Annotated in this window: 50 protein-coding genes and 1 pseudogene (1 of these 51 running past the window's edge); 41 read left to right on the top strand and 10 right to left on the bottom strand. The window is 44.5% G+C overall.

Annotated elements, in window-relative coordinates; genetic code table 11:
* The 8 genes from atpD to BW931_RS09030 all read left to right on the top strand — a co-directional run.
* Window positions 1-618: the 3' portion of a F0F1 ATP synthase subunit beta gene (gene atpD / locus BW931_RS08995; protein ID WP_076571683.1), read on the top strand. The gene continues 777 nt to the left of window position 1, outside the view; only the last 618 of its 1,395 coding nucleotides appear in the window; its start codon lies off the left edge, out of view; its stop codon occupies window positions 616-618.
* Between the two features lie 68 nt (window positions 619-686).
* Window positions 687-1,091, top strand: coding sequence for a F0F1 ATP synthase subunit epsilon (locus BW931_RS09000; protein ID WP_008590457.1), 405 nt, complete (start codon window positions 687-689; stop codon window positions 1,089-1,091).
* Window positions 1,092-1,292: 201 nt separating this feature from the next.
* Window positions 1,293-1,526 (top strand): DUF1146 family protein, encoded by a 234-nt coding sequence (locus BW931_RS09005; RefSeq protein WP_008590456.1) that lies wholly within the window; start codon window positions 1,293-1,295, stop codon window positions 1,524-1,526.
* Between the two features lie 266 nt (window positions 1,527-1,792).
* Window positions 1,793-3,088, top strand: a complete 1,296-nt coding sequence (gene murA / locus BW931_RS09010; RefSeq protein WP_076571804.1) for a UDP-N-acetylglucosamine 1-carboxyvinyltransferase — start codon at window positions 1,793-1,795, stop codon at window positions 3,086-3,088.
* Between the two features lie 203 nt (window positions 3,089-3,291).
* Window positions 3,292-4,287, top strand: a complete 996-nt coding sequence (gene mreB, locus BW931_RS09015; RefSeq protein ID WP_076571805.1) for a rod shape-determining protein — start codon at window positions 3,292-3,294, stop codon at window positions 4,285-4,287.
* A 28-nt stretch (window positions 4,288-4,315) separates the two neighbouring features.
* Window positions 4,316-5,140 carry a flagellar hook-basal body protein gene (locus BW931_RS09020; RefSeq protein ID WP_076571686.1) on the top strand — a complete coding sequence of 275 codons (825 nt, stop codon included), beginning with the start codon at window positions 4,316-4,318 and terminating at the stop codon, window positions 5,138-5,140.
* Between the two features lie 46 nt (window positions 5,141-5,186).
* Window positions 5,187-6,023: a flagellar hook-basal body protein gene (locus BW931_RS09025; RefSeq protein ID WP_084193896.1), complete on the top strand. Its 837-nt coding sequence runs from the start codon at window positions 5,187-5,189 to the stop codon at window positions 6,021-6,023.
* Between the two features lie 18 nt (window positions 6,024-6,041).
* Window positions 6,042-6,284, top strand: a complete 243-nt coding sequence (locus BW931_RS09030; RefSeq protein ID WP_008590447.1) for a DNA-directed RNA polymerase subunit beta — start codon at window positions 6,042-6,044, stop codon at window positions 6,282-6,284.
* Window positions 6,285-6,298: 14 nt separating this feature from the next.
* On the opposite strand, the gene BW931_RS13395 is transcribed toward BW931_RS09030, so the two are convergent.
* Complete coding sequence (locus BW931_RS13395; protein ID WP_143023826.1) at window positions 6,299-6,445, bottom strand: lmo0937 family membrane protein; 147 nt, start codon at window positions 6,443-6,445, stop codon at window positions 6,299-6,301.
* A gap of 111 nt (window positions 6,446-6,556) precedes the next feature.
* Between BW931_RS13395 and fabZ the strand changes: the two genes are divergently transcribed.
* The gene (gene fabZ / locus BW931_RS09035) at window positions 6,557-6,979 is read left to right on the top strand and encodes a 3-hydroxyacyl-ACP dehydratase FabZ (protein ID WP_008590444.1); all 423 of its coding nucleotides are present in this window, start codon (window positions 6,557-6,559) and stop codon (window positions 6,977-6,979) included.
* 50 nt (window positions 6,980-7,029) lie between these two features.
* Here fabZ and BW931_RS09040 read toward each other — a convergent pair whose 3' ends face one another.
* Window positions 7,030-7,920, bottom strand: a complete 891-nt coding sequence (locus BW931_RS09040; RefSeq protein WP_076571688.1) for a nuclease-related domain-containing protein — start codon at window positions 7,918-7,920, stop codon at window positions 7,030-7,032.
* Window positions 7,921-8,280: 360 nt separating this feature from the next.
* Here BW931_RS09040 and BW931_RS09050 point away from each other — a divergent pair, with 360 nt between their 5' ends.
* The 10 genes from BW931_RS09050 to BW931_RS09095 all read left to right on the top strand — a co-directional run bounded on the left by BW931_RS09050 (window position 8,281) and on the right by BW931_RS09095 (window position 20,860).
* Window positions 8,281-8,898, top strand: coding sequence for a hypothetical protein (locus tag BW931_RS09050; RefSeq protein WP_040609424.1), 618 nt, complete (start codon window positions 8,281-8,283; stop codon window positions 8,896-8,898).
* A 92-nt stretch (window positions 8,899-8,990) separates the two neighbouring features.
* Window positions 8,991-10,127, top strand: a complete 1,137-nt coding sequence (locus BW931_RS09055) for an efflux RND transporter periplasmic adaptor subunit (protein WP_076571694.1) — start codon at window positions 8,991-8,993, stop codon at window positions 10,125-10,127.
* The gene (locus BW931_RS09060) at window positions 10,128-13,193 is read left to right on the top strand and encodes an efflux RND transporter permease subunit (RefSeq protein WP_076571697.1); all 3,066 of its coding nucleotides are present in this window, start codon (window positions 10,128-10,130) and stop codon (window positions 13,191-13,193) included.
* A 217-nt stretch (window positions 13,194-13,410) separates the two neighbouring features.
* Complete coding sequence (locus BW931_RS09065; RefSeq protein WP_008590432.1) at window positions 13,411-13,746, top strand: helix-turn-helix domain-containing protein; 336 nt, start codon at window positions 13,411-13,413, stop codon at window positions 13,744-13,746.
* Window positions 13,747-15,147: 1,401 nt separating this feature from the next.
* The gene (locus tag BW931_RS09070; RefSeq protein WP_076571699.1) at window positions 15,148-16,545 is read left to right on the top strand and encodes an O-antigen ligase family protein; all 1,398 of its coding nucleotides are present in this window, start codon (window positions 15,148-15,150) and stop codon (window positions 16,543-16,545) included.
* A gap of 18 nt (window positions 16,546-16,563) precedes the next feature.
* A complete protein-coding gene (locus BW931_RS09075) occupies window positions 16,564-17,661 on the top strand; it encodes a glycosyltransferase family 4 protein (protein ID WP_076571701.1) in 1,098 nt (365 codons plus the stop codon).
* The gene (pssD, locus tag BW931_RS09080; protein WP_076571704.1) at window positions 17,662-18,135 is read left to right on the top strand and encodes a PssD/Cps14F family polysaccharide biosynthesis glycosyltransferase; all 474 of its coding nucleotides are present in this window, start codon (window positions 17,662-17,664) and stop codon (window positions 18,133-18,135) included. It begins immediately after the preceding gene.
* On the top strand, window positions 18,132-18,611 hold the full coding sequence (gene pssE, locus BW931_RS09085; protein WP_076571705.1) for a PssE/Cps14G family polysaccharide biosynthesis glycosyltransferase: 480 nt from the start codon (window positions 18,132-18,134) through the stop codon (window positions 18,609-18,611). Before pssD ends, pssE begins: the two co-directional genes overlap by 4 nt.
* 37 nt (window positions 18,612-18,648) lie before the next feature.
* On the top strand, window positions 18,649-19,533 hold the full coding sequence (gene galU, locus BW931_RS09090; RefSeq protein ID WP_076571707.1) for a UTP--glucose-1-phosphate uridylyltransferase GalU: 885 nt from the start codon (window positions 18,649-18,651) through the stop codon (window positions 19,531-19,533).
* Window positions 19,534-19,549: 16 nt separating this feature from the next.
* On the top strand, window positions 19,550-20,860 hold the full coding sequence (locus BW931_RS09095; protein WP_076571710.1) for a UDP-glucose dehydrogenase family protein: 1,311 nt from the start codon (window positions 19,550-19,552) through the stop codon (window positions 20,858-20,860).
* 213 nt (window positions 20,861-21,073) lie between these two features.
* Here the strand turns inward: BW931_RS09095 and BW931_RS09100 are convergent, their stop codons facing one another.
* The 4 genes from BW931_RS09100 to BW931_RS09115 form a co-directional block, all read right to left on the bottom strand.
* Complete coding sequence (locus BW931_RS09100) at window positions 21,074-22,591, bottom strand: putative polysaccharide biosynthesis protein (RefSeq protein WP_076571712.1); 1,518 nt, start codon at window positions 22,589-22,591, stop codon at window positions 21,074-21,076.
* Window positions 22,588-23,337 carry a WecB/TagA/CpsF family glycosyltransferase gene (locus tag BW931_RS09105; protein WP_008590405.1) on the bottom strand — a complete coding sequence of 250 codons (750 nt, stop codon included), beginning with the start codon at window positions 23,335-23,337 and terminating at the stop codon, window positions 22,588-22,590. The genes BW931_RS09100 and BW931_RS09105 overlap by 4 nt, the downstream gene beginning before the upstream one ends.
* A 44-nt stretch (window positions 23,338-23,381) precedes the next feature.
* The gene (gene csaB / locus BW931_RS09110) at window positions 23,382-24,464 is read right to left on the bottom strand and encodes a polysaccharide pyruvyl transferase CsaB (RefSeq protein WP_076571714.1); all 1,083 of its coding nucleotides are present in this window, start codon (window positions 24,462-24,464) and stop codon (window positions 23,382-23,384) included.
* Window positions 24,465-24,571: 107 nt separating this feature from the next.
* Window positions 24,572-26,524, bottom strand: coding sequence for an S-layer homology domain-containing protein (locus BW931_RS09115; RefSeq protein ID WP_076571716.1), 1,953 nt, complete (start codon window positions 26,522-26,524; stop codon window positions 24,572-24,574).
* A 335-nt stretch (window positions 26,525-26,859) separates the two neighbouring features.
* Here BW931_RS09115 and BW931_RS09120 point away from each other — a divergent pair, with 335 nt between their 5' ends.
* From BW931_RS09120 to BW931_RS09130, 3 genes are all read left to right on the top strand, one after another.
* Complete coding sequence (locus tag BW931_RS09120; protein WP_076571718.1) at window positions 26,860-28,245, top strand: N-acetylmuramoyl-L-alanine amidase; 1,386 nt, start codon at window positions 26,860-26,862, stop codon at window positions 28,243-28,245.
* A gap of 86 nt (window positions 28,246-28,331) precedes the next feature.
* The gene (locus tag BW931_RS09125) at window positions 28,332-29,999 is read left to right on the top strand and encodes a S8 family peptidase (protein ID WP_084193899.1); all 1,668 of its coding nucleotides are present in this window, start codon (window positions 28,332-28,334) and stop codon (window positions 29,997-29,999) included.
* A 139-nt stretch (window positions 30,000-30,138) separates the two neighbouring features.
* Window positions 30,139-31,521 (top strand): N-acetylmuramoyl-L-alanine amidase, encoded by a 1,383-nt coding sequence (locus BW931_RS09130; RefSeq protein ID WP_076571720.1) that lies wholly within the window; start codon window positions 30,139-30,141, stop codon window positions 31,519-31,521.
* A 255-nt stretch (window positions 31,522-31,776) separates the two neighbouring features.
* Here the strand turns inward: BW931_RS09130 and BW931_RS09135 are convergent, their stop codons facing one another.
* Window positions 31,777-32,754 (bottom strand): C40 family peptidase, encoded by a 978-nt coding sequence (locus BW931_RS09135; protein WP_076571723.1) that lies wholly within the window; start codon window positions 32,752-32,754, stop codon window positions 31,777-31,779.
* A 236-nt stretch (window positions 32,755-32,990) separates the two neighbouring features.
* Window positions 32,991-33,788, bottom strand: coding sequence for a LysM peptidoglycan-binding domain-containing protein (locus BW931_RS09140; RefSeq protein WP_076571725.1), 798 nt, complete (start codon window positions 33,786-33,788; stop codon window positions 32,991-32,993).
* Between the two features lie 552 nt (window positions 33,789-34,340).
* Between BW931_RS09140 and BW931_RS09145 the strand changes: the two genes are divergently transcribed.
* From BW931_RS09145 to BW931_RS09225, 14 genes and pseudogenes are all read left to right on the top strand, one after another.
* Window positions 34,341-35,108 (top strand): YveK family protein, encoded by a 768-nt coding sequence (locus BW931_RS09145; protein ID WP_076571727.1) that lies wholly within the window; start codon window positions 34,341-34,343, stop codon window positions 35,106-35,108.
* A complete protein-coding gene (locus BW931_RS09150; RefSeq protein ID WP_407690199.1) occupies window positions 35,098-35,802 on the top strand; it encodes a CpsD/CapB family tyrosine-protein kinase in 705 nt (234 codons plus the stop codon). The genes BW931_RS09145 and BW931_RS09150 overlap by 11 nt, the downstream gene beginning before the upstream one ends.
* Window positions 35,803-35,910: 108 nt before the next feature.
* On the top strand, window positions 35,911-36,675 hold the full coding sequence (locus BW931_RS09155) for a tyrosine-protein phosphatase (protein ID WP_076571729.1): 765 nt from the start codon (window positions 35,911-35,913) through the stop codon (window positions 36,673-36,675).
* 369 nt (window positions 36,676-37,044) lie between these two features.
* Window positions 37,045-38,895, top strand: a complete 1,851-nt coding sequence (locus BW931_RS09160) for a polysaccharide biosynthesis protein (protein WP_076571730.1) — start codon at window positions 37,045-37,047, stop codon at window positions 38,893-38,895.
* 13 nt (window positions 38,896-38,908) lie between these two features.
* Window positions 38,909-39,796 carry a UTP--glucose-1-phosphate uridylyltransferase GalU gene (gene galU, locus BW931_RS09165; RefSeq protein ID WP_076571732.1) on the top strand — a complete coding sequence of 296 codons (888 nt, stop codon included), beginning with the start codon at window positions 38,909-38,911 and terminating at the stop codon, window positions 39,794-39,796.
* A 105-nt stretch (window positions 39,797-39,901) separates the two neighbouring features.
* Window positions 39,902-41,017 (top strand): DegT/DnrJ/EryC1/StrS family aminotransferase, encoded by a 1,116-nt coding sequence (locus tag BW931_RS09170; protein WP_076571812.1) that lies wholly within the window; start codon window positions 39,902-39,904, stop codon window positions 41,015-41,017.
* Window positions 41,017-41,664: a sugar transferase gene (locus BW931_RS09175; protein ID WP_076571734.1), complete on the top strand. Its 648-nt coding sequence runs from the start codon at window positions 41,017-41,019 to the stop codon at window positions 41,662-41,664. The genes BW931_RS09170 and BW931_RS09175 overlap by 1 nt, the downstream gene beginning before the upstream one ends.
* The gene (locus BW931_RS09180; RefSeq protein WP_076571735.1) at window positions 41,654-42,274 is read left to right on the top strand and encodes an acetyltransferase; all 621 of its coding nucleotides are present in this window, start codon (window positions 41,654-41,656) and stop codon (window positions 42,272-42,274) included. The genes BW931_RS09175 and BW931_RS09180 overlap by 11 nt, the downstream gene beginning before the upstream one ends.
* Window position 42,275: 1 nt before the next feature.
* Window positions 42,276-43,385, top strand: coding sequence for a glycosyltransferase family 4 protein (locus BW931_RS09185; RefSeq protein ID WP_076571737.1), 1,110 nt, complete (start codon window positions 42,276-42,278; stop codon window positions 43,383-43,385).
* Window positions 43,375-44,265, top strand: coding sequence for an ATP-grasp fold amidoligase family protein (locus tag BW931_RS09190; protein ID WP_076571739.1), 891 nt, complete (start codon window positions 43,375-43,377; stop codon window positions 44,263-44,265). The genes BW931_RS09185 and BW931_RS09190 overlap by 11 nt, the downstream gene beginning before the upstream one ends.
* A 122-nt stretch (window positions 44,266-44,387) precedes the next feature.
* Window positions 44,388-45,563: a glycosyltransferase family 4 protein gene (locus tag BW931_RS09195; RefSeq protein WP_076571742.1), complete on the top strand. Its 1,176-nt coding sequence runs from the start codon at window positions 44,388-44,390 to the stop codon at window positions 45,561-45,563.
* A 164-nt stretch (window positions 45,564-45,727) separates the two neighbouring features.
* Window positions 45,728-46,794: pseudogene (locus BW931_RS13315) on the top strand (IS256 family transposase); the annotation flags it as partial.
* A 353-nt stretch (window positions 46,795-47,147) separates the two neighbouring features.
* A complete protein-coding gene (locus BW931_RS09220; RefSeq protein WP_076571751.1) occupies window positions 47,148-48,323 on the top strand; it encodes a glycosyltransferase in 1,176 nt (391 codons plus the stop codon).
* 174 nt (window positions 48,324-48,497) lie between these two features.
* Complete coding sequence (locus BW931_RS09225) at window positions 48,498-49,601, top strand: glycosyltransferase (protein WP_076571754.1); 1,104 nt, start codon at window positions 48,498-48,500, stop codon at window positions 49,599-49,601.
* Window positions 49,602-50,157: 556 nt separating this feature from the next.
* On the opposite strand, the gene BW931_RS09230 is transcribed toward BW931_RS09225, so the two are convergent.
* Complete coding sequence (locus BW931_RS09230) at window positions 50,158-51,009, bottom strand: transposase (RefSeq protein ID WP_076571756.1); 852 nt, start codon at window positions 51,007-51,009, stop codon at window positions 50,158-50,160.
* The gene (locus BW931_RS13845; RefSeq protein WP_084193900.1) at window positions 50,939-51,403 is read right to left on the bottom strand and encodes a transposase family protein; all 465 of its coding nucleotides are present in this window, start codon (window positions 51,401-51,403) and stop codon (window positions 50,939-50,941) included. The genes BW931_RS09230 and BW931_RS13845 overlap by 71 nt, the downstream gene beginning before the upstream one ends.
* An 82-nt stretch (window positions 51,404-51,485) precedes the next feature.
* On the opposite strand from BW931_RS13845, the gene BW931_RS09240 reads away from it, so the two are divergent.
* The 5 genes from BW931_RS09240 to BW931_RS13855 all read left to right on the top strand — a co-directional run bounded on the left by BW931_RS09240 (window position 51,486) and on the right by BW931_RS13855 (window position 57,255).
* Window positions 51,486-52,601, top strand: coding sequence for an EpsG family protein (locus BW931_RS09240; RefSeq protein WP_159435681.1), 1,116 nt, complete (start codon window positions 51,486-51,488; stop codon window positions 52,599-52,601).
* A gap of 179 nt (window positions 52,602-52,780) precedes the next feature.
* Window positions 52,781-53,707 carry an ATP-grasp fold amidoligase family protein gene (locus BW931_RS09245; RefSeq protein WP_076571761.1) on the top strand — a complete coding sequence of 309 codons (927 nt, stop codon included), beginning with the start codon at window positions 52,781-52,783 and terminating at the stop codon, window positions 53,705-53,707.
* Window positions 53,708-54,918: 1,211 nt separating this feature from the next.
* Window positions 54,919-55,824, top strand: a complete 906-nt coding sequence (locus BW931_RS09250) for a glycosyltransferase family 2 protein (RefSeq protein WP_159435682.1) — start codon at window positions 54,919-54,921, stop codon at window positions 55,822-55,824.
* A 215-nt stretch (window positions 55,825-56,039) separates the two neighbouring features.
* Window positions 56,040-56,396, top strand: a complete 357-nt coding sequence (locus tag BW931_RS13850) for a transposase family protein (protein WP_407690200.1) — start codon at window positions 56,040-56,042, stop codon at window positions 56,394-56,396.
* 700 nt (window positions 56,397-57,096) lie between these two features.
* On the top strand, window positions 57,097-57,255 hold the full coding sequence (locus BW931_RS13855; protein ID WP_407690201.1) for a transposase: 159 nt from the start codon (window positions 57,097-57,099) through the stop codon (window positions 57,253-57,255).
* Window positions 57,256-57,671 lie beyond the last annotated feature (416 nt).

A 57,671-nucleotide genomic window follows, 5' to 3' on the forward strand; every position in this document is an offset into this window, starting at 1 on the left:
GCCCTGCTTGGACGTATGCCTTCCGCTGTTGGTTACCAGCCGACTCTGGCAACGGAAATGGGTCAGCTTCAGGAGAGAATCACGTCCACGGACAAAGGTTCCGTAACATCGATCCAGGCGATCTACGTACCTGCCGATGACTATACAGACCCGGCTCCTGCGACGACGTTCGCCCACCTCGATGCGACGACGAACCTGGAACGTAAGTTGTCCGAGCAGGGTATTTATCCTGCCGTGGACCCGCTTGCTTCCACGTCCCGTGCCCTTGACGCAGATATCGTGGGAGAAGAGCATTACAACGTTGCGCGTGAGGTGCAGCAGACGCTGCAGAAATACAATGAACTTCAGGATATCATCGCCATTCTCGGTATGGATGAACTTTCGGATGAGGATAAACTCACGGTTTCCCGTGCACGCCGCATTCAGTTCTTCCTTTCCCAGAACTTCCACGTTGCCGAGCAGTTCACCGGCCAGAAAGGGTCCTACGTTCCTGTATCGGAAGCTGTAAAAGGTTTCAAGGAGATCCTTGCCGGTAAACATGACGACATTCCGGAAGACGCCTTCCGTCTTGTCGGCCGTATTGAGGACGTTGTAGAAAAAGCGAAGGACATGGAGTAAGTACAGGAAGGATGACAGGTGTCTCTTAAGCAGGCACTTGTTATTCCATTGCCGAAGGAGGTAGATCCATGAGCACACTAACAGTGAGTGTTGTTACTCCTGACGGCCCGGTATTAGAGGAAGATTTCAATATGGTCAGTGCCAAGGCGGAAAGCGGTGAACTCGGTATTTTGCCCGGTCACATCCCAATGGTAGCTCCGCTTACGATAAGCGCGGTGCGACTGAAAGGGGACGGCGATTCCCGGAGAATAGCTGTAAGCGGCGGATTTCTTGAAGTTCGTCCCGACAAAGTAACGATCTTGGCGCAGTCGGCAGAACTTCCCTCGGATATCGATGTGGAACGTGCCCGAAAAGCGAAAGAACGTGCGGAACGCCGCCTGAAAGAAAAGCAGGACGATATTGATTTTCGACGGGCAGAACTGGCACTTAAACGGGCAATGAACCGTCTGGATGTATACAATAATAATTTTTAAACTGCTTTCCCGAGGGAGAGCAGTTTTTTTTGTTGCAACTTCTCTTCACATCCTCTAAGCTAATGAAATGACCGTGACCGTGTGGAACGGGGATTCTCTCCTCATCAATGCGGAAAGAAAAACATACACCCCCAAGAAAGAACGGGTACGTCCCGAAATGATTTACTATTTCCCGGGAAATGTCGAAGGAGGAAATTTACGATGGAAGATGTGTTTGTCCAGGAAGCACTGATGAGTATGACTTCTCACCTTATTTTTATAGTAATCAGCTGGTACGCTCTCCAGTCGCTGAATCTGGATGGATTGTTCCGGAAGGGGAAAGTGTTCGAAGCCAGAATACTGGTGATATTTCTTACGATTGCAATAGGAACGACCGTGAGCAGATTCTTCCTGGATTTTCTTTCGTGGTCTAATAGTCTCACTTATCTGTTTTGACAGAAAAGCGTTTATCAGAAAAACATGTAGGGAAATTGTTTATTAAACAACATTTAAAGGAAAAAGCAATTTTTACATCCCATCGCCAAATATCCCACTTTTAGCCCTTGCGCTTTTGTTGACAGTGGTGATACGATTAGTGTTGTTTTGTTTGTGTGAAAAAGGTCACTAATGTGAATTGAAGAAACTTTTGATGAAAATTGGAACTGTAATTAATGATGGGTGAATATGATAACTAAGAATCTCGACGCAGAGGAGAATGTATGGTGGAAAAAATCATCGTCCGCGGTGGCGGCAAACTGAACGGTAGTGTAAAAGTAGAAGGTGCCAAGAACGCCGTGTTGCCTGTGATCGCAGCAAGTATTATTGCAAGTGAAGGAAAAAGTGTATTGCATGAAGTCCCTGAGTTGGCGGATGTAACGACGATTAATCAAGTCATCTCTCACATGAATGCCGAAGTGAGAACTTCCGGAAATACGGTGACAGTGGATGCGTCCCAGCCGCTTAAGACGGAAGCTCCTTTCGAATACGTGCGTAAAATGCGCGCTTCCGTACTCGTACTCGGCCCGCTCCTTGCCCGCTACGGGCACGCTAAAGTAGCTCTCCCCGGCGGATGTGCCATCGGGTCACGCCCGATCGATCAGCATCTGAAAGGTTTTGAAGCTATGGGCGCCGAGGTGACGGTCGGAGACGGCTATATCGAAGCGAACACAAACGGCCGTCTGAAAGGCGCGAAGATTTATATGGATTTCCCGAGTGTCGGTGCCACTGAGAATCTCGTAATGGCAGCAGCTCTCGCGGATGGAAAGACCGTAATTGAGAACGCAGCGAAAGAACCGGAAATCGTCGACCTGGCCAACTACCTGAACAAGATGGGGGCCAACATCGTCGGAGCCGGAACGGAAACGATAAAAATCGACGGGGTCGAAAAACTCCACGGTGCGGAACATACGATTATCCCGGACCGCGTCGAAGCGGGGACTTTCATGGTCGCAGCGGCCGTCACGGGCGGAAACATTCTGCTTGAGCGTGCGGAAGCGGAGCATTTGAGAGCCGTTATTTCAAAACTTGAGGAAATGGGCGTATCTGTCGAAGAAGAAGGCGACGGTCTACGTGTCATTGGACCGGAACAGCTGAAAGCGACAGATATCAAAACGATGCCGCACCCCGGTTTCCCGACAGACATGCAGTCGCAGATGATGGCGGCCATGCTGAGGGCGGAAGGTACGAGTGTCATTACGGAGACGGTATTCGAGAATCGTTTCATGCACGTGGAAGAATTCCGCCGTATGAACGCTAAACTGCGGATTGAAGGCAGAAGTGTCATCGTTGATGGCCCTTCGAACCTGCAGGGAGCGGAAGTCGAAGCGACCGACCTTCGTGCCGGAGCAGCACTCATACTCGCAGGACTCGTTGCCGAAGGTGCCACCCGTGTAACGGAGCTTCGTCACATCGACCGCGGTTACGTTGATTTAGCAGGAAAACTCGCAAGTCTCGGAGCAGATATAGAACGTGTTGCTGTCCCAAAGTCTGAGCCTCAGGAATCATTATCAACATCATAATTCATAACAAATCTGAAGCATCGCCCCCGTGGCGGTGCTTTTTTTCGATAATCTGCGGGTGGACGTTTATTTTTTTGGAAAAATAAGACGAAATTCTTTATATTATGATAAAATAATGGAATAGATGCGTTCTTAATATCATATAAACAGTCGCTCGGTTAGGATGGTTGTTCAGTATGGCAAGACTGGGAGGTTCTTCACTCATGTTTGCTGAGGAGATAGGGGTGGATCTGGGTACTGCCAATGCAGTGATATATGTGAAAGGAAAAGGGATACTGCTTAAAGAGCCCTCTGCAGTTGCGATGGACCGGAGGAAGGATACCGTGATCGCAGTAGGTGAACCCGCACAGCGGATGCTCGGCCGTTCGCCGGAGCATATTGAAGTGATTCATCCTCTCCGGGAAGGGGTCATTGCAGATTTTGACACAACCGAAAAAATGCTCAGATATTTTCTCGAAAAAATAAAAGTTCAGCGTCTGTTAAGCAAACCCGGCGTGCTCATCTGTCATCCGGCCGATATAACAGAAATAGAGAAGAAAGCCCTGCTGGAAGCGGCAGAAAAAGCCGGCGGGAAGAAGATCGAGCTGGCCGAAGAGCCGAAAGTGGCAGCCCTTGGCGCCGGAATGGATATTTTTCAGCCCGATGGCAACATGATCGTCGATATCGGAGGAGGAACGACCGGGGTCGCCGTGCTTTCCATGGGAGAAATTGTGTCGGCCCGTCTGATCAGAGGAGCGGGGGATAAATTCAGCACCGATCTCACTACGTACATAAACAAACGATACGCTCTTCAGACAGGGGAGCATACAATCGAAAAAGTGAAGAAAAATATTGCTATAAACGCGGACGCCGGTGAGAGCGATAATATAAAGGTGGAAGGTCTTGATATCATCACCGGACTGCCCCGGGTCATTACAGTCACTTCCGGTGAACTGACAGAAGCTCTCGAAGAGTCGCTCGGGATGATTACACGCACGATAAAAGCCGTTCTGGAAGATACACCTCCGGAGCTGACGACTGACGTAAAAGAACGCGGCATCGTTCTGACGGGGGGAGGAGCTCTGATGAAAGGACTCGGGGTCCGGTTTCGGGAAGAACTTAATATGCCCGTATTTGTCTCTGAAGATCCGCTCCATAGCGCAGCAAAAGGCGCCGGAATGATGCTTGAGGGTAATTTCAGAAGAAATAGAAGGACGTAAACTTAAAAAGGGAAGGCAGGGGAGGCTCATGCTTCGTGGATTTTACAATTCTGCATCGGCGATGGTGGCGAATCAGCGATATCAGGAGACACTGACCAACAATATTTCAAATGCAAATACGCCGGGGTACAAGCAGGACCAGGGAGTGACACGGGCGTTCCCGGAAATGCTCATTAAAGAGTCGGGCCGGCTGCAGCTTCCTGTAAAAAGCGGCCTGAACCTCCCGCAGGACCGGGGTATCGGCTCAATGCACACGGGAATGTATCTTCAGGAAACCGTACCTTCTTTTACGCAGGGGGGGCTCAGGGAAACAGGGACCGCGACAGACGTGGCTCTTCTCCAGAAGGGCGCGCCGGATGAAACAGGGTTCACGTTTTTCAACGTCCGAAATGAAGACGGTGAGACGCGCTATACGCGGAACGGAAATTTCACCGTGGACGGGGAAGGGTTTCTTACCACGAATAAAGGCAACTACGTACTGAACGCCGAAGGGAACCCGGTCCAGACCGGAGGCATGGAGTTTACGGTACGAAATGACGGTACAGTTGAAATAGACGGAGAAGAAGAACCTCTCGGCATTACGTACACGCCGGATGCTTCCCAGTTTATAAAAGAAGGGGGTGACCTGTTCCGGGCAGGGGAAGATGCTGTAACGGAAGAGGCCCGGGGGAAAGAGGATATGGAGTTCGAAGTCAGGCAGGGGATGCTTGAACGGTCGAACGTCGATGCTCAGGCCACGATGACCGAAATGATGAGTAACTACCGGTCCTTTGAATTGAATCAGCGTGTGCTGCGTGCCTACGACCAGAACCTGCAGTCGGCCGTCACCGAAATCGGCAGAGTCCAGGGATGAACTTACTGAACGGGAAACCGGGGAAGAATAGAGGAGGAGGGAAACTGTGGTAAATCGTGCAATGATGCAGTCAGCCGTAACGATGGGCCAGGTGCAGCGAAAGCTTGATATCATCGGACAGAACATTTCAAATGCGAACACGGCCGGATACAAATCCAGGCAGGCCGATTTCACTTCACTTCTCACTCAGAACATAGACAACCTGAAAGATAAAGAAGCTGCTGTCGGACGCCGGACGCCGGATGGAATCCGTCTCGGATCAGGTGCCCGGCTCGGACATACGAACCTCGATCTGAAGCAGGGGACGGTCCGGACGACGGACAGGGAACTCGATCTCGCGCTTTTGAAAGAGCGTCATCTGTTCCGTGTTCAGGTGCCGACGGAGGCAGGAAACGAAACGCAGTACACACGGGCCGGGAACTTTTATTTTTTGCCGGTGGAAAACGATCAGCTTATGCTGACGACGGGGGAAGGCCACCCGGTTCTCGGGGACGACGGAGAGGAGATCCGCCTCGATAACGGTTTTGACGACTTCACGATCCGGGGAGACGGCTCGATTTCCGTGAAGAGAGGCGACCGTGAAGAGACGGAAGCAAGTATCGGTATCGCGGAGGCCATCCGTCCGCGCATGCTCGAGACAACGGAGGGGAACCGTTTCCGTCTGCCCGATACGGAGGCTCTCGGGTTTAACGAAGAGGAGATCCTTGCCGCTGTGCAAAATGAAGATCGCTCCGTCCGCAGCAATTCATTGGAGGCATCGAACGTGGATACCGGACAGCAGATGACCGGGATGCTCCAGATGCAGCGGGCCTATCAGTTCAACGCCCGGGCTTTATCGACGTCGGATGAAATGATGGGACTCGTCAATCAGTTGCGATCCTGAATATAAGGAGATTTATGTATGGTAGAAAATACGAGAAAGAACTACAGAAAGAATAAAACGAACGAAGCGAAGACACGGAACAAGAGACGGAGAGCACTCCCGATCTGGCTGCGTCTCATCATCGTCGTGCTTCTATGCCTGCTTGCGCTCGTCGTCGGGCTGATGATCGGTTACGGCGTCATAGGCGGAGGCAATCCGCTTGAAGTGTTCGACTGGTCGCTGTGGCAGCAGATCATCGATATCATGACAGGAGCAGAGTGACGGATCACTCTGCTCTACTTTTTCCCTGTAACCATTTGAATAAGTCTGATGACGATAAGAACGATGGCTGCGATGACGAGCAGATGAATGATAGCTCCAAGATCGATGACGAAGCCGACCAGCCACAGTATCAGGAGAATAACTATTATTGTCCATAACATATCTTTCCACCTCCTTCTTAACGTTCTATACCCTTACTGGGAGAATCGGCAAACCTTTTTGCGTTCCACAGAAAACATACTTATAATGTAGGAAAAAAGGAGAGTGTACATATGCTTGATATTAATGAAATCAAAGAAATCATTCCGCACCGCTACCCGTTTCTGCTCATCGATGAAGTCGAGGAGCTCGAAGAAGGCGAGCGGGCGGTCGCTTATAAAAATGTAAGCGTCAATGAACCGTATTTCCAGGGCCACTTCCCCGACTATCCGGTAATGCCGGGAGTACTGATCACGGAAGCGCTGGCCCAGACCGGTGCTGTCGCTATGCTGAAGAAAGAGGAGAACCAGGGGAAACTCGCCTTCTTCACCGGCATCGACAAGTGCCGCTTCAAACGTCAGGTGAAGCCCGGGGATCGACTGAAGCTGGAAGTGGAAATCGTCCGGCTCAAAGGCCCGATGGGTAAAGGGAAAGCTGTTGCTTCCGTAGACGGCGAAGTCGCCTGCGAAGCGGAAATCATGTTCGCCCTGAAATAAAAGGAAGCGACCTCTCTCAGGGAGGTCGTTTTTGTTTGGAAAAAAACGGTTCACACGTAGTGTACACCCCGCCCTTGTCCTTTTTCGTTAAAATGACGAGCGAGCGCGCGTCTGATCTGTTTGTCGGAAGCGACGCGGCACCAATTTCGTGCCGAAGAAAGGGTGAGACGCATCTCCGGAAAGAGAAGACGGAATTCCTTCAGCGCTTCATAAATGAGCCGGCCCGCCGGGTAATGGTTGTCACAGTCCGGACAGAAGAATGTTTTGAACTGGCGGCACACGGGTCCGGCACAGCCCGGACAGAACAGATTTTTGTGCAGTTCCCCGTAGAGAACATCCTGTGTCGCAGACGGCTCTTTTCTGTGCAGGGAACAAAGCAGGTCCGCCAGTTTGTGGTGGGTGGCCGTCAGAACCCCGGCAGCAGCGTGACGGGTGATATGACTTTTCCACTGCGGGAGAAAAAGAAAAGAATCGGTTACAGGGGCATGGTACAGGAAGAAATGGGGGTGAGGGAAAACGACGTAGGCCCGGACCGGAAAAGAATATCCGTGTTCTTCGAGCAGCTGGTGCAGCAGGGTGCGGGCGCGCAGAAGCTGATGCAGGGGATTGAGGATCACTTTACCGCCGGAGAGTTTGAAGTCCCCATCCTCATACACGAAGTCGCCGTTATAGTACTTCACTTCGTACAGGTAAATCGCATCCGGGCGGATGAGCAGCGTATCCAGCTGAAAGGTGGAACCGCGGCAGGTCAGCCGCAGGTCGTGAAGCTGAAGTGTCTCTTTGGACACGGTCCCGGTCATCCGATCGAAAAGCTGCTCCCCTTCCCATCCTTTCTCGAGCCGGCTTTTCTGCAGCAACTCCTGCTCCGTCAGCGTTTTTCTTTTCTCCAGCGCGTGCAGAATCTTCAACTGGACCGGCTTGTCCCGTTTTTTTCTGATCAAATGCATCATCCTTTCTATATGTTTCTTCATTATTATACCTTAAGGAAAAGGAATGAGTGCGGAAAGTTCGCCTGAAGCGTGGAATCGTGCCGTTCAGCTTCCCTTTTCCTGTCCGAAGGTCACGAAACAGCGGGAATCGTTACGTTCAGAGCGCCTGGTCCGGCACGAAGGGCACGATTACGGCAGAAACGTTACCTTCAGCGAAAAAATAAGCACCCGAAGGGCACGATTCGTGCTCCGAACGGCAGAAATTTTGTCACAGCGGGGTAAATTTCCTAAATAGATTGGAAAAACCCGTGACCTTCTGTAAAATAGGGAATAGTAGAGGATTCGAAAACTAAAGTCGGGGTGAGAATAATTATGAAATATCGTGCATCACAGGAACTTACATCAATGATCATTGGTGATTATGAAGAGTTGATCAATGCTATTCCGGAAGAGAAAGTTGCCGTATATCTGTATACGAACCGCATGTACCATTCTACATACGTGCCGGAAGACGGGCTGTATCAGTTTGTGTTCCGTCATTTTTACAGACTGGAGAATCCGAGCCTGACTCAGGACTTCAAGGACAGGTTCTTCGATCTGATGGAAGGCGTGCGCGGAGAGACGCGTCCGAATGTCTACCACATTACGAAAAGCCTGTATGAAGTGGCGAACCACAAGGGTGCTTACACGCTGCAGTTCCCTCTGGCGACGGCGATGCTGCACGCGATAAACCCGGCCTTCCCGCACTATGATACCCAGGTATTCAAAGCTTTTGATTTCTCATCTGCGTATCACCTGTCCGGGTTCTACAAGAAGATGAAGCGGTATATCGATCAGTACCGTCATATGTACGAAACGTATCAGAAACTGATCGATCTTGAAGAAATGCAGCCGGTATTCGATCATTTCGATGAACGGTTCGGAGGATATCAGCTTCCCGTTGAGAAAAAAATAGATTTGATCGTATCACAGCTGGGCTCTACGTTATAAACAATGATGAGCTGTCGCGTACAGGCGACAGCTTTTTTTCTGATAATAAATGAGAGCGTTTTTATACTTTTCACACTGAAGGAGTATGCCCCATGAAACGAGGAATTTTACTTTCGCTTTTGCTGATACTGCTGGCAGCCTGTTCAAGTGACGAAACGGAAGAAGAAAAGACACGGGTCACCCCGGTGGAAACAGAGGAAATAAGGGAAGGCACATTCACCGTGGAACGGGAGATCATTGCCCGGGCCGAGCCTTCTGCCACGTCCCCTGTCGTCCCCGGCGCCCCCGGAGAAATTACGTTTATCAGTGTGGAAGAAGGAGACAGCGTGGAAAGAGGCGATGCGCTGGCTGAAATTACTCCCGGCCAGGGAGAGTCTCAGGTGGAACTTCAGGAAAACGCACTGGCTCAGGCACGGCAGCAGCTGGATCAGGCGATCGCCTCCCGTGATGACGCGGAAGAAGCTGTCGAAAGAGCGAAGGATCAGGAAGCACCGGAAGGACTGAGCGGGCTGCTCGGTCCTTCGGAACAGGAACTAGAAGGTCAGGTGGCCCAGGCCGAACAGCAGCTCAGTCAGGCCAGCTCCGCCGTCGAGTCGGCACGGCTGCAGGTGGAACAGGCGGAAATTCAGCTGGAGCAGGCACGGGAGCAGTCGGGACCGGAGACGCTCACCTCCCCGAGGAGCGGCGTAGTCACCTCCATACAGGGGAACGTCGGAGATATGGCTACGAACCAGCAGCCGTTCGCAACGGTAGTGTCGCTGAACCCTGCTCTCATTACTGCTTCGATTACGGCGGAACAGACATCTCTTTTCGAAGAAGGAGCGAAGTATCAGGTGGACGTGGAAGCATCCGACGAGCCGGTGGAAGCACAGCTGACGAATGTCGCCACCGTGCCCGGGGATACGGGACTTTACAGCGTGGAAGCGGAAATCTCCAACCCGGACGGTTCCATAAAGCCGGGCACGACGGCTGTATTTCAGCTGCCGGAAACGGTCGTTGAGAACACGACGATCATTCCTACGGAAGCGCTCGTTGAGACGTCGGACGAGACTTTCGTTTATAAAGTGGAAGAGAAGAAAGCTGTCAAAGTGCCGGTATCGGTGGAGTCCTCGCAGACGGAAGAATCGGCTGTCACCGGTGACGTCAGCGAAGGGGACAGCGTCGTCACCTCCGGTCAGATCACCCTGACGGACGGGGCGGAGATCCGCATCATCGGGGAGGATGAATAGATGAAGCTCGTACAGACGTCCATCAAGCGCCCCGTCGGTGTCATTATGATCGTCGCTGCCATCCTCGCTCTCGGGTTCGTCTCCCTCAGAAACCTGACGATCGATCTGTACCCGGACATCGATCTGCCGGTTGCAGTCGTGTCGACTTCCTATGAGGAAGCAGCCCCGCAGGATGTGGAACAGCTCGTCAGCCGTCCGATTGAAGGGGCGGTCAGTTCACTTGAAGGCCTCGAAGTACTGCAGTCCCAGTCCCAGCAGGGAGCCTCGCTTATTTTCATGCAGTTTTCGACGGGAGTGGATCTGGACAGTGCTCTTCTTGAAGTGAGAGAAGCGGTCTCCCGGGTATCGGGAGTACTGCCGGAGAATGCCGGGGAGCCGAGCGTGCTGCGATTCGATCCCCAGGCTCTGCCGATTATGACAATCGGACTGTCGGGAGACACGCCGGCGGAGCTTCAGCAGATCGCCGAAGACCAAATCGTTCCTTATCTGGAGCGGCAGGGTGGAGTCGCTTCGATTTCCGTCGAGGGCGGCCGTACCGAAGAAGTTCAGATTGAAATCGAAAGGGAAAAACTCGCCCGATTAGGCATCGATAGTCAGACGATAATCCAGACTCTGAACGCTTCCAATCAGGCGGCGACAGCAGGGTCCGTCGATAAAGGGGATAAGAACCTCCGTATCCGTGTGAACGGGGAATTCGATTCGATTGATGACGTCAAGAACACCGTCCTGACCACGGAGTCCGGAGATCGTCTGAAGCTCGACCAGATCGCCATGGTGGAAAAAAGGATCGAAGACACCGGGACTGTCTCGGAAGTGAACGGGGAGACGGCCGTCGTACTGTCCGCTCTGAAAAAGACGGATGCGAACACGGTGGAGACGGCTGAAAACATCCAGACCGCGATGGATGAAGTAGCTCCCGAACTGCCGGAGAACGTGGAGATGAAGACCGTGCTCGATACATCGGAGTTCATCAAAGTCTCGATCAACAGCGTCATCGTGAACATCATTATCGGTGGTCTGTTTGCCGTCGCGGTACTGCTTCTGTTTCTGAAGAGTATACGGGCGACGCTCGTCATCGGAATCTCCATTCCGATTGCGATCATATCGACGTTCACTCTCATGTATTTTACCGGGGAGACGCTCAACGTTCTGACGATGGGCGGACTGGCGCTCGGTATAGGGATGATGGTGGACAGTTCCATCGTGATCCTTGAAAATATCGTCAGCTACCGGCAGCGAGGATTCTCGATGAAGGAAGCAGCGGAGAAAGGGGCCTCCGAACTGGCTCCGGCCGTTATCGCTTCCGCCACTACGACACTCGTCGTATTCCTGCCGATCATGCTGGTGGACGGAATCGCCTCCGAGCTGTTCACGCCGCTCGCCCTGACCATTTCGTTCGCCCTGCTCGCTTCTCTCGCCGTTTCGGTGACGCTTATACCTATGCTGTCCTCCAAACTTTTGACGAAAGCGATGCGCGACGGGAAGCGGAACTGGTTTGACCGGCTCCTCGGAAAAATGAACAGGGGATATCAGCGGGTGCTGAGGAAAGTGCTGAAATTCCGCAAAACGACCGTGCTGCTCACGATTCTCTCCATAGGAGGCAGTATAGCGCTCATCCCGCTCGTTGGAACTTCTTTCATCCCGGAATCCGATCAGGGGCAGATAGAAGTCGACGTTTCACTTGAGCGTGGGACATCTCTTGAAGAAACAGAAACCGTTACTTCGGAGATAAGCAAGCGTCTGAATGAGTTCAGTGACGTAGTCGACGTCCATTACCTGTCAATCGGCAGCGGAGAAATGGGGCTGGCCGGCGGCAGTGCTGACCGGGCCAGTTACACCGTACAGCTCGTGGACCCGGGAGACCGGGAGCGGTCCACGCAGGAAGTGATGGAAGATATGGAGAATGATCTCAGTGACGTCGTCGGAGCCGAGGTCGAAGTGACGGAGATGAGTGCCGGACTCGGAACCGGGGCTCCGCTCGAGGTGCAGATCAACGGCCAGGACAACGCGGTGCTGAACGAACTGGCAGAACAGATCGTGTTGATTATGAAAGATGTCGAAGGGGTAGTCGCTCCCTCCTCTTCGACGGAAGACTCCGAACCACAGCTCGACATCCAGGTCGACCGTAACAAAGCGAGCGGATACGGGCTTACGGAACAGCAGGTCATTTCACAGGTGCAGCTGGCGTTCCAGGGACAGACGGCCACCCGTTACCGTGAAGGCGGGGAAGAGCTTGAAGTACGTCTCGTCACGCCGCTCGATGAGAGTGCGGGCATCGCAGAACTGGAAGGTACACCGATATCGACAGCTTCCGGAGACACGGTTCCCTTATCCTCCATCGCAGAGATTGAACAGGTGCAGGGGCCGGTAGCGCTGAACCGGGAGAACCAGCAGCCGCAGGTGAACGTCACGGCAGATATTGGGGAGCGGGACCTCGGCAGTGTCACGGCTGATGTGGAAGAGGAAATCGACCAGCTGAACTTCCCGGAAGGCTATACGTATGAAGTGGGCGGACAGGCCCAGGATATGGAAGAGGCTTTCGGAGACTTATCTGTCGCGCTCCTCTTCTCGCTGTTTCTCGTATATGCGGTGATGGCCGTGCAGTTCGAGAACTTCCTGTTTCCGTTCATCATTATGTTCAGCCTGCCGGCGACTGTCGTCGGTGTAGCGGTCGGCCTGTTTGTTACCGGTCTCCCGCTCAGCATGCCGGCGTTCGTCGGAATAATTATGCTCGCGGGAATCGTAGTGAACAACGCCATCGTTCTCGTGGATTACATCAACATTTTGAGGCGGCGTTCGTACAGCCGGTACGATGCGATTCTGGAAGCGGGACCCAACCGTCTGCGACCGATTCTGATGACGACGGTGACTACGGTACTCGGCATGGTGCCGCTCGCTCTCGGAATCGGACAGGGAGCGGAAGCCCAGCAGCCGCTTGCGGTAACCATCATTTTCGGACTGACGGTCTCCAGCTTCTTCACGCTGGTGCTGATTCCGGTCGTCTATACGTATTTCGATGACCTCTCTGTTAAAATCAACAACTTTTTTCAGAAAAGAGTTGAATGAAGCTTTCCTTCACTGAAGGAAGGCTTCTTTTTTAAGACTATTAAATTTTATTTACAAAAAGGTTTTGAAGGTTGATAATAAAGGAATTATGGAGAGTGTGAAGTAATTCGCTATGCACGGATTTTTTGTGAAGTATTTCATCTATAACTTGAATGGTACTTTATATAGAACATCATGAAATAATGTGCTATACTTTTTTAGAAAGAAGGTGAGAGATATGATAGGCGATCGTATACAGCATATAAGGAAAAACCGGGGGTACTCCCTGTCTGAACTCGCCGAAAGGGCGAACGTTGCCAAATCGTACCTAAGCTCGATTGAACGCAACATTCAGAAGAACCCGTCGGTTTTATTCCTGGAGAAGATTTCAAAAGAACTCGATGTCTCCATGAACTATCTTCTGCATGGAGAACAGCAGGACGTCAACGAGCCGCTGGATGACGAATGGGTGAACCTGGTGAAAGACGCCATGAGTTCGGGACTCTCCAAGGAACAGTTCAAAGACTATCTGGAATTCAATAAATGGAAGTTGAATAAAAGCGATAAGGAATAAGTGCGCCCGGCAAGGCGGCACTTATTTTTTTGTGAAAAACTGTAGACTTTATTCGTGATAAATAATATAATGTTCTTAATAAAGAAATATGTTTAGAGCACATACAGCCGGGAAACACTAAAATGAAGACAGAGGCAGGAATTTTTACGAGGAAATATCTGGTTTTTGCAGTGGTTTATGATATAATGTGAAATGATATTGAACGAACGGACCAGTTCCGGGCTGATTCATACACCCCGGGATATGGAGCACTCCAGTGAGAGATTTGTAGAAGGGTCCTCACGGATTACTGATTTATAAAGATAAAAACATCAGAAGAAAAAGGTGAGTATTGTGCAACAGCAAGAACAGTTGAAGGAAGTTTTGCAAAACGTCATTCAGAAGGCTGAAACGTCCGAATTGGCGACTTCCCAGGACGTCATCCAACAGTTGATGGAACTTCTTCAAAAATGATTATGTAAAAGAGGGTCTGCCTTAGTATAAGGCAGACTTTTTGTATGGCTGATTTTACGTTTTGCGTGCCCTTCAGAAGCCCGGTGACTGTCTGAAGGTAAGGATTACTGAAGAATCGTGCCCTTCACGCCTGTTAAAAGTCTCCGAAGGTAACGATTACTGAACAATCGTGCCCTTCACGCCCGTTGAAAGCCACCGAAGGTAACGATTACTGAATAATCGTGCCCTTCACGGCCGAAAACCTCCTCCCAAGGGAACGAATACGAACGCTGGCACGAACCGGCCCCAGGAAATACGGCTTTCGTGCCCTTTAGAAGCCTTTCATCCGGCCGAAGGTAAGGAAACCGTCCGAATCGTGCCCTTCACACCTCTTGAAAGCCTCCGAAGGTAACGATTACTGAATAATCGTGCCCTTCACGCCCGTTAAAAGTCCCCGAAGGTAACGATTACTGAATAATCGTGCCCTTCGCACCTCCAAAAAGCATCTGAACGTCACGATTTCCTGGCCGCCTTCTTTTCTCCGGTACACCTTTGTACATACTCTCATAGTACGGTAGAATAGATGAAGATAAATAACGGTGTGCATCTTTATTTCCCCGGAAATAAGAGGATACTTTGCTGCTGGATCTGATGAAATGACCGCCCAGGTATCCTTTTTATTATAGAAACGTATAACTTCCTTACTATTTTCAAAAAAGAAACGAGATTGCCCCCCTTTATCGAAGCGAATTAATGTTATAATGTTGCAGTGCGACTTTTAAGACTGATGAAAGAGGTCGTCGCAAGAAAGAGGCGCGGAGATCGCAAATCCATCAGCGTGCATACAGCGATTTCCGCTGTTACATAAAAAAGTTATCATCATCACAGACATAAAATATCTTTATATCCGAAAAGGTTATCTTAGGGAGCCGTGATAGATATGAAGAGATACCTAGGAGGATTCATCAAATGCAAGCGATCAGCGATAATAACAAATTGAAAAAAGGGCTGGAGGTATATTTCCTGCTGTACATTCTGCTGCAGCCTTTCCTGGATCTCACAGCTTTCGTGAATTTACCTATTTCTGAACCTGTACGTGTCCTTTCCATGGTGGCGGGTGTTTTTTACGTCGTTTTTCTGACAGCACCGTCCAGAGGTAAGAAAATAGCTCTCCTGTACATTGGAGCAGCCGCCGCATTTTTTGCTTTGAATCTTATTAATAACTATATTTTCAAAGATCCTTTCTCGTTAGTAGCGGAGATTACTTACTTAACAAAAACAGCGTACGTTGTAATGATGATTGTCATTTATTACTTTGTAATTGAAGCTCTTTACTCAAGAATCAAGTGGAAAGCTCTGATCAGACAGCTCGTATTCTGGGCCATCTCTGTCGTGAGTATCGTCATGGTCGTGGCGTCCATAACGGACACCGGAAAAAGGAGTTATGGTTATCTCGCAAAAGAAGGGCACTCCGGATGGTTCTTCTCCGGTAATGAGATCAGTATTATTATCGGCATGGGCTTCGGTTTCATGCTGCTCGCCTACATGGTCCGTGACGGGGAGAAAGAGTCACTCTGGAAGCTTCCGCTGGTGGGTCTGACTATTTATGCGGCTCTGACCGTCGGCACAAAAGTCGCCCTCGGTTCCATACTCGCACTTCTCGCCGTAGGTATTCTGGCAGCGCTGATTCAGTGGTGGAAGAAGAAGGGATGGCACAATGTTGTCGTATTGCCCGTCCTTCTTCTGCTGACGGTTATAGCTATTCCTTATACGGCTATCGGGAATAACCTGGATCTGACGATAAGTCAGATTGAAGAAGAGCAGGAAGCGCAGCAGGACAACGACCCGGCAAACAGCCCGGGCGGAGGTTCAGCGGAAGAGGGGGGAGAGACTGCGGACAACAGTACCGGAGAAACTTCCCAATCAGTGGAACAATTACTGAGCAGTCGCGGTGACTTCTTTGACGCGCAGCTGGTGGACTATAAAGAAGCGGGCATCACCCAGAAGCTTCTCGGCATGGGATACGGCGGGAACTACGAAGGAGACCCGAAACTTGTGGAGATGGACTTCTTTGACTGGTTCTTCAACTTCGGAATTATAGGCTTTATTCTATTGAGTGCTCCCATCTGGTTCCTTCTCGGAAGGACCGTCGTATTAATTGTCAAAGCGAAAGGGAAAGTGTTCACGCCGTACTTCCTGCTTACAGGAACGGCTGTCGGTCTCGGACTCGGAGCTGCCTTCACCGCCGGGCACGTATTGTCTTCTCCGGCTTCCGGTTTCTACCTGGCCCTTGCAGTCGTCTATTTAAACTTCGAAACGTATCAGCTGTATAGACAGAATAGCCGTGAGAGCTATCATTTCAGATAAAAAAGGAGCAGCTTCTTTATGAAGAGAATCTTAGTGATTTCCAACATGTATCCGGGAAAACGAAGCAGAACATTCGGTATCTTCGTCAAGAATCACGTGGAAATACTTCGCAGTCGCGGGTTTGAAATAGACGTACTCGGCATCCGTGACCCGCGGATGGGGAAAAAAATTGTCATACAGAAGTATATGAAGTGGCTCGGCAAGTTTGCGTGGCTGCTTCTTAAGAACAGGAAAAAATACGATGTCATCCATGCCCACTACGTATTCCCGTGCGGTCTTCTCGCCCGGATTTTCAAAAAAATATCCGGAGCAGGGATGATCGTCACTTCCCACGGCGGGGACATCGACCGGATGGCAAGAAAGAACAATCTGATTGCCGGAGAAACGAAACGGATTCTCAGGGATGCGGATGCGGTCATCGCTGCCGGGGAGGGACTGCGTCAGGATATAATCAGCGATTTCGGCGGGGATCCGGAGAAAATATCCGTCCTCAGCATGGGAGTGGACCGGAACAAATTCTACCCGCGGGATAAAAGTGTAAGCAAAAAAATGCTCGGGCTTGAGGAAAACTGTTTTCATATCCTGTACGTAGGCAATATAATTAAAGCGAAGGGCATCGAAGAGCTGGTGAATAGTTTTCGGGAAGTGGAAAAGCAGAACAGGAACGTTCACCTTCACCTCGTCGGCGAAGTGAAGGAACCGGACTTTTACAACGAAGTGAAAGCGGCTATTCCGGAATCGTCCAGAAGCAGCATTCATTTCCACCCTTCCGTCAATCAGGATAAACTGGCCGAGTGGATGTCGGCCGCCGATCTGTTCGTCCTGCCTTCCCGCATGGAAGGCCTCGGTCTCGTCGCTATCGAAGCGATGGCCTGCCATACCCCGGTACTTGGTACCCGCGTCGGCGGACTGCAGTATGTGCTGGCAGACGGTAGAGGCGAACTTGTGGAACCGCAGAACGAATGGGCGCTGGTTGAAAGCATGAATAAGCTTATCAACGACCCGGAACTGAGAAAAACGTACGCAGAGCAGGGAGAAACGATGGCACAGAAACATGATTTAGAAGTAGTGGTACGTCAGCTGGGACAGATGTACGAAAAGATGGGGGAGAAATGAATGGCTAAAGATAAAAAGTTACTGCTAATATCTTCAATCGGGGGACATCTCACACAGCTCCTTCAGCTCGATCCGTTATTTTCCCAGTATGACTACCACATCGTGACCGAAAAATCGGCGATTACGAAACAAATGAAGAAGAAGCACCCGGTCTCATTCCTCGTTTACGGGGGCAGGAACTATCCGGTACGTTATATTTTCAAGTTTTCCTTCAACATCCTGAAGTCCTTTTTCCTTTTCCTGAGGGAAAGGCCGGACGTGGTCATTACGACCGGGGCTCATACGGCGGTGCCGATGTGCTACATAGCGAAGCTTTTCCGGAAGAAAGTGATTTACATTGAAAGTTTCGCCAAGACTACGTCACCAAACTTGTCCGGCAGACTCGTCTATCCGATTGCCGACCTTTTCGTCGTGCAGTGGGAATCGATGAAGAAGGTCTACCCGAAAGCAGTGAACGGGGGGTCGATCTATTGATTTTTGTAATTCTCGGTACGCATGAACTCCCCTTTCCGCGACTCTTGAAAGAAGTGGAAAGGCTGAAGATTGACGGGGTCATTGACGAGGAGATCATCGTGCAGAACGGTCATACGGCTTACAGCAGTGAATATATGACTTTCTCTTCTTTCGTCAGTTATGAGGAGATGGACAAACTATTCGATCAGGCGGACCTGATCATTACTCATGCAGGAACCGGATCGGTGACGACCGCCCTCAAAAAGGGAAAGAAGGTTATTGCGGTAGCCCGCCTGGCGGAATTCGGGGAGCATAACGACGACCATCAGCTTGAGCTGGTCAACGTCTTCGAGGAGCAGGGGCACATTCTCAGCTGGGCTCCGGGGAAAGACCTCGCGGAAGTGATCGCCCAGTCCAGGGACTTTGAACCGGAGGCTTTCGTCTCAGGAAAAGCTGGTATGATTAACCTGCTGGAAACATATATAGAAAATTTATGATAGAATTGAAGGAAATGGATAGAAAGGTGGAGGTCAAATGAAAGTGAAAAAAGCTATTATCCCGGCAGCGGGACTCGGTACACGTTTTTTACCTGCAACAAAAGCCCAGCCGAAAGAAATGCTCCCGATTGTAGATAAACCGACAATCCAGTATATCGTCGAAGAAGCAGTGGAGTCGGGCATCGAGGACATCATTATCGTCTCCGGCCGCGGCAAGCGGGCAATCGAGGACCACTTCGACAAATCATACGAGCTTGAAGAAAAGCTTGAGGAGAAAGAGAAATATGAACTGCTCAAGGAAGTGGAGGATATCTCCAACCTTGCGAACATCCACTACATAAGACAGAAAGAACAGAAAGGGCTCGGTCACGCCATTGCGACTGCCAGCCGGTTCATCGGCAACGAACCGTTCGCTGTTCTTCTCGGGGACGACATCGTACAGGCGAACGGCACCCCGTGCCTGCGTCAGCTGATGGATGTGTACGAAAAAGAGGAAGCATCCGTCGTCGGCGTCCAGGACGTTCCGGAGAGCCAGGTCTCAAGCTACGGAATTATCAAGACGAAGAATAACGAAGAACTGTCGGACGGGTACGTGGAAGTAGAAGATCTGGTGGAGAAGCCTGCTCTGGAAGACGCTCCGTCGAACCTTGCGATTATGGGCCGGTATATCCTTACTCCGGAAGTGTTCGATATTCTTGAAACACTTCCACCGGGAGCAGGTAATGAAATCCAGCTTACGGACGCCATCAAAAAGCTGACGAATGCACAGAAGGTTCTTGCTTATAATTTCGTAGGCGAGAGATTCGATATCGGAAACAAGCTCGGGTTCATCGATGCCCAGATAGATTTCGCACTGAACCGCAGCGATCTGAAAGAGGATATACTGCAGCTTCTTGAGGATAAACTGGAAAAATATAAGTGAGGAAACAGGTGAGACAATGAAAATTTCAGTAATTGGTACAGGATATGTAGGACTTGTCACAGGGGTATGTCTTTCAGAAGTCGGCCATGAAATTACCTGCCTGGATATCGACTCCAGGAAAGTGGAGCGGCTGAACCGTTCAGAGTCGCCTATTTATGAGCCGGGTCTTGAGGATATGATGAAAAAGAATATCGATGCAGGACGACTTGATTTCACGGACAGCTACGAAACGGCAATGCAGGGCCGGGACGTCGTCATTATCGCCGTCGGCACACCGCAGGCCGATGACGGGTCCGCGGAGCTCGTTTACCTGAATAATGCCTGCCGCAGCATCGCCGAAACGATGACGAACGATATGATCGTCGTTACGAAAAGTACGGTGCCGGTCGGTACGAACGAGCACGTGAAGAACGAAATCGAGAAACACCATAACGGATCTTACAGCGTCGAGGTCATTTCCAATCCGGAATTCCTGCGCGAAGGTTCCGCTATTCATGACACGTTCAACGGGGACCGCATCGTCGTCGGAGGCGAGAGTGAACAGGCCGTTGAAAAAGTGAAGAGCATATTCGAACCGTTTGGCGTTCCGATCATCATGACTGACCTGCGCAGTGCCGAAATGATCAAGTACGCGTCGAACGCCTTCCTTGCGACGAAGATCAGCTTCATCAACCAGCTCAGTAATCTGTGTGAACGGATCGGCGCAAACGTCGAAAGCGTCGCGAAGGGTATGGGCATGGACAAGCGTATCGGCGACAAATTCCTGAACGCGGGAGTCGGCTACGGCGGCTCCTGCTTCCCGAAAGATACGAGCGCTCTCAGTGCCATCGCCAAAAGCGTGGATTATGATCTTACTATCGTGGACAGCGTCATCGCTACGAACGAAGGACAGCAGCGTATCATTGTGGACAAGATCAAGAAAGTATTCCCGGATCTTGAGAATAAAAGAATCGCCGTTTTAGGCCTTGCGTTCAAACCGAACACGGATGACATGAGAGACGCGCCGTCGATCAAAGTCGTGCGGGAACTCGTTGATGCAGGAGCCGAGGTCTATGCCTATGACCCGATTGCGAGCGAGAACGCGAAAACATATCTGCCGGGAGCTACCAACTACATGGATTCGGTCGAAGAAGCCATCGATGGTAAAGATTTCGCCGTCATTATGACGGACTGGAAAGAAATCAAGGAGTATTCTCCGGAGGACTATGCGAAATCTCTCACTAACCCTGTCGTATTCGACGGCCGCAACTGCTACGGACTTAAAGAAATTGAAAACACGGGACTTGAATATCATTCGATAGGACGTCCTACGGTATATAATAAATAATGAATAGCCACGGAGGCGTATGCTTCCGTGGCTTTTTTGTGCCTTAATCGTGACGTTGAGAAGGAGGATGTGAGGCTGAAGGTCACGATTAGGCAGTAATCGTTACCTTCAGTAAGAAAAATAACATCCGAAAGTCACGATTCCACCGTAATCGTGACCTTCAACGCAACGATACGCCCCCGAAGGGCACGCAAACTGTAGAACCCCGATGTCTCACCGTTTAACGAGCAGTTTCAGCTCCCGCAAAGACACTACTCTCAACGCTAGTAAGCTGCCTGCATATACTGTAATACCCGCTGCAAGGGCGACGAGTAAAAAAAGAAAAGCTTCTCCTCTCGCCCAGACCCCGGGCGAGAAAACCAGAAAGGGAACGGCCATCGCAGCTACGGCCAGTACAGTACTGCCGAGCAATTGCGGAAACCGGTCGGGCACCAGACGCAGCTGAACGGATTTTTTAACAAACAGTGCATTTCCTGCATAAATAAGCGCAAAGACAAGAATATTGATGACAGCGGCACCCGTGAGCCCGAACACGGGAACAAGCAGCAGGTTAAGAACAAGTTTCAAAACGGCAGCTGTTGAAATGACCACAGCCGCCTGTTTCCCTTTCCCGAGTCCCTGCAGTATGCCTGTCGTAATAATGGAAAAGGAAATGAACACAGAACTCGCTCCGAGAATGGCCATGACTAAGGTGCCGGCTGCATCGGTGAACAGGGCCACGTTCAGCGGAAGGGCCAGTACGACGAAACCGGCGGCTGCCGGCCAGGAAATCAGATGGTTCCACTTGTCTGCGTTACGGATATCCTGTTTCACTCCGGCCATATCACCGGTCACGAGCCGGTGCGAGATGGCTGGAAGAAGGGGATAGATGACAGCTGTCGCGAACACGGTCGAAATCTGAATAAGCGATAATCCCCGGCCGTACAGACCAAACAAATAGTTCGTGTCTGTCCTGAGCCCGGCCGGAATCGTGACGGCGTCCACGAACTGAAGCAGTGGCACCGTGAGGGTACCGAAAGCGATCGGGAGCGAAATTTTCAGTATGTATTTACTCCACACCCGGAAATCTTCAAGAGTATAGGTTCCGGTGAATTTCCTTCTCGCAGACGGTACTTTTGAGTAATGGAAAACGAGATAGAGGAAAGAAGCGGCGACCCCCACTGTCGAACTCGTCATGACGAACCCGGCCGTCGTGGATGCTTCCATTCCCATACGGACGGAGATGTAGGCTGCACCTATGATCACCCCAACTCTCACCGTCTGTTCCATCACCTGGGAGAGAGCTGTAGGTTTCATATCACCGTTGCCTTGAAAATATCCCCTGTATACTGCCATGGAAGGAGCGAAAAGCAGGGCGAAAGACACGGCCCGGATCGCAGGGAGGGTGGAAGGCCCGCCGAGAGCTGCGGCGAGCGGAGAAGAAAATAAATTAACGATAAGAAAAGCGCTGACTCCGAGGAGCGCGCCTAACACGTTGGCGGTTCTATGTATGACCTGGATCTCCCGGGAACTTTCCCTTTCTGCAATCAGTTTCGAAAGGGCTAGCGGTATACCGGCTACGGACAGAGTGAGTGCTACCATATATACCGGATAGACGAGTGAAAAGATACCGAGTACCGAATCTCCTGCGATATTCTGGAGCGGAATTCTGAAAAAGCTTCCGAGAACTTTTGAGAGAAGAATCGATGCGGATAATAGAACCGCACCTTTCATAAGCCCGTTCGTCTTCATTTTCGCATCCGCACCTTTTCTTTGAGTACGCTGAGAGCAAACTGGGGGAGAGAAATCATGCGTCTCCATCTTGCAGGCTGCTGGAGGAGACGGTACAGCCATTCCAGGTTGCAGTTCTGCCAGGAGATGGGTGCTCTCTTCGTAACGCCGGCAAGTACATCGAAGCTGCCTCCCACGCAGAGGAAGACACCTTTGTCGAATCGGTGATAGTTTTCGGCGACCCATTCTTCCTGACGCGGTACTCCGAGCCCGACGAATATAAGGTCCGGTTCCAACGCCCGGATCCTCTCCACGATCAATGTCGTCTCTTCTTCATCATGTATGTTGAAGTACCCGTCGTGATAACCGGCGATGTGCAGATTCGGGTAGTATTTCTCAAGGTTACGCACAGTCTGGGTGATGACTTCGGGTTTAGCTCCGAGCAGGAAAATTTTATAGGAATATTCCTGGGAGACTCTTATAAAATCAACCATAAGGTCGTACCCTGCGACTCTCTCCGGAAGAGGGTTGTTCATGATCCGGGAGGCTTTAACGATACCGATGCCGTCTGCGGTAATATACGAAGCGGACAGGATAGCACTCATATAAGAATTGTTCTTCTTTGCCGTCATAACGATTTCCGGGTTGGCAGTTACGACAAATGATTTTTCCGCGTTTTCGATATGAGAAATGAGATTATTTTTAAGTGTATGACGATCGATACTGCTTACAGGTATCCCGAGGATATCCACGTTCTTCGTTTCCATATGAATCTCCTTTAGTGATTTACAGAGTTCTTTCGGCGACCGGTTCAGTCAAGCCTCTTTCTGAAGTAACGGAGGGCCAGTCCCGGGGTTTTTTCGGCTTCTTTTATAAGAAAGCGGACGGTTGTACAATATTCCGCATAATTATCCTCATCTGACAGATGTTCGAAAGACGCGTTCATTTTAGCGGGGTCCCACGTTTCTTTTTCATCATTTACGTCTCCGAGGACCGGCTGCTTCAGTTCTTTCGCGAACGAGTCGATTTTCGGATCGTACGAAATAGCTGCAAACGGAACGAATGCGTTCGCCGCCAGTATGAGCGAATGCAGCCGCATCCCTATGAGGAGGGAGGACGTGGCGATAAGCGCCGCTTTCTCCTCGAGTGACAGATAAGAAGGGCTGATCAATGTTTCCGATTCCATAAGAGCAGCGATTTCCTCCGCAGCTTCGGTGTCCGGAACGCCGTGCATAGAAATAAACAGAATTGTGTACCCTTTCTCTGCAAGATTGTCGAGGAGGGCGGCGAGCCCCTGCCTGTAATCTTTTGATACGGGCCAGTCGCGTAAGCTGACCGTCACGATTTCGGAAGTGAGTTTCTTCTCCTCAAGCCAGGTGCAGGAGGGTGTTGCGAATACGGAGCCGAGAACCGGATCCGGCGAAATCGAAAAAGGTCCCTTCGCTCCGAGTCTGTGAAGAAAATCGAGCGACTCCACGTCTCTCACCGTACCTTCCACGTTCTTCAGAGTTCTCCGGGTCATAAGACGGGAGAGGGGACGTTCGAGCGGGCCCACGCCCTGGCTGTAAAGAAACACAGGTTTATTATAAAGTTTGGCTATACTGACGATAGAAGTGTAATAAATAAGGGTGTTGAGGCTTGTAACATCCTGAAACAGGCTGCCTCCGCCGCTGATCAGTCCGTCTGCCTGACGGATGACCCTGCGGATCTGAGCCATATCCCACCTGTTTACGGCTTCCACCTCGTAGTTACTGCACGTAGTGACGGGGTCGTTGGAGAGGACGGTAAGCCGCACTCCGGGTTCCTGCCGGCGAAGCTGATAAACCATCGCCTGCAGAATAGCCTCATCCCCCGTATTTTGAAAACCGTAGTATCCTGATATGACCAGGTGCATAAATTCTCATCCTTTATTTTCCTTATGGTTTATATTTCACCATTTCCATTTTATCACGAAAAGAACAGGGGAGTAATCATTAAAAGCGATTACTCCCCTGGTGCCGATTATTCAGCGATATTGAGTTTTTCCAGATTCGTTCCATATCGTCCATTATGGCTGTAAACGAATCCTTTACCGTGATCGACAGGTTTCACGCCAGTTTTTCCAGATTCATAGTCTTTCGTCGTAACTTCATACCACGTACCTTCACTCGATGTGTTCACCGTATCAAGAATCTGTACGGTACTTCCTGCTTTCCCGAGCGAGTAAATTTTGCCGGCGGAAGTTCTGGCGCTGGTGCGGACGTTCGTGTCCGGCTTCAGTGTTTCCGCCAGAGGAGAAGCGCCGAGCTCGCTTTTCACACCATATTTTTTGCTTAAATATTTATCGGCTCTGTACATATGGCCGGCGATTTTCTGTCCCCAGTACGGATCTGAGGCGTAGTAGACGTTCATACCGGAGCTCTTGTTGCCGAGATGAGCTCCGTAGCTCTTCCACGTATTCTCGAAATAGCCGGGAACGATGAAATCTTCCGCCGCTTCAAGAATGCCCGTTTCGAAGTTCTTATAGGAGTAGGCACTTTCGTAAGGAGTGCCGTCTCTCGCTCCTATACCGAACAGGTTGTTTTTATCCTGGGCGATCCGGCTCTTACCCCAGTTACTCTCATGGATGGCGTGGGCCATCAGGTACAATGCGTTCGTTCCGTGCAGTTTTTCGGCTTTCTTGAAGTCATCACCGGTGCCGATTAGCGGACTGTTCGGCTGTTCGGCGGCGATGAAATTGTCGAGCTGTTCCGCAGTATAGGACGTATCACTGTAAAGAGGGAGGCGGTTGAAATACTGATACGCATCTCCTGCTTTGCTGCCGTTTTCGTTCAGAAAAGTGTTGCCATTATAGCTGTAATACTTGCGTCCTTCCCGCATGAAAGAAGGAGCTTTTCCGTATACGTAGGAGCTTCCTGATTTAAGGGATGTATTGTACTTGTAATGGTACAGGTCTCCGTTCTTCGCATAGTAATACGAACGTCCTTCGATCATGGAAGAAGGAACAAGATTGATATCCTCCTGAGCTACATAACCGACCGTGTCGGCAAGTTGGACTTTCGCATAATTTTCGGTAAGGTCAAGCAGTTTCACTTCGACACCCGAGGTGAAGTACGTCAGAGAGCTTGAGAGATTCTTATCTTTGTAAATACTTGTGAAAGTGTTCGAGACGGCTTTCCCGTCTTTGATCCAGGCGACGCTGTTCCCTTTCAGCACGACCTGACCGGAAGAGGCGTTGGAGACAGCCTGGTCGTATGTTTTATAACTCTTATGGATGACCGGCTCTTTGTCTTTGCCAAGCGTGGCCACACTGTAGTTATATTTCTCTTCCGGAGGGTTCAGTACTTTCAGTAATCTGTTGATCACGGCTGCCGTTTCCCCCCTCGTCGTAAGGTCGGAAGGAGCGAAGTAAGAGCCCCCGTTAATTACTTTCCCGTTGATGATTTCCAGTCCCGTAAGAATCTGGACCGCTTCTTTCGCATAAGATCGGATCTTCCCGTTGTCTTTAAACGTCAGAGGTTCCGTTTCTGTAACGATTCCTTTGGATTTGGCTGCATTCATCATAATGACAGCCATATTCTGACGGCTTATTTTCTCGTTGGGTTTAAAAGTACCGCCCGGGTATCCCTGGATCAGTCCTTCGTTGTTGGCGACGAGTATATAAGGGTAATACCATCTGCCCGAATCCACATCGGAAAAAGAAGTTGGATCGAGCGACTGCAGCTCAGTGATGACTTCTTCTGTCACCGGTAGATCAAGCGCCCTTGTGATGAACGCTGTGAACTGAGCGCGCGTCACCTCAGCTTTTGGTCTATATGTACCGTCCTCGAAGCCCTGCATTATTTCTTTATCTATCAGCGATCTCATATCTTTTTCAAAAGGTGACCCTGAGATATCATCCTGTGCGTGCAGGGCCGGGGCCGAAATGGACAGGAGCATCAATAAAGTGACCAGAAAAACGGAAATCTTTTTCATCAAACAAAACTCCTCCTTGTGCTTTTTCGTTCTCTATAATAAACTATCAGATTAGAACACGTTTGAATAGCTAAATTTTAGGAAAAAACAACAATTTTTTAAGTAATCTATATTTTTGACCATTAAACGCTGGTAAACAGGAGTTTTAATGAACTGAAAAGGGAAATAAATACCCGATTTTTGAGTCTTGAAACCGGTAATTTTGTTAATTGGTTAAAAAGTCCTGTTTAATAAACTTAAAATTAATCGATACAACAGATAGTGAGGAAAAATTCTCGTGCTCCGATCATTCGGATCGGAGCGTAAGTAATAAATCAGGAAAAGGGGTTAAGTGAATGAGAGGTAAGGGTTTACGCTATGCAGTCGTCGTTCTCGTCGCTGTTCTGTTGTTGAGTATGGGAGCAGGCAGTGTATCAGCTGACACGGTCACCGGGGTTCCCGGTAAGTACAGTAAAGAAATAAACTATTTGATCGGAGAGAACATCATCAAAGGGTATCCGGACGGGGATTTCCACGGAGATGACAAAGTTACGAGAGCCCAGGCTGCGGTCATGGTAGGGAGAATGCTCGGACTTTCCGGTGAAAAAAGAAGCACGGATTTCCCTGATGTAAATAAGGGCTTGTACGCTTCCGGATACATACAGTCTGCTAAAGATAAAGGTATCATCACCGGTTTTCCGGAGGGTGACTATCGTCCGAACAAGAGCATGACGCGAGCGGAAATGGCTTATCTGATTGTAAAAGCGTTGCGTCTCGAGACGAAGAGCGACGTTACGTTCACGGGCATTCCTAAATCGTCGAAACTCTATGACTATGTGAACAAGCTCAGTACGGCGGGTATTTCGGAAGGTTTTCCTTCCGGAGAATATAAGCCGGACAGAATCATTTCCCGCACAGAATTCTCCCTGTTCGTTGCACGCGGCATGAACAAGGAATTTAAAGTTTCGTCGGGTACGGAAGAGCCGATGGAAGTGCTTGAAAAGCAGATTGTAACGGCTGATTTCCTGAACGTAAGAAATGGAGCCGGATCGAATAACCAGGTCGTCGGCAAAATTTATACGGGGGACATCGTCTCCGTTTATAAGAAAGAAGGCAGCTGGTACTACATTTCTTCCGGCAACATCAAAGGGTATGTGCATTCCGCGTACCTGATGGATAAGCCATCGAAGACGTATAAAGTCGCCATCGACCCGGGGCACGGGGAAAGAGATCCGGGCGCTTCGGCGAATGGCATCGTAGAGAAAGAGCTCGTACTTGATGTGAGTAAGAAAACACGTAAGTTTCTGGAGAACGCAGGAATGGACGTCGTAATGACGAGACAGTCGGACTGGTACCCTTCCCTGTCAGGCCGGGTAGCTATCGCCGAGCGTAATAACGCTACGGAATTTGTAAGTATTCATGCAAACGCCGCTTCGGAAGGCGCAAATGGTGTAGAGACTTTCTATTACGCAAGCGGTATGTCGGGCAGAGAATTCAACAGCTATAAGCTGGCTAAATTCATCAACGAAAGACTTTACAAAGAGATGGATATGACAGACCGTGGAGTCAAAAACGGGAACTTCCACGTCATAAGAGAGACGTCGTTGACGGCTGTCCTTACAGAAATCGGGTTTCTGACGAATAAAGGAGATGCAGGAAAGCTGAAGACCCAGCACTACCGTGAGGCCGCAGCGAGAGCGATTGCACTTGGAGTCATGGACTATTATAACTGGAAAGAATAAATGGAATAGAAGCGGACGAACCCTGTCCGTTTCTTTCTGTCGTTTTCCGCTCAGAAGAGCTGGCGGCTAGGACAGGAAAAGAAAGGATGGAATGGATGAAGGATATGGGCAGCAAACTCCTGCTCGCAGGCCTTCTGGCGCTGATTGCGGCGTTCGGAGGAGCGGTGACGGAGAACGTTTCAGCCGAAAGCAGTTACAGAGTGGTAGTCGGATTCGAAGAGGGCACCTCGGGCAGATACAGAACTGCAGTGGAAGGGGAGCATTTACATACGTACGATTCTCTGAATGCTGTATCTATGAAGATGAACCGTAAACAGATCATCGAGATGCAAAAGAAGCCGGAGGTGGCCTGGGTCGAGTTTGACCAGAGAGTCTCTGTAGCTGCTGAAAGAGAAACGTGGGGCTACAAAGCAACGGAACCGTCGAAGGCAAGAAGCTGGGGCCTTACGGGTGAAGGCGTGAATATTGCAGTCATCGACACGGGAGTAGCCAAAGACCACCCGGATCTCAACGTCCGCGGCGGTGTGAATACGATCGAGGGCTCGACCGGATGGGCGGACGACAATGGCCACGGTACCCACGTTGCGGGCGTACTCAACGCCCAGCCGAACAATAGAGGAACAGTCGGTATAGCTCCCGATGCCAATCTTTATGCTGTCAAAGCTCTGAACAAAGACGGGGACGGCTGGGAAAGTGAAATCATCGCAGGGATCGAGTGGGCTTTCAAAAAAGATGTGGATATCATCAATTTAAGCCTTACGACCTGCAGCTCCTCCATTCCTATGAAGAAAACGCTTGAGAAAGCGGAAGAGAAAGGGGTATTAGTTGTTGCCGCCTCCGGCAACAAAACTCCCTGTAACGGAAGGTATCTTCCGGACGTCATGTATCCGGCACGCTATGACAGCGTCGTCGGTACGGGAGCGGTGAATGATGAATTCCAGAGAGCCGCTTTCTCCTACGGAGGTAATTCCCTTGACGTAGTCGCCCCGGGCACCGGAGTGTACAGTACGTACGTGGACGCAAAGACAGGGGTGAACGGATACGAATATTTGAACGGTACTTCCATGGCAGCCCCTTTCGTAAGTGGAGTATTCGCTTTGAACAGAGAAGCCTATCCTCATTACACTATCCAGCAGCTCAGGAAAGAAGTGAGAGACCGGGCGAAAGACCTTGGACCAAAAGGAAAAGATAAAGACTTCGGTCACGGTCTTGTCCAGGCTCCGGTCAATCCTTTCAAAGATGTGTCTTCCGGCCGCTGGTACTATGAGCCTGTCCGAAAGCTGTACGTCGATGGGACAGTTACAGGGTTTAGAAATGCCACGTTTCGGCCGGATGGGAAGATCAGCCGTCAGGACGTCGTTACGATGCTAGGCAGAACGTTGAACCTGGAAGAAAAGGACTCGAATACCGGCTTCCCGGACGTGCAGGAGAATTCGTACAGTGCGGGGTATATATCCGCCGCTGTAGAGAAAGGATTCATTAACGGCTTTCCGGACGGAACGTTCGCTCCGCGTAAAAATATCACCCGCGGTGATATGGCAGTCATGCTGAACCGGGCTTTTCAGTTTCCGGAGGCAGGCAGATCCTATTTCTCGGACGTAAACGGCCGTTACTACACTGAAGCTATAAATGCCGCCGCAAAAGCAGGAGTTCTTTCCGGGTACAGGGACGGGACATATCAACCGTCCGAACCTGTGAGCCGTGCGGAACTTGCTAAAGCACTTTACGAATCAAAAGAATACTCATCCAGATAGTTACTCACCAATATTACAAGAGCATTACAATAATGTTAAGAAACTAATAGTATGCAATAATCACCTATTAATAAATAATAGTATATTATAATGAACAAAGAATATTATAAAAATTTTAAAAAAAGGGAGTTTTAACCACATGATCAAAAACTTTAATAAGGTCGTTGTGTTCATGGTCTTTGCTGTTCTTTTCACTGTCGTTCCGCTGAAGGAAGCGAACGCTGCCGTTACAGGAATACCGGGCAGCTATAAGTCTGAAATCAACTACCTCATCCATAAAAAGGTAATCGCCGGTTACCCGGACGGTCGATTCAGAGGAGATGAAGAAGTAAGCAGACAGCAGGCCGCCACGATGGTCGGCAGGGCTCTCGGTCTGAATAACAGGAAGCGGACTACGGAATTCCCCGATGTAGATAAAAATTCGTACGCTTCCGGATACATACAGTCCGCCAAAGATAAAGGGATCATTACCGGTTACCCGGATGGTACATTCCGTCCTCAAAATACGATGACGAGGAAAGAAATGGCCTACCTCGTATCCAAAGCGTTCAATTTCTCGAAGATGAGCGGGGAGTACTTTTCAGATGTAAAAGGACCGGGTGCCGGCTACAACGCTGTGAACAAAGTAGCTACAGCCGGTGTAAGTAACGGAACGCCGGACGGGAGATTCCTTCCGAACAAGAAAATAACGAGAACAGAATACTCCCTGTTTCTGGCCCGCGCGATGAATAACGACTACCGGGTGGAACGTGATCTCGCGGTACAGGAAGAAAGAATAATCTCAAGCAGCACTCCCCTTAATGTAAGAATCGGCCCGGGGACTGGATACAAAGTGATTAATCAGTTCAAAACGGGCAGAACCGTCCGTGTCCATAAAAAGGTCGGAAACTGGCTTCAGGTCTCCTATGGAAACACGCTCGGTTTTGTGCATGCAAACTACACGACTTCCGATGTAAGCAGCTCGAGAGTCATCGCGATTGATGCCGGTCACGGCGGCTGGGACCCGGGTGCTTCCGGACATGGGGTAGTAGAAAAAGAAGTGAACCTGAAAGTATCAAAACTCGTAAGGGACAAACTCGCAGCTTCAGGAGTGAAAGTGGTAATGCCGCGACGGAATGACACATACATTTCTCTTTCCGGACGGGTGGATTTCGCTCAGCGGAACAACGCGGATACGTTCGTAAGCATTCACTCCAACTCTTTTTCGAGTGAAAATGCCTCGGGAGTAGAGACGTATTACTCGGCGGCAGCACTTGGACCGAGAGCATATAAGAGTTACAAACTGTCCCACTTCATTCAGCAACGCCTTGTGAAAGCTATGGATGCTTCCGATCGTGGTGTGAAAGAAGCAGGGTTCCACGTAATCAAGAGAACGACCCTGCCTTCTGCACTTGTCGAGCTTGGATTTGTGACGAACAGAGAAGAAGCCCAGAAACTCGGGTCCTCCTACTGGAGAAACAGAGCGGCAAATGCCGTGGCCCAGGGTATCATTGACTACTACAACTGGGAGGAAAGAAGATAGACGAAAAATGAGCCTGCAGCTTAGCTGCAGGCTTTTTGTTTGTATATAGAGGAGAGGAGCAGAGACACCTGCTCGCTTTCTAAAACGATATATAACGCTAGAATATGAATAGCGACGTACTGTGCAGATAGCACCGGTGAAAAACGAAACAGAGCCACTAATCCAGAACGTCAAGGTTCCGATGTTAGTGGCTCTGTCATTTCTCAAATACTGATAAAGCAGTCTTCTGTCGTGAAACAACAGGATCAATCCGTATTAGTTGATAGCATTATAGACAAAAGCGGCAAACTCACTTCTTGAAGTGGTCTTTTTAGGACGGAAAGTGTTGTCTTCGTAACCGTTCGTAATAGAATTGGAAGCCAGCGCCTGAATGTATTCATAAGACCAGTTATGACTGCTCACATCCTTAAAGCCTACTCTCCCGCTGCCGGAAAGGTCGAAAGCCCGCGTGAGGACGGTGGCTATCTCTTCACGTGTCATATGTTCTTCCGGTCTGTACGTGCCGTCTTCGTAACCTTCAATCAATCCTTTGGCTGCCACTGCGTTCACGTACTTTCTGGACCAGCCGGATAAGTCAGAAAATCTGTCTCTAGAAGACGTACCCAAATTCAGTGCCTCGCTGATCATTTTAGCTGCTTCTCCGCGTGTGACGTTATCTTTCGGACGGAAGTAACCGTTGTAACCTTCAATGATGCCTTTATCGCTTATGTATGAAATCTTCTTAGCTGCCCAGTAATGATCAGGGACGTCACGGAAATCAGTAATGGTGTTGGAAGAAGTGTGGGACTGGTCTTCTTCGAACACACGACGTGCTCCGCTATAGTTACGTTTCCAGTAGTTGTAGTTAAGAGACGTTACATCAATGTCATCATCAGGGTTTTCCGCAGAAATCATTCTATCGTTACCAATATAAATGCCTACGTGATAGACGGGTTTACCGAAAAAAACGAGATCGCCCGGTTTCAGATTCGATCGGCTGACATATTTCCCCTGTCTTGCCTGCTGACGGGATGTACGATTCAGTTTGACACCGTTTTTCGCATAGACGTAGCGGGTGAAGCCGGAACAGTCGAAACCGGATGGAGTAGTACCTCCGTAAACGTACGGTGAACCTGAGTATCTGTAAGCTGTATCAATAATACTCTCCGCTTTGCTTTGTGCGGATGAGCCTGGAGCGAATAATAAGAATACTGCTGCAAATGTAAATAAAAAAGCCGCCAGTCGCTTAATCATATGTAAATCCCCCTGTAAAGTTATTTGTTTCAAGCCTAGCATACGAAAGTTTTAGACAAGTTACAGATTTATGACAATTGGGTTACAGCCGTTTTATGATCCGTCAAATCGGGAATACTTTGGTTTCTTAAATTTAGTGGATTCCCGTTTAACTTCCTGATAAAAGTCACTGATTCCAAAAGAAAAGCGTCCACCCGCACGGGGAGGACGCTTCATTCATTTAGACTCTGCTATTATTAGTTAAGAACTTTAACGGTTACGTTGCGACGGCCGAAGTCAAGAGCGTCGCTGTTGCTAGGCATGAAGACATCGATACGGTTACCTTTGATAGCACCGCCAACGTCACCGGCGATTGCTGTTCCGTAACCTTCAACCCATACCTTGGACCCGAGTGGGATTACGTTAGGGTCTACAGCGATGACTTTCTGGTTAGGGTTAGCTCTAAGGTCCTGACCTGTTGCAGTTGTACCGCTGCAGCCTGCGCAGTAAGCAGTGTAAGCAGTAGCTTCTGCTGTGAACTGTTTAACGACATCGCCCTGGCTGCTGCTTTCTTCGGAAGAAGCAGAAGAAGATGCAGTCGTGTTACTTTCTTCAGAAGCTGTGTTATTACTGCTGGATTCGGATTTCACTGCAGTGGATCCGCCAACAGACAGCTGATCACCAGGGTGAATCAGGTTAGAAGAAAGGTTGTTCCAGGATTTAATCTGGGAAACGCTTGCTCCGTGTTTTTTACCGATGGAGTAGATAGTATCTCCGGATTTAACTGTATACGTGTTCGATTCGCTCGCCTGGTTGCTACTGCCGTTGTCGGAAGCAGAAGCCTGACCGCTAACTGTAAGAGACTGGTTAGGGAAGATCAGGTTGGAAGAAAGATTGTTCCAGGATTTAAGCTGACTTACAGAAACATTATTTTGCTGGGAGATGCTCCAAAGCGTATCTCCACTATTTACGTTATATTCTTCCGCACTTACAGTAGTCGCGAACGCTCCTGTCAAAGCTGCGGTAGTTGCTAAAGTAATCATTTGTTTTTTCATTTATAATTCCTCCTGTGTGTTTAAATAATCCGTGTCTCATCTGCACAACCACAATACTAAAGTCATTAAACATTAAAGTTAAGAACAAAACGCTAACATTCGTATTGCAAATCTGACAGTTATATTGCAGTGAAGTTACAAAGGAATAGAAAACCCCGTAATGACGGGGATGAAGTGAAAGAGATTTTCCTGAAAATAAAGGCGAGAAGTAGATAAAATTTCTTGAAATAATGGTTGCATTTCATATTTTTAAGGTTGAAGGAGGTTTTTTTGATAAATCGATCCTCTCTCGGGAAGCTTTTTCTAATCAATATGGTCACGTTAATAACGTGTAATTCAGGAGACATATATAATATAGAAGAAACTCGTCAGGAAATATTAAAGAAATAGTTGCGTGAAAAGTGTGAAAACAACAGTTACCTAGAAGAAACCCGCTTCAAACGTAAAAATATTCAATAATTTACAAAATGCATACTTGTTCTAAATATTGTTATGTTATAATGAAAGTCGGTTTATTTGATTTTTTATGGGAAAGTAGGGGGACAGAATATTATGGAAGAAACTATTTCACTGAAGGAAATTATGAGCGTACTGAAGAAACGGTGGCAGCTGATAGCCGGTTGTGTCGTCGGAGCCATTCTTTTGAGCGCCATTGCTACATTCTTCTTTATGACGCCGACGTATCAGTACTCTTCGGAATTTATCGTCAACCAGGAAAAGAACAATAATCAGCAGCAGGCCGGATACGATATAAATGAAATCAGATCGAGCGTCGAACTTATCAATACATATAACGTCATTATTAAAAGTCCTGCAATTTTAGATGAAGTGAACAATGAACTGGATCTCAACTTAAGCGCCGAACAGCTGGCGAACAAAATAACCGTCTCTAACGCCGAGCAATCCCAGGTCGTTACGGTGGCGGCGACAGATGAATCAGCGGAAACCGCAGCGAACCTTGCGAACGCAACGGTACAGACTTTCGAAGCGAAAATTCCCGATTTAATGAACGTCGATAACGTAAACGTCCTTTCAGAAGCGGAAGCCGGACTCAACCCGTCTCCGGTCAGCCCGAACGCCCCGCTGAACCTTGCTATCGCAGCGGTTGTCGGACTTATGCTGGGAGTAGGAGCGGCATTCCTGCTGGAATATCTCGATACCACGGTTAAAAACACGGATGATCTGGAAGAAGAATTTGGAATGGCAGTTCTGGGATCAGTCTCTACCATTGCACCCGGGGAATCCTCCAGACAGGAAAGAACGAACACGAATACAAGAAGTGTAACGTCAGGACAAAGGAGGGAAAACGTTGGTTCTTAAAAGAAGAAAGCATTCACCTTTAATGAAGAGATCGCTCATTGCCCACGAGAACCCGATGTCTCCGATTTCTGAGCAATACAGAACAATTAGAACGAACCTTGATTTCGCTTCCGTCGACAGCGAATTGCACATGATGACCGTTACCTCTGCCGGGCCTTCCGAAGGGAAATCACTAACTACGGCCAATTTAGCAGTAGTATTCGCACAGCAGGGAAAGAAAGTTCTTCTCGTCGATGCGGATATGAGGAAACCTACCGTCCATTACACGTTCCGTCTTGATAACGTAGCGGGATTGAGTAATTACATAGCAGGGCATGATCATTCCCTGACTAATCTAATTAATGGCAGTCGCGTGGAAAATCTCGATATCATGACGAGCGGTCCGATACCACCGAACCCTTCGGAACTGCTGGGATCGCAGAAAATGAAGGATTTTCTTCAGGAAGTGAAGAAGAAATACGATCTGGTAATATTCGACTCACCTCCCGTACTTGCAGTTACCGACTCGCAGGTGCTTACTTCTCAGACGAATGGTACGTTACTCGTCGTAAGAAATAAAAAGACGGAGAAGGAAGCCGCAAAAAGAGCGAAGGAGCTGTTGGAGCAGGCAAAGGCGAATGTTTTAGGGATGGTGTTGAACGATGTACCTCAGAAAGAAAGCGGGTATTACGTTTACTACGGTAAAGAAAAATAGGAAAGACCAACGCTCTTCTGTAAACATACAGAAGAGTTGTATCTTTTAGGAAGCTTTTGTTATGGTAAGAAAATAAAGGTTCATCAATTTAGATAGGGAGCGAAGCCGATGATTGATATACATAGTCATATATTGCCTGATGTCGATGATGGAGCCCAGTCGGAACGGGAAAGCCTGGAAATGGCAGAACAGGCCCTTGAGGAAGGAATCCACACGATTGTAGCAACTCCCCATTTCAAAAATGGGCATTGGGACAATTCGCGACGCGATATAGAAGCGAAAGTTCATGTTCTTAATCGCTTTTTTGAAGAAAATGAGGTCCCATTAAAGGTTTTGCCAGGGCAGGAAACGCGTATTAACGGGGATATGCTCGCAGACATTGATAACCAGGAAGTACTTACTATTAACCACGGTCAGTATGTTTTTGTAGAATTCTCTTCAGATTCAGTGCCGAGATACACCGGTCAATTGCTGTATGATCTACAGTTGAAAGGATACAAACCGATTATTGTTCATCCGGAACGGAACAGCTACCTGCAGGAAAAGCCTTCCGTTCTTCATGATTTCATACAGCAGGGCGCCTATGCTCAGCTGACTGCCGGAAGTCTGATCGGAAGCTTCGGCAAAGAGGTGAAAAAGTTCAGTGAACAATTACTGGAAGCGAAGCTCATTCACCTGATTGCATCAGACGCCCACAACGTGAAGCACCGGCCGTTTCATATGAAAGAAGCCTTTGAAAGAATCGAGAAACTGTATGGACCGGAAACAAGGGAAGCATTTCTGGACAATGCCCGGTTTGTAGTAGATGATGAACCGTTATTCGCTGAACCGCCGGAACATGTGAGGAAGAAAAAAAGATTCGGTCTCTTTTAGAGATAAATGAACCCTCTGGCCACATTAATAAGGTCAGGGGGTTCAGTAGTGTCGATAAAAAGCGTCCGTTTTATTGAATTGGTGAATAATTCGTAGACTTCACCTGTCTTATACAAAAATATGTAATTACAGTGTGGTTTACTAAAAGGCGGTGTTGCCAGTAAAGGAAAGTATTGTTAAACTTATAAAGTAATTCTAAACAGATATATTATAATGAAGAAAAATGAATCCATTATGGAATTACTGTGGTTCATATATGGATGGAAACTGAGATATCTTTACAATTTTGCTTCACCACTAAATAATGTGCACATTTGAATTTGTTCTTCATAGTAGCTAATACATAAGAAAGTAGGAGTTCTCATGGTCATGACGAAAAATCGGAGATTGTTGCTGTTAATTACAATAGATTCATTAATCGTGACATTCTCTATCTACATGTCACATTTCTTCCTCAACCCTTACTTCCACGTCTTTAATCGAATCGTATTTGTCACTTCCCTCATGCTTCTTATAACCCACCACCTCTTTTCCTGGACGCTCGGTATGTATAGAAAGAAATGGCGCTATGCCAATATGGAAGAGCTTTTAGGTCTTACTACCGTTGTATCATCTTCCGTATTATCAACAGCCATTCTCCAGTTCGGATTGTTCGGAACTGTATACGAGCGGGCGTTGATCGTTACTTGGATGCTCCATATTCTTATGATCGGCGGAGTCAGATATTTATGGAGATACTACAATACGTACGGCCTTACTCTCAACCCGGGTCTTAGAAAAGTTAAACTCATGAAGAATAACCCGGAAGCCCGGCGCACGGTTATTATAGGGGCAGGGTCAGCAGGGCAGATGCTCGCTAATCAGATGAGAGGCAATGGTGATACGAGTGTCAATCTCATCGGGTTTATCGATGATGATTCATTCATACAGAAAATGTCTATAGCTTCCGTACCTGTTCTTGGCCGGGTGAAAGATATGGAAAAAGTGGTCAATAATAAAGAAATCGGCCACGCTGTAATCGCTATGCCTTCCGTAGACCGCTCACGCATACGGGAAGTCATTAAACAGGTTCAGCCTCACGTTAAAAGTGTACAGACGTTGCCGATGATTGAGGACATTGCTTCCGGAAAGGTTTCTGTCAGTCATATCCGTGATGTTTCCATTGAGGATTTGCTGGGGCGTGAACCTGTTGAACTGGACACCGATTCCATTAATGAAGAAATTACCGGGCAGACAATCCTTATCACAGGGGCAGGCGGCTCCATCGGTTCTGAAATCTGCCGCCAGCTCGTCAATTTTAAACCGAAGCGATTAGTGCTTCTGGGTCACGGAGAATTCAGCATTTATAACATTCATATGGAATTGTCCAACCTTGACCTTGAGACAGAGGTCATTCCGGTTATTGCAGATGTACAGGACCGCGACCGCATCCATCAGGTGATGAAAGAGTACAAGCCGCAGTATGTGTATCACGCAGCGGCGCACAAGCACGTACCTCTTATGGAAGCGAACCCGAAAGAAGCGGTGAAGAACAATGTCATCGGAACGAAAAATGTTGCCGAAGCAGCAGACAAGGCCCGGGTCAAAACATTCGTACTCGTCTCCACAGATAAGGCGGTCAATCCGACAAATGTGATGGGAGCCACGAAGAGACTCGCGGAGATGGTCATCCAGTCCCTGAACCCGGAAAGCAAAACGGAATACGTAGCCGTCCGATTCGGAAACGTCCTCGGCAGCCGCGGCAGTGTCATCCCACTCTTCAAAAAGCAGATTGAAGCAGGCGGCCCGATTACCGTAACGGACCCTGAGATGACGCGCTACTTCATGACGATTCCGGAAGCATCGCGACTTGTCCTTCAAGCAGGGGCCCTGGCCAGAGGAGGAGAAATCTTCGTCCTCGATATGGGTGAACCGGTGAAAATCGTAGATCTCGCGAAGAATCTCATTTATCTCTCCGGCTTTACGGAAGAAGAGATACCAATAGAATTCTCCGGCATCCGCCCAGGGGAGAAAATGTACGAAGAACTACTTGGAGACAACGAAGTACATCCTGAACAGATTTATCCGAAAATCTATGTTGGTAAAAACAATATGGTTACGAATGAAAACATCCGGGAGATTGCTGAGCATGAACTCGTCTATTTGAAGACAGAGAAGATCCCTGAGAGAGTGTTCGATCTTATTAAGGTTAAAGAAAAACAGGCCGTTTCGTACGGTTGAAGGAGCGATAATCATGAATAAACCAGTGAAGAAAGCGATCATTCCGGCGGCTGGTCTCGGTACACGTTTCCTGCCGGCGACGAAAGCGATGCCGAAGGAGATGCTTCCGATCGTCGATAAACCGACGATCCAATATATCGTTGAAGAAGCGATTGAATCAGGTATAGAAGACATCATCATCGTGACCGGAAAAGGGAAGAGGTCAATCGAGGACCACTTTGATAAGAATTTCGAACTTGAAGACAATCTTTACCAAAAAGAGAAGTTCAATCTTCTGGATAAAGTGAATGCTACATCAAATGTGGACATCCACTACATACGTCAGAAGGAACCGAAAGGCCTCGGGCACGCGGTATGGACAGCACGCAAATTCATCGGAGACGAACCGTTTGCAGTTCTTCTTGGTGATGATATCGTCCGTGCAGAAAAGCCTGGACTGAAACAACTGATCGAGGAATACAATAAGACATTATCTTCCGTGATCGGTGTGCAAACCGTACCGGACGACGAAACGCACCGCTACGGTATCATCGACCCTCTTGATAATGATGGCCGACTATATCAGGTGAAGAATTTCGTGGAAAAACCGAAACAGGGAGAAGAGCCTTCGAATCTGGCTATTATGGGACGTTATGTACTGAACCCTGAAATCTTCATGTATCTTGATAAGCAGGAAAAAGGTGCCGGTAACGAGATACAGCTCACGGATGCTATTCAACATCTTAATCAGATTCAACGCGTCTTCGCCTATGATTTCGAAGGGAAGCGTTTCGACGTCGGAGAGAAATTCGGTTTTGTGAAAACGACTGTCGAACTTGCTTTAGAACGCGACGAACTGCGTGAAGATATGGTGGATTATTTGCAACAAGTTATTAAGGAACAATTCAACACGAAAGTGTAGGTTGCTTCTCGAAAGATGAACTATAAGTTAAAATTAATCAAGCTTTCATTTACTAAGTGATTATCTTAACAGGGGAAGGAAGAATTAAGAATGAGCACTACAAAAGTGAACAACAGAATCTTTCTCTCTTCACCACATATGAGTGAGCAGGGGTATGAGGAACAATACGTAAAAGAAGCTTTTGAGACAAACTGGGTTGCTCCTGTCGGTGAAAATATAAATGGATTTGAAAGAGAACTAGCAAATATGATTGATTCAAAAGCTGCTGTAGCACTTTCTTCAGGGACAGCGGCTATCCATTTAGCTCTAAAAGCAGCAGGTGTTAAGGAAGGGGATGTTGTCTTTTGTCCTACCCTTACGTTCTCTGCAACTGCCAATCCAATAATATATCAAAATGCAACTCCTGTTTTTATAGATAGTAATTATGAGACGTGGAATATGTCCCCTGAAGCATTAGAAGAAGCTTTTGTGAAGTATCCAGAGGTACAAGCAGTAATCGTTGTTCATTTATATGGCCTTTCTGCGGAGATGGATAAAATCATGGAGATTTGTAACAAACATAATGTTGCTGTTATAGAAGATGCAGCAGAGTCGCTTGGGAGTTATTACAAAGGTCAACAGACTGGGACAATTGGAGATTATGGCATCTTCTCTTTTAATGGAAATAAGATTATCACGACTTCCGGTGGTGGAATGCTAGTTTCTAACAAAGAGGAGAGAATAGAAAAGGCACGGTTTTGGGCTACTCAATCACGTGATCAAGCTCAACATTATCAACATAGCGAATTAGGGTTTAATTATCGTATGAGCAATATTGTTGCCGGGGTTGGACGAGGGCAACTCAAGGTATTAGAGAAGCGAGTAGAAAAGAAAAAGTATATTTTTGAGTATTATAAGAGAGAGCTTGAGGGTCTTGAAGGTGTTGAGTTTATGCCAATTAATGACTGGGATGAACCTAATTATTGGTTAAGTGCGCTGATTTTAAATGGTCAGATTAGACCGATTGATGTTATACAAGCTCTTGAAAAAGAAAATATTGAGTCAAGACCTATCTGGAAGCCGATGCATCTACAGCCATTCTTTGAAAAGTATGATTTTTTGGGAGTAGGTTTATCAGAGAAGCTGTTTGATAATGGGATGTGCTTACCATCTGATACTAAGATGACAGATGAAGACTTAGAAAAAGTTGTGGGAATCATTAAGAGGTTGTGGTTCAAATAATGAATAATTATAAAGATGGCATTTATAAAAGATTTATTAAAAGACCAATGGATTTTGCTCTATCATTAATTACTCTAATTATTCTTTTTCCAATACTTCTAATAGTGGCAATTCTAGTTAGAATGAATATAGGAAAACCTGTTTTATTTAAACAAGAAAGACCTGGACTTAATGAAAAGGTGTTTTTTATGTATAAATTCAGGACTATGACAAATAAAAGGGATGAGAAAGGTGTGCTATTACCTGATAACGTAAGGTTGACGAAGTTTGGTATGTTATTACGTTCTACATCCCTGGATGAACTGCCTGAGATTTTCAACATTTTAAAAGGGGATATGTCTTTTATTGGACCCAGACCGTTACTAGTTTCTTATTTACCATTATATAACAATATTCAAAAGCGCCGACATGAGGTAAGACCAGGACTTTCAGGGTTAGCTCAAGTCAGTGGAAGGAATACTATTAGTTGGGAAGAAAAATTCAAATTAGACGTTGAATATGTTGATAACATAAAATTTATGAAAGATTTGAAAATAATTATATTAACTTTAAAAAAAGTGTTCGTCAAAGAAGGTATAAATTCAGGAACGTCTGCTACGGTTGAGCCTTTCAAAGGATCTGAAAAGGAAAGAAGATATGATGAATAAACTGCTGATAATTGGAGCTAGTGGCCATGGGAAAGTTGTTGCAGACATTGCATTGAAAGCGAACAAATGGGAAAGTATTGCTTTTCTGGATGATGACACAAATGTCAAAACCTCAATAGGTTTAGATGTTATCGGTACTTCAAGTGATGTTTCTAAATACATAAATGAATATGAAATATTTATAGGAATTGGAAATAATGTTACAAGAAGAAGGATGCATAGGATGCTTGAAACCCTCGGTGCTAGTATTCCTGTTTTGGTTCATCCTAATGCAATTATTGGTGAGCAAGTTCAAATAGAAACTGGAGCAGTAATTATGGCGGGGGTAGTAATTAACAGTTGTACAAAGATCGGAAAAGGTAGCATAATCAATACCGGTTCTACAGTAGATCATGATAATAAAATTGGAGATTTTGTCCATATTTCCCCAGGTGCTCACTTAGCAGGAACTGTGGAGGTGGGGGCAGGGTCTTGGTTAGGTATTGGTTGTATAGTAAATAATAACTTAAACATAACTAGGGAATGCAAAACCGGAGCAGGTTCGGTTGTAGTTAAAAATTTGACTGAACCTGGTGTTTACGTTGGTATTCCGGTTAGGAGAATAAAGTAATATGAAAATACTTATATTAGCTAATTTTGGTATGGGACTATACAACTTCAGAAAAGAATTATTAGAAGAATTAATAAGTCAGAACCATGAGGTTTACACTTCTTTCCCTAGAGATGAATACTCAATAAAATTAGAGGAAATTGGTTGTAAGTTCATTGATACTCCTATAAGTAGAAGAGGAACTAATCCAATAAAAGATTTTAAATTATTCATGGATTATAAAAAAATAATTAGAAATATCCAACCGGATGTTGTGTTAACTTACACCATTAAACCTAATATTTATGGGGGGATAGCTTGCCGATTAGAAAATGTTCCTTATATAGCCAATATCACGGGCTTAGGAACTGCTGTTGAAAATGGTGGTATCTTGCGAAAAATCACTTTATTTCTATACAAGATATCTTTAAACAAAGCAGATTGTGTATTCTTTCAAAATGAAGAGAATAAGAACTTCTTAACTAAAAGAAATATAATAAAGGGGAACCATAAAGTAATACCTGGCTCTGGAGTAAATCTTAATCATTATACAACATTAAGTTATCCAAAAGATACTACAGTTAATTTCTTGTATATTTCAAGGGTGATGAAAGAAAAAGGTATAGATCAATTTTTGGACGCAGCAACTTATATTAAAGAGAAATATCCAAACACAAAATTCCATATTGTGGGTTTTTGTGAAAATGGATATGAAGACAAGCTTAAAGCAATGCAAGAGAGAGGGGTTGTTGAATTTCATGGTAAACAAAAAGATGTAAGGAAATTCCATAAAATGTCGCATTGTACAATTCATCCTACTTATTATCCTGAAGGAATGTCAAATGTACTTCTTGAAAGTGCCGCTTGTGGCAGACCTATTATTACAACAGATCGAAGTGGCTGTCGAGAAGTTGTTGATGATGGAAAAAATGGGTTTTTAATAAAACAAAAAAATAGTGAAGACCTTATAAAAAAAATTGAAGAATTTTTAAAGCTAGAATATGAAACTAAGAAACTTTTAGGACTCAATGGAAGAGTGAAAATAGAGAGGGAATTTGATAGGGGAATTATAATCGGTGAATATTTAGATGTACTTTCAGGGGTAGAAAAGAGGAATAAAGATGGATTATAAAGATATTATAAAGAACCAAGATTTACGCTTGAAAATTCTTAAGTTAACAGATTTTATCCCCGATAAACTGATGATTAATCTACAGTATAAAATAGCTACAGGAAGGACGCTAAACTTAAAAAATCCAACGAGATTTTCAGAAAAATTACAGTGGTATAAGCTTTTCTACAGAGACCCTCTGCTGACAAAGTGTGCGGATAAATACGAAGTCAGAGAATATGTATCTTCAAAAGGCTACGAAGATATATTAGTACCTTTATACGGAGTGTATGATAGAGGAGAGGATATTGATTTCGAAGATCTCCCGGATAAATTTGTTTTGAAAACAACTAATGGCAGTCACACTAATATATTGTGCGAAGATAAGTCAAAACTAGATAAAAAAGCTACTGTTCGAACCTTGAACACTTGGTTAAAAAAACGATCTTCAAAACTAGGGAGAGAATGGGCTTACTATGATATAAATCCCAAAATTATTTGTGAAAAATATTTAGATAAAGATAAAAATAATGATTTAATTGACTACAAGTTTTTTTGCTTTAACGGAGAACCAATTTATTTATATGTAATAATCGAAAGGTTTTTAGAAGATGGTTTGAAGTTAGGTATTTATGACACTGAATTCAAAAAACTTCCTTACAGACGAGCTGATATTAATGGCATAACTTCTAATGTATCGAAACCAAAAAACTTTGATAAGATGGTTGAAATTGCTAAGAAATTATCTGAAGATTTTCCACACGTCCGAGTGGATTTTTATAATATAGATGGAGAGATATTCTTTGGAGAACTAACTTTTTATGATGGCAGTGGGTACAAAGGTTTTATACCAGATGAATTTGACTTTATTTTAGGCAGAGAATTTAATCATATAGATTAAAAAGAAGGTTCTATTAAAGTTATTATTGATTTTAAAAACAAGATGTAGGGATACTTGACAGGCAGAGAAAAAAGTTAGTGATAACAGATTTTAAAACCAGATATTAAACGAGGTTGAAAATTATGGAAGTTTTATTTTGTCATGATGGACCACTTAGAAAAGATGAACAAGGCAATTATTACGGTACAGCGCATAATGATGATACTTTCAAACGGTATTATAATATTGCTGATAACGTTTCTGTAGCAATCAGGGTGAATGACATCTCTAAATCAGAGGCAAAAAAGGATTTATCAAAAATCACTGTTTCACCTTTTGAAGTTGTGGAGTGCCCAAATGTATCAAGTTTAAAAGGAATATTAATCAAAAGAAAAAAAACAAGGGAAATTATAAAAGAAGCAGTATTAAACTCCGATTATGTAGTTGTGAGATTACCAAGTGTAATAGGATTCATAGGGATAGACTTTGCTAAAAAACTCAATAAGCCATATTTAGTTGAGATGGTTGCCTGTCCTTGGGATGCATTTTGGAATCATAGTTGGAAAGGGAAAGTAGTAGCTCCATTCATGTATTTTGCTACAAAAAAAAGGGTGAAAAATGCGAGGTACACTGTATATGTTACAAATAATTTTTTACAGAATAGGTATCCGACAAAAGGAGAATATGTGAATTGTTCAAATGTATCATTGAATAATTTCGACGATTCCGTTTACTATAATCGGATAAATAAGATTAAAAATTTAAATGATGAAAGTAAAATAATAATTGGAACTACCGCTGCAGTGAACGTAAGGTATAAAGGACAAAAGTATATAATTGAAGCTTTGGGTGAGTTGAAGAAGTCGGGAATACAAAACTTTGAATATCAACTAGTTGGTGGCGGAGATCAATCGTACTTGAAATCAATAGCTGAAAAACACAATGTTCTAGAACAAGTGAAATTTTTTGGTTCTATGCCACACAGTAAAGTTTTTGACTGGTTAGAAAGAATTGATATTTACGCTCAACCTAGTCGTCAAGAAGGTTTGCCACGGGGGTTGATTGAAGCTATGAGTAAAGGGTTACCGGCATTTGGTGCCAACACTGCAGGGATTCCTGAGTTATTAAATGAAGATTTTATTTTTAGTAACACAAAGAGAAATATAAAAGAAATATGTGATATTTTAATTTCTTTTGACAAAAATTTAATGCTTTATCAAGCTGAAATAAATTTTGAAGAGTCTAAAAAATATAATAAAGAAACTATTGAAGAACGCAGGAGGAAGTTTTTTTCTAAATTCAAAGAAACAAAAAGTTGATATTCTTAAAAATCCTTGTAATTTTATGATTGAATATAATTTTATTAGGATTAAGGAGATGATGACGTACAATAGTTTGTGTAAAGCTCTTGAAGACAAAAAAAGAGGTAGGGTATCCTCATAGTTAACGACCAAATCAACCAGAAAAGGAGATGCCCTACCTCATGTCTACAAGTATAGGACAAAACAACCTCGAAAATCAATTGGACGATATGGTCCGTTCCTTCGTCCAGGAGAAGCTGGAAACGATCATGAAAGAAGAAATGAACCAATTCTTCGAAGAAAATCCGGAACTGAAAAATTATAAGAACGGCAGTTACGGGCGTCAACTGGATACGAAATACGGGCGTATCGAAGATCTTCAGGTGCCACGAGACCGGGAAAATGCGTTTCAGACCGAAGTATTCCAACCTTATCAGCGGTATGAACAGTGGCTGGGAGAAACAATCATTACGATGTATCAGAAAGGTATGAGTACGCGTGAAATCGGGAATTTCCTCGAGCGCATTCTTGGTCATGCCTACGCCTCAGGCACCATCAGTAATATTACGGACGTGGTGAGGGATGACATCCGTGCCTGGCAGGAGCGCCCTCTCCAGAAAAGGTATGCCGTGCTTTATCTCGATTGGACGTATCTGAAATTGCTCCGGGACGACGTAGTAAACGAAGTGGTTTACGTTGTCATCAATGTCACGGAAGACGGGTAGCGGGGGATTCTCGGCAGTTTCGATGGTCTTCCCGGTCTCGAAGAAGCGATGAAAGCCGTTTATCCGAAGGCTGACGTCCAGCGTTGTGTCGTCCATAAAGTACGGAAGACGCTGAACTAGTTCCTGAAGAAGGACCGTTCCGCCATCAGTGAAGATATGAAAGCGATCTACCAGTCCAAAACAGTAGCGAAAAAGCTGAAAAGCAACTGGAGGCTTTCTGTGACACGTGGCAGAAGAAATATGTGAAAATCGCAAAATCTTGGAGGGGAGACTTCCGCGTCCTGACCACATTCTTGAATTATCCTTCCTCCATCCGCCGATGATCTACACAACAAACATTATCGAGCGCACTATGAAGGAATTCAGGAAGCGCTTGAAGACGATGAACAGTCTGCCGTCTGTAGAAAAAGGTAATCTATATGGTTTCCGACGAATGCAACACCAAGTGGTCCACTCGCAAACTTCGGGGATTTAAAAAAGCAAACCCTGAACTTCACGCCATGTTTGAGGAACGTTATGGACCTAAAAACGAAAGTGAGGAGGGGAACTCACCCTCCTCCGAGGACCACCCTACTGTTTTACATAAACTTATTGAGGGTACCTATAAAAATACAAATTATATTAATAATATTTTAATGAGTAAATAATGAAAGTAATAGTAGGGTTTCTAAATCAAGTAATTTTCACCAGACGACAGGTATAGAAAAAATTCTGAGCAACCCCTCATGTTAGGATGAATTTATACAACACAAACAAAAATATATACTTAGATGAACTAACTTTTTATGATAAAGAGATTACATAGATTTGGGAAATTTTGATTTAAGATGAGTGAAAAGTTTTGACAGCCTGAAAATAAGAAATGAGGATTTATTGAATGAGAGTATTATTTTGTCATGATGGACCTTTAAAAAAAGATGAAAACAATAGTTATTATGGTACAGCTCATAATGATGAAACCTTCAAACGTTATTACAATATTGCTAACGAACTTACTATAGCAATTAGGGTGAATGAAATTTCAGAAGACGCGGCAAATAATAAGTTATCAAAGATTACAGTATCTCCATTAGAAGTAATTAGAATTTCTGATTTATCTAGTTTGAAAGGAGCATTATTTAGAAAATCAGAGGTAAAAAGAAAAATTAAAAAAGCGGTGAAAAACTCTGACTATATTGTTGTGAGGCTTCCTAGTTTAATTGGCTACTTATCTTTTGATGAAGCTAAAAAACAGAACAAACCTTGTTTAGTTGAGTTAGTAGCCTGTCCTTGGGATGCATTTTGGAATCATAGTTTAATAGGTAAAGGTGTAGCCCCTTTTATGTATTACTCAACAAAAAAGCGTGTAAAAAAAGCCTCGCATGTTATTTATGTAACAAATGAATTTCTACAAAGGAGGTACCCAACAAAAGGAATAAATGTTAATTGCTCTAATGTTTCTTTGAAAAGAATTGATGATTCAATTCTTGAAAAGAGATTAGATAAAATAACTGAGATGCAGAATGAACAAAAGATAATAATAGGAACAACAGCAGCTGTAAACGTGAAATATAAAGGCCAACAGGATATAATTCAAGCACTAGGTAAGCTAAAGTCGCAAGGCATCACTAATTTTGAATACCAACTTATTGGAGGGGGGGACCAAAGTTATTTAAAGGCTATTGCAAAAAGATTTGATGTTGAAGAACAAGTGATATTTTTAGGGCCGTTATCTCATTCTGAAGTTTTTGATTGGTTAGACAGAATTGATATATATGCACAACCTAGTAAACAAGAAGGTTTACCAAGAGCATTGATAGAGGCTATGAGTCGAGGATTACCTGCAATTGGCGCTAAGACAGCAGGGATACCAGAATTGATAGATAGTAAACACATATTTTCTAATACGAAAAATAATATAGATGAGATTATATCTATGTTATTATCATTTGAGAAAAAAACTTTAATTGAAGAGGCTATTAAAAATTTTAATGAAGCAAAAAATTATCAAAAAGAGATTATTGAAACGAGAAGAAAAGAATTTTTTAGCAAATTTAGAGATTCAGACTACTGATTTTGGCATAAATTAGAACTGAAATAAAGAAGAAGAAATACTTGTCCCTTGTAACCTTTTCTTTTCTTTTCTTTAATTTAATACTGTATCTTTTCTAGCAATATATTTTGTAAACTGAGATTTAATTAGTGCTCAGAGTAACTTATAAAATAGTTTTTAAATAGGAGTAATCAAATGAATAAAACGAAGATAATAATATTTATGTTTTCTTTAGGCGGCGGTGGTATTCAGAAATTTGTAATGAACATTGTTAATAACATAAACAAGGAGAAATTTGACATAAGTGTGGCTCTTGTGAACAAAAAAGGTGTTTATTTAAATGAATTACCTAATGAAGTTAAAGTTATAGATTTAAAGGCAAATAGGGTTCATTATTCTTTGATACCTCTTATAAAAAGCATGAATAGAGAAAACCCCGATATTTTATTTTGTATAGGAACAAATATTAATATCGTTGGGATTATGGCTAAACTAGTAAGTAGAAATGATCCTAAATTAATCATTAGACAAGCTGTTGACCTTAATAAGGTCTCAACCCGTAAAATAAATTTATTTTTAATGAAAAGACTTTATCCTAAAGTAGATAAATGTGTAGTATTAACTAATACAATGAGAGAAAATATTACCAAGCTCATAAAATTACCTGAAGATAAAATAGAAGTTATTTATAATTCAATTAATATTCATGATATCTCTAAGAAGAAAAAAGAGGTAATAGATGAATCTTTTATTAATATAAAAGAACCTAAAATTATATCTGTAGGAAGATTAACGAAACAAAAAAACCAACATATGTTAATAGATGCATTTAACTTAGTTTTAAGGGAAAAGAAGAGTAAGTTAATAATAATAGGGGAGGGGGAGGAAAAAAGTGAAATAGAAGCAAAGATAAAAGAGAATAATATACAAGATGATGTTCTAATGCTTGGATATAAAAGTAACCCATATAAATACATATATAACTCAGATATATTTGTGCTCCCTTCTCTTTATGAAGGTTTGAGTAATGCCTTGTTAGAAGCTTTAGCTTGTGATATTCCTATAGTAACTACAGACAACCCTGACTTTATCATAAAAGATGGAGTTAATGGGTTACAAGCTACAGTCGATAAAAAGGATATTGCAAATAAAATAACAGAGATATTAACAGATAAGTCAATATCTGAGTATATGAAAAGCAATAACAAGGAATATATGAATAACTTCGATATATCAAATATGATAAACAGGTATGAAAATTTATTTAAAGAGACTCGTGCGAATAGCCCTAGTTCCTAAAAATTCTAAGATGAGAGATTTGGCTTTATATACAGTTTTATTATTATCATTATTTAAAGTGCCATTAATTTACTATCTGGACTTCATTGATTTTGGTAGCATATCATAAAATCATATTCAAATTACTTTTTCACTAGGAGAATTATCTTCCCACTTGTGTAATGCAAAATAGAAGTGGTTCTTATTCATTTTTGGTGAACATGTGCGTGCCACCTTGTATCTGAAACAAAGAAATTTTAATTAATGGTAGGTTGATAGAGCATACGCACACGTAAAAGAGAAAAACTGGCTCTTCCGTAATAGACGTTTCATCATTTTTAGTCGGTTTATTTGTCCTTCGACGTGGCCATTGCTATCTTCACACATTAAGGCATGGAGTGTTGGTTGAAAGTCTGTAAGCAATCTTGTGATGAACGACTTTGTGAAAGGGTCTTCCCTCTGTTTTTCGAACAGAATAAGAGACCGAAACCCTTCAGCATCTCTGGAGGAAACAGTGGTACGGAAGGAAGTCAGAAAAGCATAAAAGGGACCCAATACGGGATACCTTTCCAGTATTTCATTGATGATCGACCTTTTCTCTTCGTCTTCCAAAGCGTTCTGCCATAAAAAGTTTCCGGATATATCTACGGAAGTAATAATGATGGGCCTCAAGTGTTTGTCCTTGTTTCTTCTTTTTGCGAGTTTCCGTGACAAATACTCGAACAGCACCATAGGTGCCGTTGTAATCGAATTCCTGGCTCAAACAAGCATGAATCCTGTTCACACTCATCCCTTTTTCTATCATTTCCATCACACGTGCTTCATGAGCATCTATTGGTTTCGGACGCTTGGACCGGTAAGGTTGAGGAGGTTCCTGCATGGATAAGTAATTACTCGCCGTAACAGGACTGCAAGAAAGAAGGTTACCTATACGACGCAGGGAATATCCTTGCTTTCGCAATCGTTGAACTTCCTGCACACGCGCCCATTTACGCTCGGCATTTTCTTTTTGACGCAGTTCCTGTTTGGTGGCCGTGACAATGACGGGACCCTCCGGTTCTCCGTTCTTTCTAATCTTTGAAGGGAGTACCTTTTTCATGACCTCGTCATGAAGGTCCCATAGATTATGAATGAGATGGAAGCGATTATGGATGTGATAAAGATCTGGTCTCCCTTCTTCCATCGCTTCTTCGAATCGAGGATATCTGTCCCTGGTGATTCGTAATACTTCCGGGTGGGCCTGTAACCACGTCTGGATGGTTTCTTTCTCTCGGTCAGGTAATAATTCAATGGGCTTATGCGTAAGGACGTCACAGATAATAAGCCCATACCTATGTCCTTTTCTCCAGGCGAAGTCATCAATACCTACGAAAGGGACTGGAAACCACAGGGATCTCCGTTTGGTGCACCAGGCGCAACAACGTATCATGACTGACGCTCACCCCAAGGTTTTGGCAAAGAAGGGAAGCTTGGACACAGTTACTAGAGAAAGCGATGGTACGTAACATGTCTTCCAAGCGCTTGGTTCTTCGTTTCGAAGGCAGAAGCCACGTGTATCTTTCGGTGAATACGTTTCGTTTACAACTAGCATTCGTGCAGAACCACTTCTGTGTCCGGAGATAGAGAAGAACCGGCTTTCCCTGGATAGGCAGATCATGAATGATGTGCATATAGGAGCTGTGCTTGCGTTCGGAAGAACGCTGACATAAAGGACAACAAGAAGACTTCGTTTCTTTGGCAATAACAAAAATGAAAGAGGTTGGCGTTTCCGAATGGTTCAAGACCTGGAGATGAGTGTCGAGAGGACGGAAGAGGGTATTCATGATTCCTATCTCCTTTTTACTATCTGTATACCCTCTTAGGATAGAAACTCTTCCCAAAAAATGAATAAGAACCAATTCTTGGTTGCAAAATACAACCACCGAAAGAGAGGTTATATTAAATTTGTTTATATCCTTCTTATTATATTTAATTATTATTATATTAACAAGTGTATTAGCAGAGGTATCTGTAAGGGTGAAAGAGAAAATTTTGCGATATATTATCGTTTTTATTACTTTACTAATACCTTCTTTCTTTGCAGGAATAAGGTATGATGTTGGTACCGACTATTTTGCGTACGTAAATATTTTTTCTAATTTAGAAGCTGGGGGCTCCTCTAGGACAGAGTTTGGCTATCAATTCTTAAATATATTAGTAGCTAATTTAGGTGGAAATGCTTCATTCCTGCTTTTTGTCGTCTCATTTATAACAATATTATTTATATATTTATCTTTATATAGAGCTAAAGATAGTATTAGTATAGGGTTGGGAATGTTAGTTTTTATGCTAATGTTTTATCATTTATCATTAAACGCAGTCAGGCAAGTTTTGGCAATTGCAATTCTACTATATAGCTTTGATTTTATTATCCAAAGGAAGTTTGGAAAATTTTTAATAATAACATTAATTGCTTCTAGTATACATTTAAGCTCCCTTATTGTTCTGCCTTTCTACTATATTTACAACTTAGTTGGAAAGAAAAATCGTTTCTTTAGGTTAATAGTATATATTGGAACATCCCTATTAATTATTAATTATGGTGTAATTTTAGAATACACTTTAAGTATATTTACAAGTTTTTCATATTACTCTCAATATCTACCTGATGAAAATCAAGGTGATTTAGGAATTGGATTAATTTTAGTTAATGCACCATTTGTCGTGCCAGGAATCATATTTTATAAACGATTTGTTAAATATGATTCCCGATTTAAATTTTATTTCTTTTTTCTATTAATCGGGGTTATTATACAATTTGTAGCTTATCTTGGAGCAGGACTATTTGATAGAATTTCTGATCTGTTTTTCATTACGGTAGTGTTAATTGTTCCCTATTACTATAAATGTCTGAAAAAAAATGAATTTGAGTATTCGTTAAGTATTATTATTGTTTTATTTGTTGTTTTTATTTGGTTTTATAGTTATATATATCTTGGGAACAACGAAACAATTCCATTTAGGTCGATTTTTTCATTATAATATTATTAACACCTTTATAAGAAAATTGACTATATTGTTCAATTATAGTTCTCTGGTAAGAGTCAGCTAGGCTATAGGTGAATTGTGATAAAAGGGATTGGTAACTTGAACCAAAATTATAACCATTTTAAATATTGTTAACTCAAATTTATAGTTGGATTGGAAAGGATATTGAAATTATGAAAAAAATAATCTCTTTGAAAAAAATAATCTCTTTAATGAAAGAACCAAAAAGAATTTATATAAATATGGGTAGAAGAGGGTGCTTTAAATGGATTCCAGACAAGGCATTTATCAAATTATCTTATTATATTAGAATGGGCAGGAGATTAAATCTTGATAATCCTACTTCTTATAGTGAAAAATTGCAATGGTTAAAACTCTATAATAGAAATGTAGAATATACAGACTTGGTAGATAAATTCGAAGTTAGAAAATATATCGCTGATAAAATTGGAGAAAAATATTTAATTCCTTTAATAGGGCTGTATCATACCTTTGAGGAAATTGACTTTAAAGAATTACCCAATCAATTTGTTTTGAAATGCACTCATGATTCTGGGGGAGTAGTAATATGTAAGGATAAAAACCAATTTAATATTATAGATGCTAGAGAAAAAATAAATAATTCTTTAAAAAGAAATTTTTATAATTCATGGAGAGAATGGCCCTATAAAAATGTACAACCCCGGATTATATGTGAAAAATATATGGTAGATGAATCATGTGAGGAATTAAAAGACTACAAAATATTTTGTTTCAATGGAGAACCTAAGTTAATTCAAGTAAATTATGATCGTTTTCGAGGGCATAAGCGCAATTTATATGATACTGATTGGAATTATATAGAAGCATCAATTCAATATCCAACAGATAGTAAGACCTTTATAAAAAAGCCTGAAAAATTAAAAGAAATGCTTGATTTAGCCAAAGTATTATCAAAAGATTACCCACACGTAAGGGTGGATTTATATTCGATTAAAAATCAAATTTATTTTGGCGAGATGACTTTTTATCATGAGTCTGGATATGGAAGATTTTCTCCAGAATCATATGATTATTTATTAGGTAGTTGGTTACAGTTGCCAAACAAAACAAGTACGTAAAGAGGATCAACCTCTCAACATGGAAAACGATATTTTAAAGCAAGATGCGCTGATTATGGGACGAACGTAGATGTGATTCGGCACAAACTTTGATAACTACTCGGTATTAGCAATGGGTGCCGTTCTAAAACTCCCGAAAAGTACGTATTATTATGAGTCCAAAATCAAAGACACGTCCGAAGTAGATGGACTGACAGTCCAGAGTGCAGAAATTTTTTACCGAAGTAGAAAGCACTTTGGAACCCGGGAAACCAAGCATAAGCTTCAAACAGAAGGACGTAAGGAGTCCCGCCACTGCATTGGTCAAATCATGAATGAACAGGTGTTGGTTTCTAAGTATACCGCGGTTCAGTTCAAACCGGTAAAAGCACGCGCAACGAGTCGAATCAGAGGAACAGGTGGATTCTCATTTCGACTAGGATTAGGTCCGCAACATCATCGTTAGCGTTTTTACACAGGTGCACGTAGAGACGACATAGTACTATATCTGTACGAGTCTCGATATTAATAACCTAATAACCGCTAAATCATCGGCTACAGGGCAGGTGCCAAAAAGAATTCAGCCCTTGTCTAACAGGCATTTGCTTCGATCCAAAGTAACCTGAGGGACGTTTAACTCTTTCATACCAACAAAGGCAACAAGTTTAAAAGCCAAGCCATCGATGATATACTTGTAAATTTGACATCGATTGTTCCTTGAGTAGAAAAGTATGGCCTTATAATAATGCCGTTACGGAAGCTGCATATAAAGTGTTGAAACAGAATTCATCTATGTGGAAACATTTGAGACGCTTCAAGAACAGGAACAAGCTTTATTCGAATAAAATATCCATTGGCACAATAACATATGCATCCATGGGGCGGTAAGCTATCTTATACCGGCAGCTTAATGCCCAAAACACCTTAATAAAATAGTCTAGTTTTGTGTGCCAATCCATTAGAGAAGTTTCCTGAGGTTGCTAAATGGTGTAACGATTTGTTAGAAAAACATATTATATGGAATGTTGTCAAAAAATAAGAAAATACAATATAGAAACTATTATTAGCAATAGAAAATACTATTGGGTACGAGCTCATAGGGAATTATTACTTAAAGAAATAAAATAAGGAAGAATTCAGACTACATTTAAAGGTTTAACTGAAGATTTAAATAAAGATAAATTATATAAAGTAAATATTATTGGGAAATTGGTGATACAATGCAATTCACGGTGGTTATCCCGTTATATAACAAAGAGAAACATATTAAAAGAGCTGTTGATTCTGTATTAAAACAAACACATAGTGATTTTGAAATCATTGTGGTAGATGATGGTTCAATTGATTCAAGCGTTGAAGAAATTAGTAGCATTAAAAATTGTAAACTCCAGGTAATTCAACAGAAGAATGCGGGTGTGTCTGTAGCTCGAAACAAGGGAGTTAGTAAGGCGAATTTTGATTTCATTGCCTTTTTAGATGCAGACGATGAATGGAAACCAGAATTTTTAGAGACGATAAACAGATTAATTAATCTTTTCCCTATGAATGGGGCCTATGCTACTTCCTATGAGGTGATCAAAGGGGATGGAAGGTCTGTACCTTCTACTAAGAATAATAGTTTTCGCTCGGGCTGGGAAGGTATAGTAGGTAGTTATTTTAAAGAGTCAATTAAAGCACCACTGATTTCTGCTTCATCAGTAGTGATACCTAAGGAAGTTTTCAATAAATTGGGGGGGTTTCCTTTGGGTATAACTAGAGGTGAGGATTTAGATATGTGGTGTAAAATAGCTTTGAATTATAATATAGTTTTTTCAAATAAATTACTTGCTAAATACCATAAAGATGCAGAAAATATGGCAACCCTAAAGCAATTAGAGTACAATAAAAGTTTTATGAGCTATGTAGAGCAGATTCTTTTAAAAGAAAAGGAGAATGGTAATAATTCAATCTTTTTTGAAGAATATATGATAAGTAGATTGATACTGAAAGCTAGATATTTGATTTCTGTGAATAAAAATAAAGAGGCTAGAAATCTTCTTTATAGATATAAAACTACTAAGTATAATAAAAAGGCAATGATTAAAACTTATATTTTAAGCTTTAAATTGGTTCATTTTTTATATTTAAAGGTCAAATAAAATAGGGACTATAATGAATGTGGCGCTCCTTCCTTAACTGTCCGTGCGTGTGAAGATATTAAGAATGCACCCCTCTTTCTTTTGGTACCCTAGATTCACAACACAAATAGACAAAGGAGAGAAAGTGGGTAATCGATTATCTTATCATAGAATTTTCAAGGGGGGAAGTTAGAATCGTCAAGGTCTAGGAGATTACTTCAGTCGCAGAAGCCTACTTGTGGAGCTTTATAACGAAAAACGAACACAGCTGTCCGCCCTTCCGTGGGAGGACTACACAAGTACATAGCGACCGGAACCAGCATATTCGGGACCCTACCGCGTCGCATCTGAAGGTGAATATTTCTTCGAGAAAGCAAAGGTATCGATTTAAGGAATGTGAAAAGCCCTTTTGCGAACGACTTCACATGGTTAATCGCTACCAACGGTGTACTATGTCCCTGGAAAGAAAAGTGATGATCACGCGGCCACCAGATCCTTTCAAACGGCAGCACAGTGGGCAGGGATCACACTCCAGCGTCTCAGATAACGTATTGGTAGAAGACGCTGATGAAACAGTGGTTCAAGGAGAGTGATCATTATATAGCTAACGCAAACCCTGGATAACTAACTTGAATAAGAATTGTAAGCATCAGGCATTGAAGCTTTTCAACGTGTGTGGAGAACCTTGTAGAACTGGAGACAGGAAGTTTCCCAGTCCTTCATTTTTCCTTCACAACGGCTATATCGAAGGCGTCAACAACATGCTCAAAGTATTAAAAGGTGTCTCTTACTGAATTAAAAGCTTTGAATGTTTGATGTAGAAGACAGTATGGCAGTAGGAAATGAAGAGTGTGGTGGGATGATCACCCCACCATCACATTTGACAGAGAACTTTTAAAATTAAGCATCTTTATGGCCTCTGAAGAATACAATACCACATGTTTACACGCAGACTTCTTGAATTCAAGGAAGCATCTCCTGGCTTGAGCACCACGTTTGAAGAGCGATGCGGGTCTCAAAAATTAAAACCGCATGGAGGAGAAAAGTTCCTCCGAGGGTCGCCTTAACTATTTACAAAAACTTATTGACGGTACCTCCTGACTTATCTTACAGTATAGATTATATTATTAGTGTGAAAGCATCTTATAAATGCATCAGGAAGGGTGCTATTAGTGGTTATTACTGTTATTATTTGAATTACGAGGATAATGCAGTGAAAAAGCCTTTTTCTCCTTCAAAATTGGATGCAATAAAATCAGGTAAAGATAAGTTTATTTGGCTCTCCCTAATCAAGTGTGCTTGACATTGAAAAAAGCAGAATCTTCCTCATCGAAGACCATTTTGAAATGGAAATGGGAAGTCCTGTACCATTTCACATACAAGTTGACGAAAGCAAAGCTCGAAGGTATGAATAATCTGTTCAAAATGATGAAACAGCGCAGTTTTAGATGACCAAATATGTATCATTTAAACCTCGGGATTCGGAGTGAGTGCCGTTCTTTAACTTAGGAATATCAATGAATCATACTTTAGAGGGAGAAATCAACACATTTCATTGTGGAGAAAAAAAGGGCCAAATGGAAATTAAAGAAATAAAAAAAGATTATTCCTGCAATGGAGAAATGTACGGGTAAATCGGAGGAGAAGGCTAAATATATATATAAAGCCTCCCTAGTAGGATGGAGAGTTTCATTGCAATGACCTCGAATTAAGGTCTTCCCCCACATAAATCCCCAGCATTTCAGGAAGTTGTTTATGAAGAGAGGAACACTTCGTTGAACATATTTTTGAACAATAGAAGCACGGAGAAGCCGCTCATTATTTTCCATTAGAGCAGTGACCTACAAGTACAAAAGGAACATTTCCGG

This window comes from Salimicrobium salexigens (genome assembly GCF_900156705.1).
Taxonomy (GTDB): domain Bacteria; phylum Bacillota; class Bacilli; order Bacillales; family Halobacillaceae; genus Salimicrobium; species Salimicrobium album.

Coding starts and splice junctions, on each gene's coding strand:
- BW931_RS09000 (WP_008590457.1), top strand. CDS start 687: ATGAGCACACTAACAGTGAGTGTTGTTACTCCTGACGGCCCGGTATTA.
- BW931_RS09005 (WP_008590456.1), top strand. CDS start 1,293: ATGGAAGATGTGTTTGTCCAGGAAGCACTGATGAGTATGACTTCTCAC.
- mreB (WP_076571805.1), top strand. CDS start 3,292: ATGTTTGCTGAGGAGATAGGGGTGGATCTGGGTACTGCCAATGCAGTG.
- BW931_RS09020 (WP_076571686.1), top strand. CDS start 4,316: ATGCTTCGTGGATTTTACAATTCTGCATCGGCGATGGTGGCGAATCAG.
- BW931_RS09030 (WP_008590447.1), top strand. CDS start 6,042: ATGGTAGAAAATACGAGAAAGAACTACAGAAAGAATAAAACGAACGAA.
- BW931_RS13395 (WP_143023826.1), bottom strand. CDS start 6,445: ATGTTATGGACAATAATAGTTATTCTCCTGATACTGTGGCTGGTCGGC.
- fabZ (WP_008590444.1), top strand. CDS start 6,557: ATGCTTGATATTAATGAAATCAAAGAAATCATTCCGCACCGCTACCCG.
- BW931_RS09050 (WP_040609424.1), top strand. CDS start 8,281: ATGAAATATCGTGCATCACAGGAACTTACATCAATGATCATTGGTGAT.
- BW931_RS09055 (WP_076571694.1), top strand. CDS start 8,991: ATGAAACGAGGAATTTTACTTTCGCTTTTGCTGATACTGCTGGCAGCC.
- BW931_RS09060 (WP_076571697.1), top strand. CDS start 10,128: ATGAAGCTCGTACAGACGTCCATCAAGCGCCCCGTCGGTGTCATTATG.
- BW931_RS09065 (WP_008590432.1), top strand. CDS start 13,411: ATGATAGGCGATCGTATACAGCATATAAGGAAAAACCGGGGGTACTCC.
- BW931_RS09070 (WP_076571699.1), top strand. CDS start 15,148: ATGCAAGCGATCAGCGATAATAACAAATTGAAAAAAGGGCTGGAGGTA.
- BW931_RS09075 (WP_076571701.1), top strand. CDS start 16,564: ATGAAGAGAATCTTAGTGATTTCCAACATGTATCCGGGAAAACGAAGC.
- pssD (WP_076571704.1), top strand. CDS start 17,662: ATGGCTAAAGATAAAAAGTTACTGCTAATATCTTCAATCGGGGGACAT.
- galU (WP_076571707.1), top strand. CDS start 18,649: ATGAAAGTGAAAAAAGCTATTATCCCGGCAGCGGGACTCGGTACACGT.
- BW931_RS09095 (WP_076571710.1), top strand. CDS start 19,550: ATGAAAATTTCAGTAATTGGTACAGGATATGTAGGACTTGTCACAGGG.
- BW931_RS09100 (WP_076571712.1), bottom strand. CDS start 22,591: ATGAAGACGAACGGGCTTATGAAAGGTGCGGTTCTATTATCCGCATCG.
- BW931_RS09105 (WP_008590405.1), bottom strand. CDS start 23,337: ATGGAAACGAAGAACGTGGATATCCTCGGGATACCTGTAAGCAGTATC.
- csaB (WP_076571714.1), bottom strand. CDS start 24,464: ATGCACCTGGTCATATCAGGATACTACGGTTTTCAAAATACGGGGGAT.
- BW931_RS09115 (WP_076571716.1), bottom strand. CDS start 26,524: ATGAAAAAGATTTCCGTTTTTCTGGTCACTTTATTGATGCTCCTGTCC.
- BW931_RS09120 (WP_076571718.1), top strand. CDS start 26,860: ATGAGAGGTAAGGGTTTACGCTATGCAGTCGTCGTTCTCGTCGCTGTT.
- BW931_RS09125 (WP_084193899.1), top strand. CDS start 28,332: ATGGAATGGATGAAGGATATGGGCAGCAAACTCCTGCTCGCAGGCCTT.
- BW931_RS09130 (WP_076571720.1), top strand. CDS start 30,139: ATGATCAAAAACTTTAATAAGGTCGTTGTGTTCATGGTCTTTGCTGTT.
- BW931_RS09135 (WP_076571723.1), bottom strand. CDS start 32,754: ATGATTAAGCGACTGGCGGCTTTTTTATTTACATTTGCAGCAGTATTC.
- BW931_RS09140 (WP_076571725.1), bottom strand. CDS start 33,788: ATGAAAAAACAAATGATTACTTTAGCAACTACCGCAGCTTTGACAGGA.
- BW931_RS09145 (WP_076571727.1), top strand. CDS start 34,341: ATGGAAGAAACTATTTCACTGAAGGAAATTATGAGCGTACTGAAGAAA.
- BW931_RS09155 (WP_076571729.1), top strand. CDS start 35,911: ATGATTGATATACATAGTCATATATTGCCTGATGTCGATGATGGAGCC.
- BW931_RS09160 (WP_076571730.1), top strand. CDS start 37,045: ATGACGAAAAATCGGAGATTGTTGCTGTTAATTACAATAGATTCATTA.
- galU (WP_076571732.1), top strand. CDS start 38,909: ATGAATAAACCAGTGAAGAAAGCGATCATTCCGGCGGCTGGTCTCGGT.
- BW931_RS09175 (WP_076571734.1), top strand. CDS start 41,017: ATGAATAATTATAAAGATGGCATTTATAAAAGATTTATTAAAAGACCA.
- BW931_RS09180 (WP_076571735.1), top strand. CDS start 41,654: ATGATGAATAAACTGCTGATAATTGGAGCTAGTGGCCATGGGAAAGTT.
- BW931_RS09185 (WP_076571737.1), top strand. CDS start 42,276: ATGAAAATACTTATATTAGCTAATTTTGGTATGGGACTATACAACTTC.
- BW931_RS09190 (WP_076571739.1), top strand. CDS start 43,375: ATGGATTATAAAGATATTATAAAGAACCAAGATTTACGCTTGAAAATT.
- BW931_RS09195 (WP_076571742.1), top strand. CDS start 44,388: ATGGAAGTTTTATTTTGTCATGATGGACCACTTAGAAAAGATGAACAA.
- BW931_RS09220 (WP_076571751.1), top strand. CDS start 47,148: ATGAGAGTATTATTTTGTCATGATGGACCTTTAAAAAAAGATGAAAAC.
- BW931_RS09225 (WP_076571754.1), top strand. CDS start 48,498: ATGAATAAAACGAAGATAATAATATTTATGTTTTCTTTAGGCGGCGGT.
- BW931_RS09230 (WP_076571756.1), bottom strand. CDS start 51,009: ATGATACGTTGTTGCGCCTGGTGCACCAAACGGAGATCCCTGTGGTTT.
- BW931_RS13845 (WP_084193900.1), bottom strand. CDS start 51,403: ATGAATACCCTCTTCCGTCCTCTCGACACTCATCTCCAGGTCTTGAAC.
- BW931_RS09245 (WP_076571761.1), top strand. CDS start 52,781: ATGAAAAAAATAATCTCTTTGAAAAAAATAATCTCTTTAATGAAAGAA.